The following is a 57,205-nucleotide window of genomic DNA, read 5'->3' on the forward strand; positions in this document are numbered from 1 at the left end:
ACGCCCGGTTACATTCCGAACCCGGAAGCTAAGCCTTACAGCGCCGATGGTACTGCAGGGGGGACCCTGTGGGAGAGTAGGACACCGCCGAACAATCTTTGGAGGACCCCTGGTCCCAGCGTTCAGCTGGGACCAGGGGTCCTTTTTGTTTTTCCAGAGCGCGCTGGGTACCCGGCTGCGCGAGAATGACTTGTGGTACCGAAGACAGGAGTCACCGATGTCCACCAACTCTCCCGACGAGCGTCCGGAGCGCGATCAGCGCCGCCGGGACAGTGGTGACCGTGGCGGGTACCGGGGCGGTCCGCGGCGTGACAACGACCGCGGTGGCCACGGCCGACGCGATGCACGTGACGGACGTGACGACAACCGTGGTGATCGCGGTGGCTACCGTGGGCGTGATGACCGTCGCGAGGGAGACCGGGGATCCCGGCCGGCATTCCGGCGCGACGATCGTCCCAGTGGGCCGCGTCGTGATGACCGGGACCGAGACCGGGATCGGGATCGGGATCGGGGTCAGGACCGTGGTTTCCGGCGTGACGGGGACCGCCCGGCCTTCCGCCGCGACGATCGCCGGGACGACCGGCGTGACGGGGATCGTGGTGGGTACGGTCGGCGCGACGACGACCGCGGTGGACACGGCGGTCGGCGTGATGACCGTCCCGCTTTCCGCCGTGACGACCGCAGGGATGATCGGCGGGACGACCGGCGCGACAGCGGTGACCGTGGTGGTTTCCGCGGCCGGGACGACCGAGGCGGCCGGGACCGGGACCGCGGTTTCCGCCGTGACGGGGACCGCCCTTCGTACCGCCGCGACGACGAGCGCGGCGGCTACCGTGGGCGCGACGACCGGCGGAGCGATGACCGTGGCGGTCGTCCTGCCTTCCGGCGCGACGACCGTAGGGACGATCGCCGTGACGACCGGCGCGATGATCGCCGTGAGGGGGACCGTCCCCCCTTCCGCCGCGATGACCGGGGTGATCGCGGTGATCGCGGTGACTTCCGCCGTCAGGACCGTCACGACCGCGGCGATCGTGGCGACTTCCGTCGCGACGACCGTGGTGACCGTCGGGACAGCGACCGTGGTGGTTTCCGTCGTGATGACAGCCGTGGCGAGCGTGGCGGATTCCGTGGCCGTGACGACCGCGGCCGTGGCCCCCGCCGTGACGACCGTGGCGGTCGCCCCGGTGCCGGTGGCTTCAGGGGCCGGGACGACCGGCGAGGTGGCGGTGGTGGCCGCTTCCGTGATGAGCGGGACCGTGACCGGGACAGGGACCGTGAGCCGATCAAGCGGCTGCCGATCCCCGAGGACGTCACGGGCGAGGAGATCGACAAGGACGTACGACAGGAACTGCAGAGCCTGCCCAAGACGCTCGCGGACGATGTCGCCAAGAACCTGGTGATGGTCGCCCGCCTCATCGACGAGGACCCCGAGGGCGCGTACGGCTACTCCAGGGTCGCCCTGCGGCTGGCCTCGCGCGTCGCCGCCGTACGGGAAGCGGCCGGCTTCGCCGCGTACGCGAACCAGAAGTACAGCGAGGCGCTCGCCGAGTTCCGGGCCGCGCGGCGGATGACCGGGAACGTGGACCTGTGGCCGGTCATGGCCGACTGTGAGCGCGGTCTCGGGCGGCCCGAGAAGGCGTTGGACATGGCCGGGGCGCCCGAGGTGAACAAGCTGGACAAGGCCGGGCAGGTCGAGATGCGGCTCGTGGTGGCCGGGGCGCGGCGGGACATGGGGCAGCTCGACGCGGCCATCGTGACCCTGCAGAGCCCCGAGCTGGCCTCCAGCTCCGTACAGCCGTGGACGGCGCGTCTGCGGTACGCGTACGCCGACGCGCTCCTCGAAGCCGGGCGGCAGGACGAGGCGCGTGAGTGGTTCGCCAAGGCTGTCGAGGCCGACAAGGACGGCAGCACGGACGCGTCGGACCGGCTCGCGGAACTGGACGGGGTCGAGTTCGTCGACGCCCTTGATGAAGGCGAGACGCCGACGGAGATCGAAGTCGACCGTGAGCCCACCGACGGCTTCGCCGAGTCCGAGGCCGAGGTCGACGACGAGGACTAGGACGACGACAAAGGCTGACGGCAGCGAGAACGCCCGAAAGGGGCGGAATCCCACATCTCGGGGATTCCGCCCCTTTCGCGTTTCAGTGCGTCAGCGCGCGCAGCACCAGCCCCGTCGCCGGCTTCGGGCCGAACGACGTCGATTTGCGGGGCATGGTGACGCCCTGGCGGGCGAGGTCGCGTACGACGTCCTCGCGGACCGGGTGGAGGAGGACGGCCGTACCGCCGTCGCGCTCGGCCTTTTCGACGGTGGCAGCCGTGTCGTGGATGTAGGAGATGTGGGCCGGGGAGTCCTCGGGGATGTGCCAGACGTGGTCGAGCAGGGCGGAGTGCAGGACCGTCGCGTCCAGGGCGCGCCAGGCTTCGGGGCGGTCGGCGGGGATCGTACGGGCGAGGAGGTCCGGGGACGGGCGGTCCAGGAGGTGGAAGGCGCCGTCGCCCGCGAGGAGGAAGGCGTTGCCGGTGCGGGCCGCGTCGGCGAGGGCTTCCAGGGCTTCGGGGAGGGAAGCGTCGAGGTGGCGTACGCGGAAGAGGCCGGAGACGGCGGACAGGGCGTCCGGGACCGGCAGTTGAGGGAGGAGGCGGTGGATCGCGCGGACGCGGAGGGGGTAGCGGGCGGTGTCGACCAGGAGGACCAGGCCGTAGTCCCAGGGGCTGGGAGAGGGGTGCTCCGCGCGTAGACGCAGATACGTCGCCCAGCGGTGGTGGCCGTCGGCGATGAGTGCCTGGTGGCGGGCGAGGTCCGACTGGATCTCGGCCAGGTCGGCCGGGTCCGTTATCGACCACAGGCGGTGGCTGAAGCCGTCCTCCGTGGTCGTGGAGAGCAGCGGGGGGCGCTCCGTGGCGCGCTCCATGACGGCGGTCGCGCCGGCCGCCGAGCCGTTGCCGCGGTAGGTCAGGAGGAGGGGTTCGAGATTGGCGGAGGTGGCGCGCATCAGGGCCGCGCGGTCGGCGATGACGTGCGGCATGACGTCTTCGTGGGGGAGGACCACCCCGTCGGAGGGTTCCGACAGGCGCAGGGCGCCGATGATGCCGCGCTGGAGCATGCTGTCGTCGCGCTGCTCGTAGACGTACAGGCCCGGTTCGGTGTCCGTGGTGAGGACGCCCTCGGAGAGCCAGCGGTGGAGGGTGTCGGCCGCCTTCTCGTTGCGGGCTGTGGGGGTCGTTGCCTGGGGGAGTATCAGGCGGACGATGTTGTGCGGGTGGGCGGATTCGAGGTGGAGCAGGCCGTCCGGTCGTACGACGACGTCGTACGGCGGTGACGTCACGGCGGCCAGGCTGCCGACGCGGTCGGGGTCGTAGCGCAAGCCACGGAAGGGGGTCAGTTCAAGGCCCATGCGTGCCGGTACGTCCCCGGTACCTGCGGTGTTCATTGATGCATCGTAAGTGTGTCAGTGGCGTGGGGGATGATCGGGGGAACGGGATCGACAGCGAGGAGCGATGTGCGATGAGCCAGACCGTCAGGACGCGGCCCGAGGGCAGTGTGCGGGCCCTGAGCGAGGCCTACGACACGGCGCTGCTCGACCTGGACGGGGTGGTGTACGCGGGAGGGCAGGCGATCGCGTACGCCGTCGAGTCGCTCGGCACGGCCCGCGCGGGCGGGATGCACCTCGCGTACGTCACGAACAACGCGCTGCGGACGCCCGACACCGTGGCCGCACACCTCACGGAGCTGGGGATACCGACGGAGGCCGGTGACGTCATCACCTCGGCGCAGGCCGTGGCCCGGCTGATCAGTGAGCAGGTGCCCACGGGCGCGCGGGTGCTGGTCATCGGCGGTGAAGGGCTGCGGGTGGCGCTGCGTGAGCGGGGGCTGGAGCCCGTCGAGTCGGCTGACGACGATCCGGTGGCCGTGGTGCAGGGGTACGGCGGGCCCGAGCTGCCGTGGGGGCGGTTCGCGGAGGCGTGCTACGCGATCGCGCGCGGGGTGCCGTGGTTTGCGTCCAACACTGACCTGACCATTCCAGGTGCGCGGGGGATCGCGCCCGGGAACGGGGCGGCGGTCGAGGTCGTGCGGATAGCCACCGGTGCCGAGCCTCGCGTGGCGGGCAAGCCGCTGCCCCCGATGCACCGGGAGACGATCCTGCGGACCGGTGCCGAGCGGCCGCTCGTGGTCGGGGACCGGCTGGACACGGACATCGAGGGGGCGTTCAACGGCGAGGTGGACTCCCTGCTCGTGCTGACCGGGGTGACCGACGGCGCGCAGCTGCTGGCCGCGCCGCCGCGGCACCGGCCGACGTACGTCGACGCCGATCTGCGCGGGATGCTCACCGGGCAGCCGGACGTCGTGGAGTCGGGCGACGGATTCAGCTGCGGTGGCTGGACGGCGACCGCCGGGGGCGACCGGCTGGACCTCGCCGGCGAGGGCGAGGCGCTCGACGGTCTGCGGGCACTGTGCGCGGCGGCCTGGACGGCGGCGGGGGACGGCTCCTGCGGACTGGACGGGGGGAAGGCGTTGGCGCGACTGGGACTTTGAGGCTCTGAAGCCGCAGAGGCCTTAAGGGGGCTCAGAGGGCTCTGAGGTGGTGCTCGACTCTCGGCCGCGCGGCCCGGTCGTGCAGGTCAGCGAGTACGGGACCGAACCAACGAGTACGGGATCGAGCAAAAGGAGAGGGTAGGCTAACCTAACCGGGTGTTGGTCGACAGCCCACCTGAACAACCGCGCGCGGAGACCGCCCCCGCGCCACCGAACCGCCGGGCGATACGTGCCGTTGGGCTCCTCGTGTCCACCGCGATCCTCGTGCTCGTCGCGCTGGCGAGCATTGCGATCGGCGCGAAGGAGCTCTCGCTGGAGCAGGTCTGGCACGGCCTGTTCCAGGACACGGGCACCTACGGCGACGTGGTGGTCGGCGAGCGGATCTCGCGGACATTCCTCGGTCTGCTCGCCGGGGCCGCGCTCGGGCTGTCCGGTGCCGTGCTCCAGGCGCTCACCCGCAACCCGCTGGCCGACCCCGGACTGCTCGGCATCAACGCGGGCGCGTCCGCCGCGGTCGTCACCGCCATCTCGTTCCTCGGGGTCACCTCGCTGAGCGGCTACGTCTGGTTCGCGTTCTTCGGCGCGGCCGCGGTCGGGGCGCTGGTCTGGCTACTGGGCGGCAGCCGGGGGGCGACGCCGGTGCGGCTCGCGCTCGCGGGGACCGCGATCAGCGCCGCGCTCTACGGCTATCTGCAGGCCGTGATGATCATGGATGACGCGGCGCTCGGCAAGATGCGCTTCTGGACGGTCGGTTCGCTGTCCTCGGCGACCAACGAGCAGATCGTCCAGGTCCTGCCGTTCCTCGTGGTCGGCACGGTCGTCGCGCTGCTCCTCGCCCGCCCCCTGAACGCCATGGCCATGGGCGACGACACCGCCCGCGCGCTCGGCGCCAACCTGAACCGCACCCGCGCGCTGTCCATGGCCGCCGCCACCGTGCTGTGCGGGGCCGCGACCGCCGCCTGCGGGCCGATCGCCTTCGTCGGGCTGATGATCCCGCACGTCGTACGGTCCTTCACCGGGCCCGACCTGCGCTGGATCCTGCCGTACGCGACGATCCTGTCGCCCGTGCTGCTGCTCGGTGCCGACGTCGCCGGGCGGATCGTCGCGCGCCCGTCGGAGCTGCAGGTCGGCATCGTCACCGCGGTCCTCGGCGGCCCGGTCTTCATCTTTCTCGTACGGCGGCGGAGGACGGCCCAGCTGTGAAGGTCATGACCAAGCCCGCCCTGCGCAACCGGACCGTGCGCACCCCGGGCGGCCTCTCGGCCCGCCTGGACGTGCGGGCGTTCACCGTCGTCGTCCTGCTGCTCCTGGCCGCGCTCGCCGCGAGTGTCGTCCTGATCGGCACCGGCGACTACCCGATCTCGTCCGGCGATGTCCTCAAGACCCTGGCGGGCGGCGGCGATCCGGGCCAGGAGCTCATCGTCAACGATCTGCGGCTGCCGCGGGTGCTGGTGGGTCTGCTGGTCGGGGCCTCGCTCGGGCTCGGCGGGGCGCTGTTCCAGGCCATCTCCCGCAATCCGCTGGGCAGTCCGGACATCCTCGGCCTCGGTCAGGGCTCGACGGTCGGGGCGCTCGTCGTGATCGTGCTGTTCTCGGGAGACGCGGACGCGGTCGCCCTCGGGGCGCTGGTCGGCGGTCTGGGGACCGGGCTCGCGATCTATCTGCTCGCCTGGAAGCGGGGCGTGCACGGTTACCGGCTGGTCCTGGTCGGCATCGGTGTCTCCGCGATCCTCACCGCGGTCAACGGCTACCTGATCACCAAGGCCGACCTCGTCGACGCGGCCCGCGCGGTCGTGTGGATGACCGGGTCCCTCAACGGCCGTGACTGGGACCAGGTCTGGCCGCTGCTCTGGCTGTGCGCGGTCCTCGTGCCGCTGGTCCTGGGCAACGCGCGCGGGCTGCGGATGATGGAGATGGGCGACGACGTGTCGTACGCCCTCGGGGTGCGCGTCGAGCGCGTACGGCTGCTGCTGTTGCTGTCGGCCGTGCTGCTCACCGCCGGGGCCACCGCGGCCGCCGGACCGGTCGCCTTCGTCGCGCTCACCGCACCGCAGCTCGCCCGGCGGCTGACCCGCTCACCGGGGCCGAACCTGGTGTCCTCCATGTGCATGGGCGCGACCCTGCTGATCGTCGCCGACTGGGCCTCGCAACGGGCCTTCGGCTCCGACCAGTTGCCCGTGGGCGTCGTGACCGGAGTGCTGGGCGGTGTCTATCTGCTCTGGCTGCTGGTCATAGAGCGGAAGGCGGGGCGGATGTGAGCGGGTCGGACATGAGCACGGCGGATATGAGCGGGCCGGAAATGAGCGGGTCGGTCATGCGCGAGCCGGACGAGACAGCGGACGCGAGCCGGACGAGACAGCGGACGCGAGCCGGACGAGAACAACAAGAGGAGCACTGTGAACCGCCTGTCCGCCGCCAACGTCACCCTCGGCTACGACCAGCGCGTCATCGCGGAGAACCTGTCGGTGGAGATACCCGACAACTCCTTCACCGTGATCGTCGGCCCCAACGCCTGCGGCAAGTCCACGCTGCTGCGCGCCCTGTCGCGGATGCTCAAGCCGGCCGAGGGGCGGGTCCTGCTCGACGGGCAGGTCATCCAGTCGATGCCCGCGAAGAAGGTCGCGCGGACCCTCGGCCTGCTCCCGCAGTCGTCCATCGCGCCCGACGGGATCACGGTCGGCGACCTGGTGGGCCGCGGCCGCTACCCGCACCAAGGGCTGCTGCGGCAGTGGTCGACCGAGGACGAGCGGGTCGTACGGGAGTCGATGGAGTCCACCGGGGTCGCCGAACTGGCCGATCGGTACGTCGACGAGCTCTCCGGCGGTCAGCGGCAGCGGGTCTGGATCGCCATGGCGCTCGCCCAGCAGACGCCGCTGCTGCTCCTCGACGAGCCGACCACCTACCTGGACATCCAGCACCAGATCGACGTCCTCGACCTGTGCGCCGAACTCCACGAGGAGCAGGGGCGGACCCTGGTGGCGGTGCTGCACGACCTCAACCACGCCGCCCGGTACGCCACCCACCTCATCGCCCTGCGCGGCGGCGCGGTCGTCGCCGAGGGCGCCCCCTCCGACATCGTCACCGCCGAGCTGGTCGAGGAGGTCTTCGGGCTGCGCTGCCAGGTCATCGACGACCCGGAGACGGGGACGCCGCTGGTGGTGCCGGCGGCACGCAAGGCACGCGTGCGCGTGGCGGCCGAAGAACGCGAGATGGCTAAAGAAGCTTCCTGAGACGGAACAGGTCCCGCAGACCGGCCTCCAGCTTGACGCGGCCGGCGCCCCAGGCCTTCGCGAAGTTCAGCTCGCCGTCGACCATCGCGACCAGGTCGTCGCCGTTCATCGTGAGTCTGATCTCGGCCTTCTCGCGCGGCGGCCCCTGGAGCGTGTCCGTGACCTCGATCCGGCCGCCCTTGAGGCGGCCGACGAAGGTGATGTCGAGGTCGGTGATACGGCAGCTCAGCGAGCGGTCCAGGGACACCGCCTCGCGTACGTCCCCTTCGGCGCCCGCCATGTTGTCCGAGAGCTTGTCGAGTGCGCTGCGGCACTCCTCAATCGTGGCCATCGCGATCGACGGTACCGCAGGGCTTCGCGGTAGCGTCGGGGCATGAACGACTCTGTGACCGAGGCCGCTCCGGCGCCCGAACCGGAGGCCGGGACCGAGGGACGCGAGGACGAGGGAGCGACCGGGCCGGAGCTTGTGGTCGAGCCCGAGCCCGAGTACGACCCCGCCGCCTCCGCGCCGCTGAACGTGGTCCGCACCCCGACCGGCAACGCTGACGTGGACGCCCGGCTGGAGCGGCTGGGCGACGCGGACCACCTCGCCACGGACGGACACGTCGAGGTGTACGAGGATGTACACGAGGGGCTGCGCGACGCGCTCACCGCGCTCGACGCCCGGCCGGGACCTCCGGGTCCCACCCGTCACCCGACCACCGCCCCTCAATGAGACCCTCGGGTCACACCTTTGGGATTGCCGTACCAACACAGGAGCTGAACCGAACGTGGCAGGAGTGGCACGACGCCGTCTCGACGCCGAGCTGGTCCGCCGGAAGCTCGCGCGCTCGCGCGAGCACGCCGGCCAGCTGATCGCCGCCGGGCGGGTCGCCGTCGGCAAGACCGTCGCGACCAAGCCCGCCACGCAGGTGGAGACCGCGGCCGCCATCGTGGTCGCACAGGACGACAGCGACCCCGACTACGTGTCCAGAGGCGGCCACAAGCTCGCCGGCGCGCTGAAGGCCTTCGTACCCGAGGGACTGCTCGTCGAGGGGCGAAGGGCGCTGGACGCCGGCGCCTCCACCGGCGGCTTCACCGATGTCCTGCTGCGGGCGGGGGCCGCGCACGTCGTCGCCGTGGACGTCGGATACGGACAACTCGCCTGGTCTCTCCGGAGCGATGAACGCGTCACCGTCAAGGACCGTACGAACGTACGCGAGTTGACGCTCGAAGCGATCGATGGGGAGCCAGTGGATCTTGTTGTGGGGGATCTGTCGTTCATCCCGCTCGGACTGGTGCTGCCCGCCCTGGTGCGGTGCGCGAAACCGGACGCCGATCTGGTGATGATGGTCAAGCCGCAGTTCGAGGTGGGCAGGGAACGGCTCGGGAGCGGCGGAGTCGTCCGCAGTCCAGAGCTGCGTGCCGAGGCCGTGCGCGCGGTGGCCGGGAGCGCGGAGGAACTGGGGCTCGGGGTGAAGGGCGTGACGGCCAGCCCGCTGCCCGGGCCCTCGGGCAATGTCGAGTACTTTCTGTGGCTGCGTGCCGGGTCACCCGCGCTGGACCCGGCCGACGTCGACCGTGCAGTGGCGGAGGGGCCGCGTTGACCGAGACCCGAGCTCGTACTGTTTTCCTGCTGGCCCACACCGGGCGGCCGGCAGCCATCCGAAGCGCCGAACTCGTGGTGCAGGGGTTGCTGCGCTCCGGGCTCGGCGTACGGGTCCTGGAGGCGGAGGCGCGCAATCTGCCGCTGCCGGAATCCGTGGAACTGGTCAAGGAGGCCACTCCGCAGTGCCTCGACGGGTGCGAACTGCTGATCGTCCTCGGCGGTGACGGCACCCTGCTGCGCGGCGCCGAGTTCGCCCGTGCCTCCGGGGTGCCGATGCTCGGCGTCAACCTCGGGCGCGTCGGCTTCCTCGCGGAGGCCGAGCGCGACGACCTCGACAAGGTTGTCGACCGGGTCGTGACCAAGGCGTACGAGGTCGAGGAGCGCATGACCGTCGACGTCGTCGTCCACCAGAACGGCGACATCGTGCACACGGACTGGGCCCTGAACGAGGCGGCCGTGCAGAAGGCCGGCGCCGAGAAACTGCTCGAAGTCGTGCTGGAGATCGACGGACGGCCGGTGACCGGGTTCGGGTGCGACGGGATCGTGCTGTCCACTCCGACCGGGTCGACCGCGTACGCCTTCTCGGCAGGAGGGCCCGTGGTGTGGCCCGAGGTCGAGGCGCTGCTGATGGTGCCGATCAGTGCGCATGCGTTGTTCGCGAAGCCGTTGGTGACTTCGCCGGATTCCGTGTTGGCGGTGGAGGTGCTGCCTCATATTCCGCCGGGGGTTCTGTGGTGTGACGGGCGGCGGACTGTGGAGTTGCCGCCCGGGGCGCGGGTGGAGGTGCGGAGGGGGGCTGTGCCGGTGCGGTTGGCTCGGTTGCACCATGCGTCGTTCACGGATCGGTTGGTGGCGAAGTTCGCGTTGCCGGTTTCTGGGTGGCGGGGGGCGCCGCACTAGGCGTACGGCGCCCCGGGAATCCCCGCGTGGGCGGGGAGCAGGGCATCCGGAACTCGTCCAGCACGGAAACGACCGGACCATCCCCGCGTGCACGGGGAGCTGTCCGGTCAACGAGCAGACCGGCCGAGGGTGACGCCCGGTCCGTGTCGCCGCCGCAGCGACCAGCGTCTTCGTTCATGAGGACGGGGCGGCATCGCATCGGACCGGGAAAACCTCGTATGGTCAGGGGCGTGCTGGAGGAAATGCGGATACGGTCGCTCGGAGTCATCGACGACGCGGTTGTCGAGCTGTCACCCGGCTTCACCGCCGTGACAGGTGAGACCGGTGCGGGCAAGACCATGGTGGTCACCAGCCTCGGTCTGCTGCTGGGCGGGCGCGCGGATGCGGCACTCGTGCGGATCGGGTCGAAGAACGCGGTCGTGGAGGGGCGGATCGCCGTACCCGAGGGTGCCTCGGCGGTCGTGCGGGCCGAGGAGGCAGGGGCCGAACTCGACGACGGGGCGCTGCTGATCAGCCGTACCGTTTCCGCCGAGGGGCGGTCGCGGGCGCATCTGGGCGGGCGTTCCGTGCCGGTGGGTGTGCTGGCCGAGCTGGCGGACGAACTGGTGGCGGTGCATGGGCAGACCGATCAGCAGGGGCTGTTGAAGCTCTCCCGGCAGCGGCAGGCGCTCGACCGGTACGCCGGGGACGCGGTGGCCGTACCGCTGGCCAAGTACGGGGAGGCGTACCGGCGGCTGCGGGCCGTCTCCGTCGAGCTCGAAGAGATCACCACGCGCGCGCGTGAGCGGGCCCAGGAAGCCGACATGCTGCGGTACGGGCTCGACGAGATCGCGGGCGTGGAGCCGCGCTCCGGCGAGGACGTGGAGCTGGCCGAGGAGGCCGAGCGGCTGGGGCACGCGGAGGCGCTGGCGTCCGCCGCGACGGCCGCACACGCCGCGCTCGCGGGCAATCCGGAGGACCCGGAGGGCGTGGACGCCTCGACGCTCGTCGCGGGCGCGCACCGGGTGCTGGAGGCGGTGCGGTCGCACGATCCGGCGCTGGCCCCGCTCGCCGACCGGATCGGGGAGATCGGGATTCTGCTGGGCGATGTGGCGGGGGAGCTGGCGGGGTACGCCGACGATCTGGACGCCGATCCGCTGCGGCTGGCGGCGGTCGAGGAGCGGCGGGCGGCGCTGACCGGGCTCACGCGGAAGTACGGCGAGGACGTGGGCGCCGTACTGGCGTGGGCCGAGCAGAGCGCCCAGCGGCTCACCGAACTCGACGGCGACGACGAGCGGATCGAGGAGCTGACCGCCGAGCGCGATGCCCTGCGGGCCGAACTGGGCGGGCTGGCACAGGCGTTGACCGACGCCCGGCGGGAGGCCGCCGAGCGGTTCGCCGCCGCCGTCACCGCCGAGCTGGCCTCGCTGGCCATGCCCCACGCGCGCGTGTCCTTCGACATCCGGCAGACCGACGACCCCGAGGGCGTCGAGGTCGGCGGTCGCACGGTCGCGTACGGGCCCTCCGGCGCCGACGAGGTCGAACTGCTCCTCGCCCCGCACCCGGGTGCGCCGCCGCGGCCCATCGCCAAGGGGGCGTCCGGTGGTGAGCTGTCGCGGGTGATGCTCGCCGTCGAGGTCGTCTTCGCCGGGAACGACCCGGTGCCCACGTATCTCTTCGACGAGGTCGACGCGGGTGTCGGCGGCAAGGCCGCGGTGGAGATCGGGCGGCGGCTGGCGCGGCTCGCGAAGACGGCGCAGGTCGTGGTCGTCACGCATCTGCCGCAGGTGGCCGCCTTCGCCGACCGGCAGTTGCTGGTGGAGAAGACGAACGACGGGTCCGTCACGCGGTCCGGGGTCAAGGCGCTGGAGGGTGAGGAACGGATTCGGGAGCTGTCCCGGATGCTTGCCGGGCAGGAGGACTCCGAGACCGCGCGGGCCCATGCGGAGGAGTTGCTGGCGACGGCTCGGGCGGACGGGTAGGGCGCGGACGGGTGGGGCTGTGCGCCGCTCCGTATCGCTCTGCCGTTGGTGAGCCGGGGTAGGCGGACCGGCGCTTTTGAGCCACCCCGGACTCAACACACCTCACGCGTCAACCCAATACCGTGAGTCACTCATGTGGGTGAGCTTGCGCGCCGGGTTGCCCCGTTCCCACGCGGGCTCACGGCCTCCGCGGTGCCGTAACACCCCCACAACCTGGCATCCTTGACGTAGTACGCGGAAGCGCGTCGTGTGGTCCACCCCCCGCCGCTCGATCCTTCTGTACGTTTCTTCGTGACCGTCCGACGCCGAACCAGGAGCCCCGGCCACGTGAGCAGCCACTCGCCGCCCGGCCAATCGCCGCTGCGTACCGTGCAAGTGCTCGGGGGCGGCAGTGCGGGCAGCAGCACGCATGTGCGGTCGCTGGCGTCGGGACTCGTCGCCCGGGGTGTACGGGTCACCGTGTGCGCGCCCACGGAGGCGGACGCGGCGTATGACTTCAGCGGCGTCGGTGCCGTACACGTTCCGGTGCCCCGGAGCAGTGATCCCGCCTCCGTGACCGCCCTGCGGATGGCCTGCGCGGATGCCGACCTCGTGCACGCGCACGGGCTGCACGCCGCGTTCCGGGCCTCCCTCGCGCTCAGTGGGCGGCGGACCCCGTTCGTCGTCACCTGGCATTCGCGGGCGCAGGCCGAGGGAGCGCGGGGACATCTGCTGCGGATACTGGAGCGGCGGGTGGCCAGGGCCGCCTCTGTCGTGCTCGGCGCCTCCTCCGACCTGGTCGACCGGGCGCGGAACCGGGGTGCGCGGGACGCCCGGCTCGCGGCCGTCGCCCTGCCCGTGCCGCGCCGGTCCGACGACGACGCCGAGCGCCTGCGGCCCAAGGCGCGGGCCGAACTCGGGGCCACGGGCAGGCCGTTGCTCATGTCCGTCGGGACCCTTGACCGCAACCGGGGATACGAGACATTGCTGGAGGCGGCGCGCGCCTGGCGCGGGCTCGACCCCGTTCCGTTGCTCGTGATCGCGGGGGAGGGGCCTCTCCGGAGTGTGCTGCAGGCGCGCATCGAGGACGAGGAGCTCCCCGTGCGGCTCGTCGGGCGGCGCGACGACGTCTCCGAGCTGATCGCCGCCGCCGATCTCGCGGTGCTGCCGAGCAGTTGGGAGTCCCGTTCCGTCCTCGCGCAGGAGGCCCTCCACGCGCGCGTGCCGCTCGTCGCGGCCGCCACCGGCGGTATCCCCGAACTCGTCGGCGACGCGGCCGAACTCGTTCCGCACGGCGACGCGGCGGCCCTCGCCGAGGCGGTCGTACGGCTCCTCGGTGATCCCGAGCGCTGCGAGATCCTCGGGGAGAGAGGCATCCGGCAGGCCGCCACCTGGCCGACCGAGGACGAGACCGTCGCCCAAGTGCTCAGCGTCTACGACGAGTTGACGCAGCCCCGCCCCTTTACGTAGCCGCCATCTCGCATGGCCCCGGTCAGGGCACATGCCTCCGCGCCCGCAGTGCCAGGCTCAACGCCAGTACCGTCTGCGGATCGTCGAGGTCCGTGCCCAGCAACTCGCCGATCCTCGCCAGGCGGTTGTAGAGCGTCTGCCGGTTCAGGTGCAGCTCGCGTGCCGTCTCCGCCTTGCGGCCCGCGTGGGCCAAGTACGTCTCCAGCGTGGGCAGGAGCGGTGGCTTGGAGCGGCGGTCGTGTTCGCGGAGCGGGCCGATCGCGCGGTCGACGAAGGCGGCCAGGTCGGGGTGGTCGCGCAGGCGCCACAGCAGCAGGTCGATGTCGAGGCGGCGGGCGTCGTACCAGGGGCGGTCGGACAGGCCGTGGGCGGCCGTGGCCGTCTCCGCCGCGTGCCGCAGTCCCGCCGAGGCCGCCGCCCAGCCGCCGGCCACGCCGACCACCACGACGGGCGGCGGGGCGCCGGGCCGCCGCATGCCCGCGCGCTCCACGCCCGCCCGCAGCGCCGCCGCGACCCGGTCGGCCACGGCCGGGCGCTCCGACTCCGAGCGCAGGCCCACCAGCAGCGGGACCCGGCCCTCGACCGGTCGTACGCCCAGCAGCACGGGCACCCCCACCGAGGCCAGCTCCTCCGCGACCGCGCGCGCCAGGACCGCCCAGCCGCCGCCCGGTGACAGGCCGTCCGTCAGCCGCATCACGATGGGCAGCAGCGGGCCGCTGCCCGGCTTGAAGCCCAGCACACGCGCCTGCGCGGGCGCGTCCTCGGCCTTGATGCGGCCCTCGGCGAGGTCGGTGAGGAAGTCGCCGCGGCCCCGGGCGGCGAGCTCCTCCTCCTGGCGGGCCTGCATCAGGACGACGGCGAGGATGCCCGCGGCCCGCTCGGCGGCCATCCGGTGCACGGGGGCCAGGGGAGCGCGGACGGGCAGGAGGACCAGCCGGGCCCGTACCCCACCCGTGCCGGGGCCGCCGCCCGGGACCTCCACGAGGGTCGTCCCGGCGGGCGGCTCGTCCTTGTGCTGGCCGCGCAGCCCCTCCCAGACCTGAAGCGGGTCGGCGCCCGCGGGCCCGGCCCCGGCGGCGTACAGGAGCTGGCCGTCGGCTGTCTCCAGGAAGACCGGGTTGCCGCTGAAGTCCGCCAGGATGTCCAGGACCTGGGGGATTCCGCCGCCGCCGAGCAGGGCTTCGGTGCAGCGCCGGTGGACCTCCTCGGCGCGCTGGAGAAGCGCGTAGTGGCCGTTGACGATCTCGGTGTGGATCTCCTCGGTGACGGTCACGAAGGGCACTTCACGGTGCAGCTGGACAAGGGGCAGCCCCGCCGAGCGGGCCGTCTCGACGAGGGCGGCGGGCAGGCGGGTGAAGCGCGGGCCCAGCTCGATGACGAGGGCCGCGATGCCGCGTTCGGCGAGGGTGCGGACGAAGGCGCGCTGCTCGGCCGGGCGGGTGCCGAGGCTGTAGCCGGTCATCAGGAGCAGTTCGCCGCCCTTGAGGAGCGAGGCGATGTGCGGGACCTCACCGGCGTGCACCCAGCGCACGGTCCGCTCCAGCCGGTCGGCGCCGGCCAGGATCTCCGGCAGCCCGCCGCGCAGCCCGGGCAGCTCCAGCGCCCGCCGTACGGTGATCCCGCCCTCGGCGTCGTGGCTCTCATGGATGTCGCGGCTGTCACGGGTGTCCATGAAGCGGACGCTACCTGCGGGCGCGCCCCGGGAACATCTCCACCCGTGACGGGAACGATCACCGCAGCCTGCCCGCCTGCCCGCCTGCCCGCCGCTTGGCGTCGCGCACTCCGCACGCCTGCCGCACTGCGCGGGACCCGACCCGGTGAGGCGGTGGAACTGGCGGCGGCCGGTGCCGACCCCGACACCCTGGTGCGGGCACTGCCGCCGCAGGCCGCGGGCGCCGTCGGCCTGGCCGGCGACCTCGACACCGTACGCACCCGCCTCGACGCCTACGCCAAGGCCGGCCTCGACGAGATCGCCCTCGTCCCGGCCACGGCTGCCGATCCCGGCGGGGAGCGGACGCTGACGGGGCTGGCGGAGGTGCTCGGGTCCGGCTGATGCTGTGGCCGGGCGGAGGACGTTACTGGGGCGTCCCGGTCTTCGCAGCGGCTGGGCGTGGGGTGTTCGCGGTGCGAGGGTGGTACGGCGCGGGTTGGTGCCTGTGGGTGGGGGCTCGGGCGGGGGTGGTGGTGTGGTTGTGCGGGGCATGTTGTGTGGGTCGTGTTTGGTCTGCGCGGCGGTCGGGCGTGGGGTGTTCGCGGTGCCGAGGCTCGCGCGGTGGGTTGGTGTCTGTGGGTGGGGGCTCGGGCGGGGGTGGTGGTGTGGTTGTGCGGGGCATGTTGTGTGGGTCGTGCCTGGTCTTCGGGGCGGCCAGGCATCCGGCGTTCTTGTCGTCGAGGCCGTACGGCCGGTCGGCGCCGATGTGGGTGCGCTCGCGCGAGGGCGCAGACGGGGGGCTCAGACGGGCTTGATGTTGTGGTTGAAGCGGAACACGTTGTCCGGGTCGTACTCGGTCTTCACGGCGGCCAGGCGCCCGTGGTTCTCGGCACCCAGGCCCGCCATGACCCGGTCGGTGCCCTCGTTGCCGATGAAGTTCAGGTAGACCGCGCCGGAGCTCCATGGCTGCGCCTCGGCGCGGACGTTCCGTACCCACTGGACGCAGCGCTCGTCGTCGGCCGGGTCCTCCCAGATGCCGAAGGGGTGCACGGCCCAGGGCGAGTCCCGGTACGGCACCGGGTACTCGGCCGGGCCGTCGGCGATCGCGCCGCCCTGCGGGAGCAGTACGTGCTGGGTTCCGGTGGGCACGGGCATCGAGTCGGCAAGGGCGCAGTAGACGTCCACCCACTCGTCCGGCAGACCGGTCAGATACTCGGCCGACCAGTAGTTCCGCATCCCCGGCGGGTCGTCGATCATGCACTGGACGTCCGCGTACGGCATCGCCCCGACGATCTCCGCCTCGTGCGGCAGCGCCAGCAGCGGTTGGGCGACCTTGCGCATGTCGTCCTCGGTGCCCGCGTACGTCAGGAGCGCGGCGCAGGTGAGCTTGCCCACCAGGTGCGGGGGGACGAACTCCTCGGGCGGGCCGGTGATGTAGAGGATGGCGCCGCCCGCCTCCACCGGGCCGGCCTCGATGACCTCACGGTACAGGCGCACCACATCGGGGCCGTACTGCGGCAGGTACAGCGGCATGGCGACGGCGAACGCGGGCAGCTCGTGCAGCCTGAGGGTCAGCGCGGTGGCGATGCCGAAGTTGCCGCCGCCGCCGTGCAGCGCCCAGAACAGCTCCGGGTTCTCCTCGGCGCTCGCCCGGACCGTACGGCCGTCGGCGGTCACCAGTTCGACGCCGAGCAGGTTGTCGACGGCGAGCCCGAACGCCCGGTCCAGCCAGCCGCTGCCGCCGCCCAGTACGAAGCCGCCGACGCCGGTGGTGGAGGCCCGGCCGCCGGTGGTCGCGAGGCCGAACGGTTCGGTGGCGCGGTCCAGGTGGCTCATCGTGGCGCCGCCCTCGACCCGTACGGTCATCGACCCGGGACGGACCGTGACCGTGTGCATCCGGCGCAGGTCGACGACCAGGCCGTTGTCGTTCACCGCCATGCCGGCCACGCTGTGCCCGCCGCCGCGCACCGCGATCCGCAGGTCCAGGTCCCGCGCGAAGCGCACCGAGCGGACGACGTCGGCCTCGGTCTCGCACTGCGCGATGACGGCGGGACGCCGGTCGATCATCGCGTTGAAGACGGCCCGGGTGTCGTCGTACCCCGGATCACCGGGGGTGAGGACCTCGCCGACCAGATCCTCGCGCAGCGCGGCCAGTGCCGCGCCCGCCTTCGAAAGGGGAGCCATGGCAGCCGCCCCCTCTCACCAGGGACAGGACTCCTCCCAGGCTAGGGCCTGTCCGATCGGTCCTGTCGAGAGCGAGAGAGTGGTCGCAAGCGCTTGCACCAGGTGGGCCGCACACGTGCCCCTCGGGCAAGCGCTTGCCCGAGCCGCACACATGCTCCTGTGCAAGCGCTTGCCCGACCCACCGCATGAGCCCCGGTCCGCCGCCGTACGCGGCCGGAATCAGCCCCCGTACGCCCCCGAAGCCGTCAGCCGCAGGGCCGTGTCGATGAGCGGGACATGGCTGAACGCCTGCGGGAAGTTGCCCACCTGGCGCTTCAGGCTCGGATCCCACTCCTCCGCGAGCAGGCCCAGGTCGTTGCGCAGGGCCAGGAGCTTCTCGAAGAGCTTGCGGGCCTCGTCCACGCGGCCGATCATCGCGAGGTCGTCCGCCATCCAGAACGAGCAGGCCAGGAACGCGCCCTCGTCGCCCGGCAGCCCGTCCACGCCCTCGTCCGCGCCCGAGGTCGGGTAGCGCAGGATGAACCCGTCCGTGGTGGACAGCTCGCGCTGGATGGCCTCGATCGTGCCGATCACCCGCTTGTCGTCCGGCGGCAGGAAGCCCACCTGCGGGATCAGCAGCAGCGAGGCGTCCAGTTCCTTGGAGCCGTACGACTGCGTGAACGTGTTGCGCTCCTTGTCGTAGCCCCGCTCGCACACGTCCCGGTGGATGTCGTCGCGCAACTCGCGCCACTTCTCCAGCGGGCCGTCCGCGTCGCCGGACTCGATGAGCTTGATCGTGCGGTCCACCGCGACCCACGCCATGACCTTGGAGTGCACGAAGTGGCGGCGCGGCCCGCGCACCTCCCAGATGCCCTCGTCCGGCTCGTCCCAGTGGTCCTCCAGGTAGCGGATCAGCTTCAGCTGGAGCAGGGCCGCGTAGTCGTTGCGGGCCAGGCCCGTCATATGGGCCAGGTGCAGGGCCTCGGTGACCTCGCCGTACACGTCCAGCTGGAGCTGGTGCGCGGCGCCGTTGCCGACCCGGACCGGCGCCGAGGCCTCGTAGCCGGGCAGCCAGTCCAACTCGGCCTCGCCCAGCTCCCGTTCACCCGCGATGCCGTACATGATCTGCAGGTTCTCGGGGTCGCCGGCGACCGCGCGCAGCAGCCATTCGCGCCAGGCGCGGGCCTCCTCGCGGTAGCCGGTGCGCAGCAGCGAGGACAGGGTGATGGCCGCGTCGCGCAGCCAGGTGTAGCGGTAGTCCCAGTTGCGGACGCCGCCGACGTGCTCGGGGAGGGACGTCGTGGGGGCCGCCACGATGCCGCCGGTGGGGGCGTACGTCAGGGCCTTCAGCGTGATCAGGGAGCGGATCACCGCCTCGCGGTAGGGCCCGTGGTACGTGCACTGCTCCACCCACTCGCGCCAGAACTCCTCGGCCGCCTCCAGCGACGGCTCCGGCTCCGGCAGCGGCGGCGGCTCCTTGTGCGAGGGCTGCCACGAGATGGTGAACGCGATCCGGTCACCCGGCGTCACCGTGAAGTCGGCGTACGTCGTCAGCGCCTTGCCGAAGGTCTCGACCTCGGTGTCGAACCAGACCGAGTCGGGGCCCGCGACGGCCACCGTGCGCCCCTCGTGCTTGTGCACCCAGGGCACGACCCGACCGTACGAGAAACGCATCCGCAGCGCCGAGCGCATCGGCACCCGGCCGCTCACGCCCTCCACGATCCGGATCAGCTGCGGGGCGCCGTCGCGCGGGGGCATGAAATCGGTCACACGGACCGTTCCGCGTGGTGTGTCCCACTCGGATTCCAGGATCAGCGAGTCGCCGCGGTACGAGCGCCGGGACGCCGTGGGCGGTTCCGCGTCGGTCGCGTGGGCCGGGCCCAGTCTCCAGAAGCCGTGTTCCTCCGTGCCGAGCAGTCCGGCGAAGACGGCATGGGAGTCGAAACGGGGCAGGCACAGCCAGTCCACCGTGCCGTCCCGGCAGACCAGCGCCGCTGTCTGCATGTCTCCGATGAGTGCGTAGTCTTCGATGCGCCCGGCCACGTGCTACTCCAGTCGAACGGCCACGTCGCCCCCCGAGGGGCGGTCGCTGTGCGGTCAAGGGACCCAGGGGATCAGTATCCAGAGTGATCCATGGGTGCGGTGTCATACGTCGTCGTACAACGATGCTCAACGGAATGAAGGCCTTCGTTGCTCAACGAACTGACGAGCTCTTGTTGTTCCGGGGACGGGCGGCGGGGGTGGTGCCGATCGCCGGCCGGGCTCGGCAGCGAGTGTCCGACGAGGATACGACGCTGCCCAGTGATCCGCGTGCCGCTCCCGGCAACGCGGGTGCGTCGAACGAGTGAGCCGACGGTGAGAATCTTGTGACTGTCGTACAAAGCTCGTGGCAGGGCGTGCGCGGAGCGTGGCCGGAAGCCATCTCGTCCGGGCGCTGATACGCTGGTAGCCCGTGGACCGGTGGGCGCCCCGACACCAGGCAGGGACCCCCGAACCGCAGCGACGGCACCCCGGAGACCTCGGTTCCGGCAGCCGCCCCGCACACCGAACCGCGACCACGGGAGCCCCCCTTTGGCCATGCCGCCCGCTGCTTTCCGAAACAGCACAGCCACGACGACCAAGCACATCTTCGTCACCGGGGGTGTCGCCTCCTCTCTCGGCAAGGGTCTCACCGCCTCCAGCCTCGGCATGCTGCTCAAGGCGCGGGGCCTGCGCGTCGTGATGCAGAAGCTCGACCCGTACCTGAACGTCGACCCGGGCACGATGAACCCCTTCCAGCACGGTGAGGTGTTCGTCACCAACGACGGCGCCGAGACCGACCTGGACATCGGACACTACGAGCGCTTCCTCGATCGTGACTTGGACGGCTCCGCCAATGTCACCACGGGCCAGGTCTACTCGACGGTGATCGCCAAGGAGCGGCGCGGCGAGTACCTCGGCGACACGGTCCAGGTCATCCCGCACATCACCAACGAGATCAAGCACCGCATCCGCCGCATGGCGACGGACGAGGTGGACGTCGTGATCACCGAGGTCGGGGGCACCGTCGGTGACATCGAGTCGCTGCCGTTCCTGGAGACCGTCCGCCAGGTCCGGCACGAGGTCGGCCGCGACAACGTCTTTGTGGTCCATATCTCCCTCCTGCCCTATATCGGACCCTCGGGAGAGCTGAAGACGAAGCCGACCCAGCACTCGGTTGCGGCGCTGCGGAACATCGGTATCCAGCCGGACGCGATCGTGCTGCGCTGCGACCGTGAGGTCCCCGCCGCGATCAAGCGCAAGATCTCCCTGATGTGCGACGTCGACGAGGCCGCCGTGGTCGCCTGCCCCGACGCCCGCTCGATCTACGACATCCCGAAGACCGTGCACGGCGAGGGCCTCGACGCCTACGTCGTCCGCAAGCTGGACCTGCCGTTCCGCGACGTGGACTGGACGACCTGGGACGACCTGCTCGACCGCGTCCACAACCCCCGGCACGAGATCACCATGGCGCTCGTCGGCAAGTACATCGACCTGCCCGACGCCTATCTCTCGGTCACCGAGGCCCTGCGCGCCGGCGGCTTCGCCAACAAGGCGCGCGTGAAGATCAAGTGGGTCACTTCGGACGACTGCAAGAGCCCGGCGGGCGCCGCCCAGCAGCTCGCCGACGTCGACGCGATCTGCATCCCCGGCGGCTTCGGCGACCGCGGCGTCTCCGGCAAGGTCGGCGCCATCCAGTACGCCCGCGAGAACCAGATCCCGCTGCTCGGCCTCTGCCTCGGCCTGCAGTGCATCGTGATCGACGCCGCACGCAACCTGGCCGACATCCCGGACGCCAACTCCACCGAGTTCGACGCCGCCACCGGCCACCCGGTCATCTCCACCATGGCCGAGCAGCTCGACATCGTCGCGGGCGAGGGCGACATGGGCGGAACGATGCGGCTGGGCATGTACCCGGCCAAGCTCGCCGAGGGCTCGATCGTGCGCGAGGTGTACGACGGCAAGGAGTACGTCGAGGAGCGGCACCGTCACCGCTACGAGGTGAACAACTCCTACCGCGCCGAGCTGGAGAAGAAGGCCGGACTCGTCTTCTCCGGGACCTCGCCCGACGGCAAGCTCGTCGAGTACGTCGAGTACCCGCGCGAGGTGCACCCGTACCTGGTCGCGACCCAGGCCCACCCCGAGCTGCGCTCGCGCCCGACCCGGCCGCACCCGCTGTTCGCGGGCCTGGTCAAGGCCGCTGTGGAACGCAAGACAGGGAAGTAGCGCGAGGGTTGTACGGTGGCCGGGGTGCGGGTCTTACGCGAGATGCGCCCCGGTTCTCGTGCACGTGTGGAAGGGCAGGGCATGACGATCAAGGACACTCCCGAGGAGTGGGAGGTCAAGGCGACCGCGACGCCGTTCACGGGCAACAAGACCTCCGTGCGCACCGACGACGTGGTCATGCCCGACGGTTCGGTGGTCCGCCGCGACTACCAGGTCCACCCCGGCTCCGTCGCCGTCCTCGCCCTCGACGAGGAGGAGCGCGTCCTGGTCATCCGCCAGTACCGCCACCCGGTGCGCCACAAGCTGTGGGAGATCCCCGCCGGTCTCCTCGACATCCCCGGCGAGAACCCGCTGCACGCCGCCCAGCGCGAGCTCTACGAGGAGGCGCACGTCAAGGCCGAGGACTGGCGGGTCCTCACGGACGTCTACACCACCCCCGGCGGCTGCGACGAGGCCGTACGGATCTTCCTCGCCCGCGATCTGTCCGAGGCCGACGGGCAGCGCTTCGAGGTGGAGGACGAGGAGTCCGACATGGAGCTGTCCCGGGTCCCGGTCGACGAGCTCGTACGCGGCGTCCTGGCCGGCGAGCTGCACAACAACTGCCTGGTGGTGGGCGTCCTCTCGCTGGTCGCCGCGCGGAACGGCGACGGGATCGGCGCGCTGCGCCCGGCGGAGGCGCCCTGGCCGGCGCGGCCGTTCCAGGTCTGAGCGACGGCCTGACACCCCTCTGACGCCTTTCCGACGCCACCAGACACTCGGCTGACGCCATTCCGACGCCGCCGGTCCTACGATCGCCTGATCCGATCGGGGGACGTGTCCGCCGTGCTCCGCCGGGATCGTCGCAGAGCGTGAACTAGGCTCTGCAAACGCCCGAACCGGAGTCCCGGCGGGCTTGCTCGTGCAGTGGGACGGGAGCGTGGCCCGTGACGGATCAGGCGGTCGACACGGAGAACACCAAGGTGTCCGGATCAGGGCGGACCCCGGCCGTCGAGGCCGCCCCCACGGACCGTCAGTTCCTCGGCCGCACACGGGAGTTGAAGGAACTCCGCGCCGATATCGAGCGCGCGGGCCTCGACACCATCGCCGGCCGCAAGGCGCCACGCGCGCGCGTGCTGCTCATCGCGGGCCGCCCCGGCTACGGCCGCACCGCGCTCGCCGAGGAACTCGTGCGGCAGGTCGCCGGGAGTTACCCCGACGGCGTACTGCGCGCCCGCCTCACCGAACCCGACGGCACCCGCGTACCGACCGAACACACGGCTCGCGAACTGCTCACCGAGCTCGACCGGCCGGCGCCCCCGGGTGCCGACGAGGACGACCTCGCCGCGGCACTGCGCGAGGCCCTCGCCGACCGCCGGGTGCTGATCCTGCTCGACGACGCGGCCGACGCCGAACAGGTCGACGCGCTGCTGCCGGACAGCCCCGAGTGCCTGCTCGTCGCGGTCTCCGAGGGGCCGCTGACCGGGATCGCCGACGTCCGCCCGTGCACCCTGGGCGGACTGGACACCAAGTCCGCGGTGGAACTGCTCGGCCGCTTCACCGGCTCGGTCCGCATCACCGTCGACCCGCGTGCCGCCGAGGGGCTCGCCGAGGAGTGCGCCGCCCAGCCCGCCGCGCTGACGCTCGCCGGGGGCTGGCTGGCCGCCCGGCCCACGGCCGCGGTCGACGACCTGGTCAAGCAGCTGCGCTCGGACGGGGGCGAGGGCCCGGTGCTGGCGCGCGTGTTCCGGCTCGCGTACGACGCCCTGCCGAGCCCCGCCGCCCGGATACTGCGACTGCTCGCGCTCGCCCCGGCCGGCCTGGTCGACCCGCACACCGCCTCCGCGCTCGCCGGCTGCTCGGTGCACGCGGCCCGCACCACGCTGGACGACTTCGTGGCGCTCGGGTTCCTCCACGCGGCCGACTCACCGCTGCCGCAGTACGAGGTCCCCGGCTGTCTGCAGCCGCTGCTGCACGGCCTCACCGAGAGCGTCGACCGCCCGGCCGAGCTCCAGCTGGCCCGCGCCCGGATGCTGGAGCGGGCCGTACGGCTCCTGCAGTCCTGCCGGGCGATCACGGAGACCGACAGCTCCCTGGCCCGCGAGAAACTCCTCGGCATGCCCAAGGCGCTGCGGTTCCCCAGCCCCCGGGCCGCCGAACAATGGCTGCGCGTCCGCCGCCCCGCGCTGCTCGCCGCCGCCCGGCTCGCGGTCGCCGACGGGGAGCTGGACACACTGGCCCGGCGGCTGATGTCCCAGCTGGTGCGGGCCATGGTCGCGCACTTCGGTACGCAGGCCGCCGCGCCCGACCTGTACGGCATCCACCGGCTCGTCCTGGACGTCGCCGAGCGCCGGAACCTGCCCCGCGAGCGCGCCGCCGCCCTGCTGAACCTCGGCGACCTGGACGCCGAGACCGGCCGTACGACCGAGGCGCTCGCGCGCTACCGGGCCGCGCTCGACTCCGGACGGGAGGCGAACGACCCGTATGCGACCGGCCGCGCGATGGAATCCGTGGGCGGCGCCCACCAGGAGCTGGAGGACTACGACCGGGCCGCCGACTGGTACGGCAGGGCGCTCGCGCAGCGGCTCGCCCGCGACGAGCGCGCCGAGGCGGCCCGGCTGTACGGCCGCATCGCCACCGCGCACACCTACGCGGGCCGCTACGGCGAGGCCCTGCGCAACTGGAGCTCGGCCCTCACCGGCTACCGCAGGCTGGGTGATGTGGCGGGCCAGGCAAGGGCGTTGAGCGAGATGGGGCGCGTCCAGGAGTACGCGGGCCGGCCCGAGGAGTCGCTGCACACCTGCCAGGAGGCCGTGGAGTGGGCGCGGCGTGCAGAGGACGTACGCCTCCAGGCCGCGCTGCACCTGCGGCTCGCCGACACCCTGGAGCGGCTCGGCGACCCCGCAGCGGCCCGGCTGCACCGGGGCGCCGCCGGGCGGATGCTGGGAGATGAGCTCCCGGACAGTGATCCGGAGGCGGAACAAGGAGCTAACGCCTACGAAATCCGTAGTACATCCGCCGAAGATTGACGCATTGAAAGGCTAGACAGAGGGAACGCCTTCATTAAACTGGCTCCGCCGCACCTTCTCCTGCGGTGTATCCCGGTGCGCCCACTCGTGGCCGGGTATGTCTTGCAATGCCCACACCCTCTGAGCCAAGGACCGTGATCGACGTGAAGGTCGGCATCCCCCGCGAGGTCAAGAACAACGAGTTCCGGGTGGCCATCACCCCCGCCGGTGTGCACGAGCTGGTGCGCCACGGCCACCAGGTCGTCATCGAGCGGGGCGCCGGGGTCGGCTCCTCGATCACGGACGACGAGTACGTCGCCGCCGGCGCCGAGATCCTCGGCACCGCCGACGAGGTGTGGGCCACTGCAGACCTGCTGCTCAAGGTCAAGGAGCCCATCGCCGAGGAGTACCACCGCCTCCGCAAGGACCAGACGCTCTTCACCTACCTGCACCTGGCCGCGTCCAAGGAGTGCACGGACGCCCTCCTGGAGTCCGGCACCACCGCGATCGCGTACGAGACGGTCGAGCTGCCCAGCCGAGCGCTCCCGCTGCTGGCCCCCATGTCCGAGGTCGCGGGCCGGCTCGCCCCGCAGGTCGGCGCCTACCACCTGATGCGCGCCAATGGCGGACGCGGCGTGCTGCCCGGCGGTGTCCCGGGGGTGGCGGCCGGCCGGGCCGTCGTCATCGGCGGTGGCGTCTCCGGCTGGAACGCCGCGCAGATCGCCATCGGCATGGGCTTCCACGTGACCCTGCTCGACCGGGACATCAACAAGCTGAAGGAGGCGGACAAGATCTTCGGTACGAAGATCCAGACCGTCGTCTCCAACTCCTTCGAACTGGAGAAGGCCTGCCTCGACGCCGACCTCGTCATCGGCGCCGTCCTCATCCCGGGCGCCAAGGCCCCGAAGCTGGTCACCAATGAGCTGGTCTCGCGCATGAAGCCGGGAAGTGTCCTTGTCGACATCGCGATCGACCAGGGCGGCTGCTTCGAGGACTCGCGTCCGACCACCCACGCCGAACCGACCTTCCCCGTCCACGAGTCGGTCTTCTACTGCGTCGCCAACATGCCCGGCGCGGTCCCCAACACCTCGACGTACGCGCTGACCAACGCCACGCTGCCGTACATCGTCGAACTCGCCGACCACGGCTGGGTCGAGGCGCTGCGCAGTGACCCGGCGCTCGCCATGGGCCTCAACACCCATGACGGCAAGGTGACTTACCGCGAGGTCGCGGAGGCGCACGGTCTGGAGCACGTGGAGTTGGAGTCGCTGCTCGGCTAGTCGGTCGATCAGCCGGTCGATCAGTCGATCGGCCGCTCGCCGAGTCGGTTGCCGAGTGGGTCGCTGAGTCGACCAATCGGCCTGGTTCAAGGGCTGGTTCGTTCAAGGTCGACTTTCGGCAGGCCGTGGTCGACTTCCGGCCGAGTCCGCCTACGACCCGGCGCCAAAAGGCGATACGTCAACACAGATCGTCAACATCGCCCACCCGGCCGGACCTTGCCCGACAAGGTCCGGCCCGATGTGTGTAGTGTCACTTTGCGGTACTCGCTCAACTCGCCTCGAACGCACCCCTTGAACCGATTCGCACACCGGTGAAACCTGCCGTGCGACGGCCGTACGCCCTTGACAGCGGGATGTTTCATTGCCGACACATCGGGCCGGGTCCGGCGGATTGTGTTGCTGCGGACGGCCGACACGCCATAGAGTCGCCAACCGTCGGCATGGTGCCACGCTGACCTATCTAGAAGTTTCCTGGTCACCAAGGAGGTAAGACGACTTGTGAATGAGTCGACATTTACTCCCGGGGGTGGTCAACCAGGAATGCCTGCGCAGGGCTCAAGGCTCACGGGGCTTCAGGCTGTCGGCTCCGTCGCTGTGCGCACCTTCGCGGCCCACCAGAGTCCGCAGATGACTCAGACAGCACACCAGAGCATGGATGGCCATCACGTGAACGCCATGGCCGGCGACGGAAGTGGCGAGACCCGCAACCACTTCGCCGACTACGACGAACTGCCCGACGGGCACTTCTACGACCCAGACGCCGAGTACGAGCCCGATCCCGAGTACGCGGCCACCCTCGCGCCCGACGCGGCGCGCCAGCGCCGCGAGCGCGTCGGCCCGACCGGTCGCCCTCTGCCGTACTTCCCGATCCCGGGTCCGCTGACCGATCACGGCCCCGCGAAGATCATCGCGATGTGCAATCAGAAGGGCGGCGTCGGCAAGACGACGTCGACCATCAACCTGGGCGCGGCGCTCGCGGAGTACGGACGGCGTGTCCTGCTGGTCGACTTCGACCCGCAGGGGGCGCTCTCGGTCGGCCTCGGCGTGAACCCGATGGAGCTCGACCTCACCGTCTACAACCTGCTCATGGAGCGGGGCATGGCGGCCGACGAGGTGCTCCTGAAGACCGCGGTCCCCAACATGGACCTGCTGCCCAGCAACATCGACCTGTCCGCCGCCGAGGTCCAGCTGGTGTCCGAGGTCGCGCGCGAGTCGACGCTGCAGCGCGCCCTGAAGCCGCTCATGGCCGACTACGACTACATCGTGATCGACTGCCAGCCCTCGCTCGGCCTGCTCACGGTGAACGCGCTGACGGCCGCGCACAAGGTGATCGTGCCGCTGGAGTGCGAGTTCTTCGCCCTGCGCGGTGTCGCGCTGCTCACCGAGACCATCGAGAAGGTCCAGGAGCGGCTCAACCCGGAGCTGGAGCTCGACGGCATCCTCGCCACGATGTACGACTCCCGGACCGTGCACAGCCGTGAGGTCCTCGCGCGCGTGGTCGAGGCGTTCGACGATCACGTCTACCACACGGTCATCGGGCGTACGGTCCGCTTCCCGGAGACCACGGTCGCCGGTGAGCCGATCACCACGTACGCCTCCAACTCCGTCGGTGCCGCCGCCTATCGCCAGCTCGCCAGGGAGGTGCTCGCCCGGTGTCACGCCGAGTGAGTCTGCCGGGGGCCGACGAACTGTTCCGTACCACCGGGGGAATGCCGCTCCAGGCGTCCACCCCCAGGCGCCAGGCCAACGGCGAGGCCCGGGTGTCGGCTCCGGCGGGCGAGGACGACGCGGCGGCCGCATCCGGGTCGGGTTCGGGCTCCGGTCCCGCGTCCGGCTCCGGGGAGGACGCGCCGCCGTCCGTGCCCGCGCAGGGCGGTGACGGTGACGGGGCCGAGCATGTGGCCGCGGACACGGAGGCGTCCGACGCGGGGGAGTCCCGCAGCCGGGGCGCCGCCGCCACGGCGGAGCGGTCCGCGCGGCGTCAGACGGCGCAGGAAGGTTCTGCCGCGGGCGGTGCCGCCGCTGCCGCGCCGCGCAAGCGGGGGCGTGCCTCCGGGCGCCGGCCGAGCGGGCGGGAGCGGCACGACGAGAAGATCACCGTGTACGTGTCCGCCGAGGAGCTCATGGATCTGGAGCACGCCCGGCTGGTGTTGCGCGGGGAGCACGGGCTCGCTGTCGACCGGGGGCGGATCGTGCGTGAGGCTGTCGCCGTCGTGCTGGCGGATCTGGAGTCCCGGGGGGACGCGAGCATTCTGGTGCGTCGGCTTCGCGGGCGGTAACAGGTAGCCTGCGACGGCTATGACCTCGTACGACAGCTCTGGCTCGGGCTCCGGCGGTTCTGCCGGTCGTCGGCGTGCGCTGGGCCGGGGTCCGGGGGTCGTGCCCCCGTCACCCGTGGCGGCTCCGCCCGAGCCGCCTACGGCGGAGGGCTCTCCTCCGGCCGAGCACAGTACGTCGGCCGAGGACAGTACTTCGCCGGCGGGCCGTGGGGCGTTGCAGGAGCCGCCTGTTGTAGAGCCGGCGGACGACGCAGGTCAGGCCGAAGAGGTGCCGCCCGCTGTCGAACCCGTGGACGAGGCACCCCCCGCTGCGGAACCTGTACAAGCCGAAGCGCAGCCCGCGGAGGATGAGCCCGGCGACGGTGTCTTCAAGGTTCGGCTAGCCAACTTCGAGGGGCCGTTCGACCTTCTGCTTCAGCTGATCTCCAAGCACAAGCTCGACGTCACCGAAGTCGCGCTGTCGAAGGTGACCGACGAGTTCATGGCGCACATCCGGGCGATGGGGCCGGACTGGGATCTGGATCAGACGACGGAGTTCCTGGTCGTCGCGGCCACTCTGCTCGACCTCAAGGCCGCGCGGCTGTTGCCCGCCGCGGAGGTCGAGGACGAGGCGGACCTCGCGTTGCTGGAGGCGCGGGACCTGCTGTTCGCCCGGCTGTTGCAGTACCGGGCGTACAAGCAGATCGCGGAGATCTTCAGCGGGAGGCTGGACGAGGAGGCGCGGCGGTATCCGCGTACCGTCGGACTGGAGCCGCACCATGCGGAGCTGCTGCCCGAGGTGGTCATCAGCGTCGGGGCGGAGGGGTTCGCGAAGCTCGCCGTGAAGGCGATGCAGCCGAAGCCGAAGCCTCAGGTGTACGTCGATCACATCCACGCGCCGTTGGTGAGTGTGCAGGAGCAGGCCGGGATCGTGGTCGCGAGGCTTCGAGAGCTCGGGGAGGCCACCTTCCGGGCGCTCGTCGAGGACACCGACGACACGCTCACCGTCGTCGCCCGGTTCCTCGCGCTGCTGGAGCTCTACCGGGAGAAGGCCGTCGCCCTGGACCAGGAGACCGCGCTCGGGGAACTGGTCGTGCGGTGGACCGGTGGCGAGGGGGACGGGACCCCGATGGTCACCGACGAGTTCGACCGGCCGCCCGAGCCGCCCAAGGAGGAGGAGAAGGCGTGAGCGAGGAGACCACCGAGGCGCCGGCGGGGCTGCGGACCGTCGCCGACCTCGAACTCAAGCCCGCCCTGGAGGCCGTCCTCATGGTCGTGGACGAGCCCGCCACCGAGGAGAACCTCGCGAAGATCCTGGAGCGGCCGAAGCGGCAGATCGCGAAGGCGCTGCGGGAGCTGGCCGACGACTACACCGGGCAGGGGCGCGGCTTCGAGCTGCGCCTCGTCGCCGGTGGCTGGCGGTTCTACACCCGCCCTGAGTACGCGGCCGCCGTCGAGCGGTTCGTCCTCGACGGGCAGCAGGCCCGGCTCACCCAGGCCGCGCTGGAGACGCTGGCCGTGGTCGCGTACCGGCAGCCGGTGAGCCGTTCGCGGGTCTCGGCCGTACGAGGAGTGAACTGCGACGGCGTGATGCGCACCCTCCTGCAGCGGGGTCTGGTCGAGGAGGCGGGCACGGAACCCGAAACAGGTGCGATCCTGTACACCACGACGAACTACTTCCTGGAGCGGATGGGCCTGCGCGGCCTGGACGAGCTCCCGGAGCTCGCGCCCTTCCTCCCGGAGGCGGAGGCGATCGAGGCCGAGACCCAGGAAGCCGTACCGTCGTTCGATCCGGACGCCCCGGACGCGGACGACGGTCCCAGGACGAACATGTCTAATACAACGCTTAATACGACGACGACGGAACTTTGATGCGAAGCAGCGGTAGCGGCAAGAGTGGCGGAACCGGCGGACGCGGTAACCACCGCGGTGCCGGCAACAACAGGGACCAGAAGCAGGGGCAGGGCCGCCCCCGCAAGCCCCGCCCCGAGGAGCGCCGCTACGACGTGGGCCCCGGTGGCACCCAGGACGGCCCCAAGTCCGGCCGTGGCGGCTCCGCGCGCGGCGGCGCCAAGGGCGGCCCCAAGCAGCCCCAGCAGGCGCGTGGGCGTGGCCGTTCGGTCCCGGCCAGCTCCCGTGAGTACGACGCGAGGGCCGAGGAGCGCAATCGCGAGCGGTACGCGGGCAAGAAGGACGTCAAGCCGCCCAGGACCTTCCCCGGCGCCGAGCAGGAGGGTGAGCGGCTGCAGAAGGTGCTCGCGCGCGCGGGCTACGGTTCCCGGCGGGCCTGCGAGGAGCTGATCGAGCAGGCCCGGGTCGAGGTCAACGGCGAGATCGTCCTTGAGCAGGGCAAGCGGGTCGACCCGGAGAAGGACGAGGTCAAGGTCGACGGGCTGACCGTCGCCACGCAGTCGTACCAGTTCTTCTCGCTGAACAAGCCCGCCGGTGTCGTCTCGACCATGGAGGACCCGGACGGCCGGCAGTGCCTCGGCGACTACGTCACCAACCGTGAGACGCGGCTCTTCCACGTGGGGCGGCTCGACACCGAGACCGAGGGCGTCATCCTGCTCACCAACCACGGCGAGCTGGCGCACCGGCTGACCCACCCCAAGTACGGCGTCAAGAAGACCTACCTCGCGCACATCGTGGGCCCGATCCCGCGTGACCTGGGCAAGCGTCTGAAGGATGGCATCCAGCTGGAGGACGGGTACGCGCGCGCGGACCACTTCCGGGTCGTCGAGCAGACCGGCAAGAACTACCTCGTCGAGGTCACGCTCCACGAGGGGCGCAAGCACATCGTCCGGCGCATGCTCGCCGAGGCCGGTTTCCCGGTCGACAAGCTGGTGCGCGTCGCCTTCGGGCCGATCACCCTCGGCGACCAGAAGTCGGGCTGGCTGCGCCGTCTGTCGAACACCGAGGTCGGGATGCTGATGCGCGAGGTCGACCTGTAAGAGGTGGGGGACGCGTTTTCCCGCTGCGGCCGGTCCTGGATCTTTCCGGGCCGGCCGCTTCGTTGTGTCCGGACTGTTGTTCGCCGAAAGGGGTTGTGTGAGGTGGCCCACTGCCCTTATAGTCAGTATGACTATTAGTCGCAGTGACTATTAAGGAGAGTGGGTGGACATGACCGCACCCGCGGACCAGTCGTCGAACGGCGGCGCGCCCGAGGGCTACGACAAGTACGCCTACGAACCCTTCGCCGTCACGGTCGACCTCGCTGTCCTCACCGTCCGCGCGGGCGCGCTCCAGGTGCTGCTCGTCGAACGCGGGCAGGAGCCGTACGCGGGGCGCTGGGCGCTGCCCGGCGGGTTCGTGCTGCCGCACGAGTCCGCGGAGCAGGCGGCCCGCCGTGAACTGGCCGAGGAGACGGGCCTTCAGGACGTCTCCGGGCTCCATCTGGAGCAGCTGCGGACCTACAGCGAACCCGGCCGCGACCCGAGGATGCGGGTCGTCTCCGTCGCCTTCGCCGCGCTGCTGCCCGACCCGCCCGAGCCGCACGGCGGCGGTGACGCGGCGCAGGCCCAGTGGCTGCGCTACAACGCCGTCGGCCCGCTCGCCTTCGACCACGACCGCATCCTCGCCGACGCCCACGAACGCGTCGGCGCCAAGCTTGAGTACACCTGTCTCGCCACCTCCTTCTGCCCGCCCGAGTTCACGCTCGGGGAGCTCCAGCAGGTCTACGAGACCGTGTGGGGCACCGCCCTCGACCGGCCCAACTTCCGGCGCAAGGTGCTGGCCACGCCGGGCTTCGTCGAGCAGATCCCCGGTGCCGCGCGCCTGACCGGAGGCCGTGGCAAACCCGCGGCGCTCTACCGCGCGGGCGGGGCCACCACCCTGCACCCGCCTCTGTTGCGACCCACGTCGGAAGGACGGCCCTCATGACCATGACCCTGCTCGCCAAGCGCGCCGCCACCGGATCTCTCCTGGGGCTCGCCCTCGGGGACGCGCTCGGCTTCCCGACCGAGTTCAACGACATCCCCTCGATACTCGCCAAGTGCGGGCCCTGGCGGGAGATGAAGCTGCCCCGTCCCGCGTACGTCACGGACGACACCCAGATGACGCTGGCGCTGGCGCGGGGGCTGCGCTCGGCGACGGACCGCGGCCTGCTGGGCCCCGAGGCCCTGGAGCGGGCCGTACGCGCGGAGTTCGTGGCCTGGTCCCGCTCCCCGGAGAACAACCGCGCGCCCGGCCGTACCTGCCTCGTCGCCTGCGACCTCCTCGCGCAGGCACGCCGGCCCTGGCAGGACGCCAGCCAGATCCGCTCCAAGGGCTGCGGGGCCAACATGAGGGTCGCGCCCCTCGGCCTCATGGCGCGGCTCAGCACCGAACAGCGGGCGGGCGCCGCCCAGTTGCAGGCCGCGCTCACCCACGGGCACCCCACCGCGCTCGCTGCCGCCGACCTCACCGCACACGCGGTGGCCCTCCTGGCACAGGGCGTCGAGCCGCTCGGGCTGGTCGGGCGGCTGCGGTCGTACGCGTACGAGAACCGCAGCCGCTACCACGTGCGCTGGCTCGGCGACCTGTGGCGGTACAGCCAGGAGGACCCCACGCCCGCGCACTTCATCGCCCGCGGCTGGGACGAGTGCCTCGACGCCCTGGACCGCCTCCAGCGGGCGCTGCGGCACCCGTCGCCCGAGACCGACCCCTGCCTGGCCACGGGCGAGGGGTGGATCGCCGAAGAGGCCCTCGCCACCGGCCTGCTCTGCTTCCTGCTCTTCCTCGACGAGCCGGTCACCGCCCTGCGCCGCGCCGCCTGCACCTCCGGCGACTCGGACTCCATCGCCTGCCTCGCCGGGGCGTTCGCCGGCGCCCACCACGGTCCGGGCGCCTGGCCGACGGAGTGGGCCGACCGGGTCGAGTACCAGGGCGACCTCGTCTCGCTGGGGGCGCTCTGGGACGCTTGAGGGATGACCGAGTCCCTCGACCTCGACCTGGCCCCCGTGGTCGCCGAACAGCCCGACCCCCTGCTGTTCGCGACCGTCTCCGGAGCTCATCTGTACGGCTTCCCCTCGCGCGACTCCGACGTCGACCTGCGGGGCGTCCACCTGCTGCCGACGGCCGAACTGGTGGGCCTGCGCGAGCCGGAGGAGACCCGGTCGAGGATGTGGGACCGGGACGGCGTCGAGCTGGACCTGGTCACGCACGACCTGCGCAAGTTCGTACGGCTGATGCTGCGGCGCAACGGCTACGTGCTGGAGCAGCTGCTCTCGCCCCTCGTCGCACACACCACCGACGCCCACCGGGAACTGGCCTCGCTCGCACCCGGCGTCCTCACCCGCCACCACGCCCACCACTACCGTGGGTTCGCGAACACACAGCTGCGGCTCTTCGAGAAGACCGGTGAACTCAAGCCGCTGCTCTACACGTTCCGCGTGCTGCTCACCGGGATCCACCTGATGCGCAGCGGCGAGATACAGGCCCATCTACCCACCCTGATACGGGAGACCGACGCGCCCGCCTACCTGCCGGACCTGATCGCCGCCAAGGCCGAGCAGGAGCACGCGACGGCCGCCGTGGACCACGCGCGCGTGGCCGACGACGTGGAGCGGCTGCACGCGACGCTGGACGAGACACAGGCGCTGTCAGCGCTCCCGGAGGCCCCGTCCGCCTACGACGCCCTGCACGAGTTCGTCGTCCGGGTCCGCCTGGAGGGTTGACAGGGCTGACGTCCGGCGGGTGCGGACGAGGAAGTCCTCGACGCGGGCACGATCGGGCTCGGGCGGGAGCGGGGTGCGGGCCGACGCCTCGTCCGTCTCCGCGGCCAGGCGGGCCATCCAGGACTCGACCCGGGACCACGGAACCTCGCCCCGCTTCACCGCGAGGAGAGGCTCGCGCTGGTCGCCCACGTCGATGACCAGCTCACCCGTGCGCAGGAGATCGCGGCAGCTCATCAGGAGGCGGAGCAGATGCATCGCGTGCTTCCAGCGCGGGGCGCCGTGCTTGCGTACGTCCGCGTCGAGCTTCTTGCGCTGGCCCAACGCGTAGCGCGCGAACGTCTCGTGGGCCCGGCGGGACAGGAACGCCCCGCGCAGCGACAGGAGTTCACGGCCCGTGGCGTCGGCGTACTCGACGAACGGGGAGTGCAGGCACTCCAGGATGTTCGGGTTGGCGCGCAGGGCCAGGGCGCAGAAGCGCTCCAGTTCCCAGCTGAACTGCTCCTCCGCCGGGCCCTCGACGTGCGTCGGCGGCTTCTCGAAGCGCCAGTACAGGGCGGTCGGCGCCAGGAAGACACCCCTGCGGTCGGTGTCGCTGTCGTCCGTGGCCAGGCCGAAGGCCCGTGAACCCATGACGCAGGCGTAGATCGTGTGGTCATGGACCAGGGCCTCGGGGTGCATGCCCGGCAGGGTACGCGGCGGTTCAGCTCAGGCGGATCGAATTTCCCGACACCGTGATCTGCTCCGCGGGCAGCGGACGGGTCGCCGGGCCGCTCGCCACCGAGCCGTCGGCGATGTTGAACTTGCTGCCGTGGCACGTGCAGTTGATCGTGTCGTCCGAGACATTGGCGACCACGCACCCCTGGTGGGTGCAGACCGCCGAGAAGGCCTTGAACTGGTCCTGCTCGGGCTGCGTCACGACGACCTTCTGATCCTTGAAGATCTTGCCGCCGCCGACCGGGATGTCATCTGTCCTGGCCAGTTCCTCGCCCCCGTCCGCCCCGGTGTCCCCGGTGGGCTGCTCCTCCGAGCTGTCGTTGCCCTCGTCGCCGTACTCGTTGCATCCCGCGAGCAGCGCCGCCGTGCCCGCCGCTCCCGTCACGAGAAGCGTGCGCCGCGTCGAACCCATCGTCATGTCGTCACTCCGAACGTACGGAAGAACCAGAGGGCGGAGGTCAGCCAGACCACCGTGAGGGCGGCGAAGACGAGGCCGCCGACGATCGGCAGCAGCCAGCCGGGCAGTCGCTCCGAGCGGAGCAGCAGCATCTTGGCACTGAAAACACCGAAGAAGAAACAACCCAGGACAGAGTGCCACAAAACCCGCGGTTCATACGTCTGATAGCCCAGCGCATAGAGGCAGTGCACTGCGACCGGCACCGCCACCAGGAACGCCACCCGCCCCGACCAGCGGTGCAGCACCGCCGCCCAGCTCGGGCCCGGCAGCTTGCCGTAGATCATGAGTGCCGACACGAACTGGACGACCGCGAAGCCGAACGCGGCCGTCGCCATCCAGGACTTCACCGCGCCCGTGCTGCTGAACCCGGCGAGGTTGAAGGCGGTGCCCTGCGGATCGTGCACCTTGCCATAAGCGCCGAGTCCGACCGCGACCGCGCACGCGACCAGCGCCGGGACGAGATAGCGGGTGGCGTTCGGGCGGGCGTGGCCGGGGTGCGGGGACGGGAAGTTCTGGGTGGCGGCGTTCGGATCGACGGTCATGATCGGCTCCCTGGGTCAGGGGGTGTCATGGAGTCGGCCAAGAAGGCCAAAAGGTCAGGAGGGTCAAGGGGTGACCGGTCGGGCCGTGAGCTGCTCGCCGTCGATCGTCACGGCGCCGGTCTCGGGGTCGATCTCGGGCGCGGCCGAGGGCATGCCGTCGCGATTGAGGATGCCGACCTGGCGGCCGCCCCGCAGCACGATCCAGCCGCCGTCGACCTCGGCGCCCCGCACGGTGGCCGTGGCCCGGTACAGCCCCGAGGGCTTGACCGCCTTGTCGGCCGTGAAGCCGTACCGCTCGCCGTCGAGGTTCACGGTGCCGGTGATGCTCCTGTCCTTGAGCGTGCCGGCCAGCTCGCCGCCGTTCCGGCTCGTGAGCGTCATGGAGCCGTCGTCCTCGACGTCGCCCTTGAGCCAGGACTCCTGGTCGCGGCCGTCGCAGAAGTACGCGATCGCCCTGCCGTCGCGCAGGGAGACGGCGATCGCGGCGGAGTCGTCGTCGGTACGGCCCGCGTAGTCGGCGTTGGGCGGCGGGCTCGTGGTGGGAGTGCGGCTGGGTGGCGGCGCGCTCTTCGTCGGCGCGGCCGTGGGCGTGGGGCTCGGTGAGACCGTGACCGTGTCGCCCGGCGAGACGCTGTCGGTCGACGACGTCGTGCGCGTCCCTGTCGTCGCGTTGAGCGACAGCATGAACAGGGCGAGCAGGAGTCCCCCGAGCAGTGTGAACAGTGGTCCGGAGCGCTTCATATGTGCCTCCCCCGAGGCGTGGCGCGGACAGCCTCCCCCATGCAAGCGGACACACGGGACGGCGTCCAGAGGCGCACGGGCGCGATTCACCCCAAGTGGCGGGACAGTGACGTTCGCGTGACATTGTCAGGGTCTGGGGCCGGGGTTCGTCACATACGACCGGCCGAACTCTCGAACCTCCGAACTCTCGACATTCTCCAAACTCTCGGAAAGTCCCGAACGGCTTGCGAAAGGCGTGACCATGGCGAGCAACGATCTCGGCAGTCTGCTCGACGGCCTCCTCGGCGGGGGCGGCCAGGGCGGCGGTTCCAGCGGGGCCGGCATCCTGGGCGCACTGCTCGGGACCCTGGGCGACGGCGCGAGCGGCGACGGTGCGAGTGGCGACGGCGGCAATCCGCTGGGCGGGCTGCTGGACACGCTCACCGAGTCCCGCCTCGCCGAGCAGAAGAACTCCTGGGTCGGCACGGGCGAGAACCAGCCCGTGACCGGAGCGCAGATCCAGCAGGCGCTGCCGTACGAGACCCTCAGGGAGGTCGCCGAGCGGACGGGTGTCAGCCCGGACCGGGTCGCGATCGAGATCGCCCAGGTGCTGCCCGAAACCGTCGACAAGCTCACCCCGGACGGACGGGTCCCCTCGGGCTCCCTCAAGGACATCATCGAGGCACAGAGCCGGTGAGCGTCCGTGGTGCTCGGCGGGCGGGCGCCGCGCACCCGTGCGTGACGGGCTGACCGAGCCGGTCCGGCGAAGTCCGGTGGGGTTCGGCAGAGCCCCGGAGGGGCGCAGGGCGGTGACGTCAGCGGCCGGCCCACGACGGACGCGCAGGTCTGGCCCACGACAGACCCGCAGGTGAAGCACCGGACCCCCGGCGGAGCGCTTAGGCTTGTCGGTCAAAGGGAGCCGATCAGCGAGGAGCAGAGCCGTGGCGGTACGAGCGGTCCGGGGCGCCGTCCAACTTCAGCGGGACGAGGCCGGACACATGGACGAGCAGGTCGGCGAGCTGCTCACCGCCGTCCTGGAGCGCAACGGGCTCACCGCGGACGACCTGATCAGCATCTGGTTCACGGCCACGCCCGACCTGCACAGCGACTTCCCGGCGGCCGCGGCCCGCAAGCTCGGCATCGTCGACGTACCCCTGATCTGCGCGCAGGAGCTGGACATCGCGGGCGCCATGCCCCGGGTCGTACGCGTCCTCGCGCACATCGAGTCCGACCGGCCCCGCTCCGACATTGCGCACGTCTACCTCGGCGCCGCCGCCGCGCTCCGCAAGGACATCGCCCAGTGAGGACCGCACTTGTCATCGGAACCGGGCTGATCGGCACGTCGGCGGCCCTGGCGCTGGCCCAGCGCGGCGTCACCGTCCACCTCACCGACCGTGACCCGGAGCAGGCGCGTACGGCGGCCGCGCTCGGCGCGGGTACCGACGAGGCGCCCGAGGGGCCGGTCGACCTCGCGATCGTGGCCGCCCCGCCCGCGCACGTGGCCACGACCCTCGCCGACGCGATGGGGCGCGGCCTGGCCCGCGGCTACCTCGACGTGGCGTCGGTGAAGGGCGGCCCGCGCCGCGAGCTGGAGGCGCTCGGCCTCGACCTCGCCCCGTACATCGGTACGCATCCCATGTCCGGCCGCGAGAAGTCCGGCCCCCTGGCGGCGACCGGCGACCTGTTCGAGGGCCGCCCCTGGGTGCTCACGCCGACGCGGGACACCGACACCGAGGTCCTCAACCTCGCCCTGGAACTGGTGTCGCACTGCCGTGCCGTGCCCGTGGTCATGGACGCCGACGCCCACGACCGGGCCGTCGCCCTCGTCTCCCACATGCCCCACCTGGTCTCCAGCACGGTCGCCGCACGCCTGGAGAACGCCGAGGAGACGGCCGTACGGCTGTGCGGGCAGGGCATCCGGGACGTGACCCGGATCGCGGCCTCCGACCCCCGCATGTGGATCGACATCCTCTCCGCCAACCCGGGCCCGGTCGCCGACCTCCTCGCCGACGTGGCCGCCGACCTCGACGAGACCGTGCAGGCCCTGCGCGCCCTCCAGTCCTCCGACGAGGCCAAGCGCCGCGAGGGCACGACCGGCATCGAGGACGTCCTGCGCCGCGGCAACGCCGGCCAGGTCCGCGTCCCCGGCAAGCACGGCTCCGCTCCACGGACGTACGAGGTCGTCGTCGTCCTCATCGACGACCAGCCCGGCCAGCTGGCCCGCATCTTCGCGGACGCGGGGATGGCCGGGGTCAACATCGAGGACGTACGCATCGAGCACGCGACCGGGCAGCAGGCGGGTCTGGTCCAGCTGATGGTGGAGCCGAAGGCGGCGCCGGTGCTGACCGCGGCGCTGCGGGAGCGGGGCTGGGCGATCCGGCAGTAGCCCTCGCCACGGGCTGCGCGAAGGACCAGTCATACCGGGTCCGGGAAGCCAGTAACCTTGTGCAGGGCACAATCGCGCCCCCGCATCCACCACCTCGCACCAGGAAGGTGTCCACACCGTGGAAAACGGCGCCGCCCGGACCGCCCCGGCAGTGATTGTCGCCATCGACGGCCCCTCCGGCACGGGCAAGTCGAGCACTTCGAAGGCCGTGGCCGCGCAGCTCGGTCTGAGCTACCTGGACACCGGCGCCCAGTACCGGGCGATCACCTGGTGGATGGTCAACAACGGGATCGACATCGGCGACCCCTCGGCGATCGCCGCCGTGGCCGGGAAGCCGGAGATCGTCTCCGGGACCGACCCGTCCGCGCCGACCATCACCGTGGACGGGACGGATGTCGCAGGTCCGATCCGTACCCAGGAGGTCACCTCCAAGGTCAGCGCGGTCAGCGCGGTGCCCGAGGTGCGGGCGCGGATCACCGAGCTGCAGCGGTCGCTCGCGGCCGGCGCCGAGAACGGCATCGTCGTCGAGGGCCGGGACATCGGCACCACCGTGCTGCCGGACGCCGACCTGAAGATCTTCCTCACGGCTTCCCCGGAGGCCCGCGCGGCCCGCCGCAACGGTGAGCTGAAGGGCACCGACGTCCATGCCACCCGCGAGGCCCTGCTCAAGCGGGACGCCGCCGACTCCGGCCGCAAGACCTCGCCGCTCGCCAAGGCGGACGACGCGGTCGAGGTGGACACCTCCGACCTCACGCTCCAGCAGGTCATCGAGTGCGTGATCACCCTCGTCGAGGAGAAGCGGGCAGCGAAGTGACCGAGGCGCCATCGGTACGGGGTGCCGAGGTCGGACGGCGCATCGGCGTCGGCCTGATGTACGGCCTGTGGAGGCCGCGCGTCCTCGGCTCCTGGAGGGTTCCCGCGACCGGCCCGGTGATCCTGGCCGTGAACCACTCGCACAACATCGACGGCCCGATGGTCATGGGCGTGGCGCCCCGGCCGACGCACTTCCTGATCAAGAAGGAGGCGTTCGTCGGCCCCCTCGACCCCTTCCTGCTCGGCATCGGCCAGCTGAAGGTGGACCGCTCGACCGCCGACCGCACGGCGATCACCCGGGCGCTGGGCGTGCTGGAGAACGGCGGAGTCCTCGGCATCTTCCCCGAGGGCACCCGCGGCGACGGCGACTTCGCCTCGCTGCGCGCCGGGCTCGCGTACTTCGCGGTCCGCGGCGGCGCCCCGATCGTGCCGGTCGCGGTGCTGGGAAGTTCCGAGGTGTCCGGACGGTTGATACGAGGGCTGCCTCCGCTGCGCCGACGCATCGACGTCGTCTTCGGCGACCCGTTCGAGGCAGGAGACGGAAGCGGGCGGCGTACGCGCAAGGCGCTCGACGAGGCGACCGTACGCATCCAGGAACGGCTCACCGCCCACCTGGAGGACGCCAGATGCCGGACCGGCCGCCCGCAGAAGGCGGACGAGACGGCCGGCGCCTGACGGGCGCCCGGAAAACGCCGGGCGTCCCACCGGGCGCCGGGCGACACTTGAGTAGTGGATCACCGGCACCCGAGGTGCTCCACCGATCACCACGATGAACGAGGTACGGACTTCATGAACGACCAGATCCACTCCGACGGCTCGGGCGAGGCCCATGAGCACGGAGCACTTGGCGACGCCGAGTACGCGGAGTTCATGGAGCTCGCCGCGGAAGAGGGCTTCGACCCGGAGGACGTCGAGGGCGCCATCGAGGCGGCCGGTCACGGCCCGCTCCCGGTCCTCGCCGTCGTCGGCCGCCCGAATGTCGGCAAGTCGACCCTGGTGAACCGCATCATCGGCCGCCGCGAGGCCGTCGTCGAGGACAAGCCCGGCGTCACCCGCGACCGCGTGACCTACGAGGCCGAGTGGGCGGGCCGCCGCTTCAAGGTCGTCGACACCGGCGGCTGGGAGCAGGACGTCCTCGGCATCGACGCGTCCGTGGCCGCGCAGGCCGAGTACGCGATCGAGGCCGCCGACGCCGTCGTCTTCGTCGTCGACGCCAAGGTCGGCGCGACCGACACCGACGAGGCGGTCGTACGGCTCCTCCGCAAGGCCGGCAAGCCCGTGGTGCTGTGCGCCAACAAGGTGGACGGCCCGAGCGGCGAGGCCGACGCGGCGTACCTGTGGTCCCTCGGCCTCGGCGAGCCGTACCCGGTCTCCGCGCTGCACGGCCGCGGCACCGGCGACATGCTGGACCAGGTCCTGGAGGCCCTGCCGGACGCACCCGCGCAGACCTTCGGCACCGGGCTCGGAGGCCCGCGCCGTATCGCCCTCATCGGCCGCCCGAACGTCGGCAAGTCCTCGCTGCTGAACAAGGTGGCCGGTGAGGAGCGCGTCGTCGTCAACGAGATCGCGGGCACCACCCGCGACCCGGTCGACGAGATGATCGAACTCGGCGGCACGACCTGGAAGTTCGTCGACACGGCAGGCATCCGCAAGCGCGTCCACCTCCAGCAGGGCGCCGACTACTACGCCTCCCTGCGCACCGCCGCCGCCGTGGAGAAGGCCGAGGTCGCGGTCGTCCTGATCGACGCCTCGGAGGCCATCTCGGTCCAGGACCAGCGGATCGTGACGATGGCCGTCGAGGCCGGGCGCGCGCTGGTCATCGCGTACAACAAGTGGGACACCCTCGACGAGGAGCGCCGCTACTACCTGGAGCGCGAGATCGAGACCGAGCTCGGCCAGGTGGCCTGGGCGCCCCGCGTCAACGTCTCCGCGCGCACCGGGCGGCACATGGAGAAGCTGGTCCCGGCCATCGAGACCGCGCTCGCGGGCTGGGAGACCCGCGTGCCCACGGGCCGCCTCAACGCCTTCCTCGGCGAACTGGTCTCGGCCCACCCGCACCCGATCCGTGGCGGCAAGCAGCCCCGCATCCTCTTCGGCACGCAGGCCGGCACGAAGCCCCCGCGTTTCGTCCTCTTCGCCTCCGGCTTCATCGAGGCCGGCTACCGCCGCTTCATCGAACGCCGGCTGCGCGAGGAGTTCGGCTTCGAGGGGACGCCGATCCATATCTCGGTGCGGGTGCGCGAGAAGCGCGGCAAGAAGAAGTAGGAGTACGGGAACGTAGAGCGGCGCCCCCAGGTCACGAACCCTGGGGGCGCCGCCCTCACGTCCTGAAGCTTCCTCGCTCCCTCCGGGCTCAGAGCCCTCGGCGCGGCGCCGGTGGCAGTGCGGCGGGGATCCGGTGCATTCCGGTGTGCCCCGTGGGCATCCGCCCGACCGGCTGCCACACGGACGTCGCCGTGGCCGCCTGGCTCTGCTGCTGCTCCTGCCTCGCGCTCTGCTGCGAGGCGAGATGCCCGGTCGCGAACGCCGCGGCACCGTGGCGTCCGCCGTACGAACCCGTGTTGTACGGGGGGTTGCCGAAGGCGGTGAAGCCCAGCTCCTCTTCACCATGGCGGTCACCGGGCAGGGCCCGGTAGGACCGCACCCACTCGGCATAGAGCGCGTCATAGATCGGCGTAGCCGACGGGCCGCCCGAAGAGGGGTCCTGCGCCGATCGCGCAGACGGGATCGGCTGATAGGACTGGCGGCGGGGGACGTCATATGCGTGCACGTAACTCCAAACGACCCCACCGCCGAAGAGATGCGGCTACGAGACCTTTTGGGCCGCCCGCAACTGTCCTGGCCGGGGGCGCCCCGTAAGGAGCGCGGGGCTGTGTCGATATGCGCCTCCGCCGCGTGGGCGCCACCAGCCACCGACGACCGGCAGCCGACAACGAACCTGTCGTCCCCTGCTCAACCCAACGACACGCTCACGCTCTGTCGAGCGGCCGAGGCGCCCCTAAGGAGCGCGGGGCTGTGTCGATATGCGCCTCCGCCGCGTGGGCGCCACCAGCCACCGACGACCGGCAGCCGACAACGAACCCGCCGTCTCCGCTCAACCCAACGACACGCTCACGCTCTGTCGAGCGGCCGGGAGGCGTCCCCAAAGGGGCGCGGGGCTGTGTCGCGTGGGCGCGACCGGCCACCAATAACCCGCAGCCGACAACCAACCCGCCGTCCCCCGCTCAACCCAGCGGAGCGCTCACGTTCCGGCGAGCGGCAGCTCCGCCCCCACCAACTGCCCGTTGGCCGCGGCCTTGTCGAGCGCCTCGCGCAGCAGGTCCTCGCGCTGCTGGCGCCCGATGGAGCCGACCGGAGCCGCGAACAACAGCACCCGCTGGTGCTTGTTGGCGGCCGCGCGCCAGCTGTCGGCGACCTGGAGGGCCTGGTGGGCCTGCCACCAGGCGACCGGCTGGGCGCCGCCCGGGCCCGGCTGCAGGATGGCGTGCAGCTGGCCCATGGCGAGCAGCACGGACCAGCCGTGCAGCACCGGTGGCACCGAGCCGATCTGGGAGAGCGGCATGAAGCCCTGCTCGATGAGCAGCGGCAGGAAGTCGTCACCGGCGCCGGCGGTACCGGGGCGCGCGATGGGGGCGGTCGGCTCCACGACGAGCGCCGGGTGCAATTCGCCCTCGATCAGGACGAGTCCGCTGGTCACCCCGAGCACGGCCTGCTCGGGCACGGCCTTGACGGGACCGTCGTCGGCGGTGATGGAACGGACGGCGCCCTGCAACTGCTCCTCGGTGACCTGGACGACCTGCGAGGGCAGACAGGTGGCGTGGGCGAAGGCGAGGACGGCGGTCTCGTCGCCGACGAACAGGACGGTGCTGGTGCGCTCCTGCTCGGAGTCGCCCGGAGTGCGGCAGGACGTGCAGTCGTAACTGCCGGGGGCGTTGTCTCCGGCGAGCAGCCGGTCAGCTTCTTCGTCGCCGATCTCGGCGCGTACGTCGTCGCCGACGTCGAGCATGCGCGGCACGGGTGGCTCCTCGGGATGCGGTGCGTGACGGTGCCGGGTGGCTCCCGGCCCATGAGCGCGGGGGTCCCGGCTCATGAAGAAGACAACGGGCGATCTGTGGCCGGAGTCACGCCCGACGACGTACGGAATCGAACCATCCGACGCGCAGCGTGAATCCCCGGGCGGAATCGGCTACTCCGCGCCAACTCCTCGGATTTCCCAAGACATTGATCCGGTGAGGTGAGTCACGGATCGTCGGGGGGACAGGTCGACAAATCCGGAAATCGTGGAATGAAGTGGGTGGCCGAAAGTAGTCGATACTCACGGTAACGGCGAACTGACCTGGAATGACAAGGAGTTGGTTGATATCGGGTCACCCGGCTCCCTAGATTCCTCGCCGTGTGCAACGAGCACCGCTCGGGACGTCCGCCGGCCGCGCCACACAGCCGACTCGCAGCACCACCGCCGGCGGACGGGGCGGAGTACGGCACCCGCGTTCCGTGCGGGCAGGCCGTGCCCCGCCTTGGGGGACCCCGGGTCCTTGGAGAGGGAAATACATGTCCGAATGTGCCGACAACACCCACAACAACACCCACGGCAACACGCGCAAGACGCGTACGACGGCGGTCCTCGCCGGAGCGGCCCTGCTCGCCCCGCTCGGACTTCTCGCCGCGCACGGCAACGCGGCGGCGGCCGACGGCGGAGTGTGGGACCGCATCGCACAGTGCGAGAGCGGCGGAAACTGGCACATCAACACCGGCAACGGCTACTACGGCGGACTCCAGTTCTCCGCCTCCACCTGGCGCGCGTACGGCGGCACGGCCTACGCGGCCACCGCCGACCAGGCCTCCAAGGCCCAGCAGATCGAGATCGCCACCAAGGTCCAGCGTGGCCAGGGCTGGGGCGCCTGGCCGACCTGTTCGGCGCGGGCCGGAGCGTACGGCAGCGCCCCCGCCGCGCCCTCGACCGGCTCGGAGAACCCGAAGCCCGCCCCGGCCCAGCGGTCCGAACAGTTGCCGACCCGCTCCTCGGGCCACACCGACCGCAGTTCGTCCCGCGGCGACTACACCGTGCGCAGCGGTGACACGCTGAGCGGCATCGCGGCGCGCCACGGGACCACCTGGCAGCGGATCTACGCCGCCAACAAGGCCGTCATCGGCGGTGATCCCGACATGATCGTGCCCGGTCAGCGGCTCAAGATCTGAGCCGCGCTCCCTGACCCCCCGGGTACGCGGGTCCCACCCGGCCCACTGACCGGGTGGGACTCCGCGGCCCTTTCCCGGACCTCTCAGGCCAGTTCGGCCGCCTCCCCGGCGAACACCAGTGACCCGCACCGCAGTTCGTACACGAGTGCCGCCCGGCCGTGGAGACCGGGCGGCAGGCGCTGTTCGGCGATCACCACACAGGCGTCGAGGCCGTTCAGTAGCTCGTACGTGCGGGCCGCGACCGTCGGTGACATGCCCAGCGCGACCACCACGGCCACCGGCAGGCTCCGCATCCGGGAGGCCACCGCGACGGCCACCACCTCCACGACGAGGATCGGCATGCCGTACGGGTCCGTACGTACGGCGCCAGCAGCACGCCGCCTGAACGGCGCCACGGCCCTGCCGGACTCGGCGGGAACGGCCATCGAGGAGGACGGCACCTGGAAGGTCTCCGTCAGGACGCTGTGCGGGCTGGTCGTGCTGAGCGGCAATGAGTCGCCGGGCCCGGGCTGCTGAGACCGCCGCCGCGGGTCTGCTCCTCCTGCTGGCCTCGGCCTGTGGCAGCCGCCTCCCGGAGAGCGACTTCGAGGACCGGGCGACACCACTCAGCGGGGCGGCACCCCGATCCGCGTCGGCATCATCACCAGCGCCACCAGCCCCGTCGGCGGCAACGCCTTCACCGGCCCGCGCGACGGGGCCAGGGCTTACTTCGAGCGGCTCAACGCGCGCGGGGGTATCGGCGGCCGCGAGGTTGAGGTGCGGGAGTGCGACGACGAGGGCAGCGGCGTCGGCAACAACGAGTGCGTGCACCGGCTGATCGAGGTGGACAGGGCCGTCGCCCTCGTCGCCGCCACCGCCTTCGACTACGCGGGCGCCGAACGCGTCTCACGCGCGCGTGCCCGACATCGGCGGTCAGCCCATCGGCCCGGCGTACGACGCTACCCGCACCTGTACGGCATCTACTGCAGCCTCGCGCCCCGGAACGGCGAGACCGGCTGGGACGGCAGGCAGGCCGGCGGCACCGAGGTGTACCGCTACTTCAAGCGCGAGCACGGCGCCCGTACGGCCGCGGTCGTGTCGTACAACCAGTCCGCGTCGGCCGCGTACGCCCGTCTGGTCGCCCGGGGTCTTCAGGCCGAGGGCTACGAGGTGGTCACCGAGCAGGTCGACTTCGCGCTGCCCAACTTCCGTGCGGCGGCGGCCGACCTGAAGGAGCAGGGCGCCGACCTCGTCTTCGACGCCCTCGACACGCACGGCAACGCCCGGCTGTGCCAGGCGATGGACGACGTGGGCGCCGAGGCGACCGCCAAGGTCACCAACGTGCAGAACTGGACGTCGACGGTCCCCGAGGACTACAAGGACGCCCCGCGCTGCCGCAACGCCCTGTGGGCGACCGGGTCCAGCCGTAACTACGAGGACACCGGCCACGAGGCCGTACGGGAGTTCCGCGACGCCACCGAGGGCCTTGAGACGCATTCCCAGTGGCAGTTGGAGGGCTGGGCGGCGGCCATGTGGTTCACGGACGCGGCGCGGGCGTGTGCCGGAACGGGCGTCACGCGCGCGTGTGTCGACGCGTTCATGGACCGCGGCGAGCCGTACACCGCCGACGGCCTGCTCCTCCCCGTCGTGTACGAGCGGCACGACGAGCCGCCGAAGACCCGCAGGACCTGTGTCTCGGTGGCCCGTTGGCAGGACGAGCGGGGCTGGGTGAGCCCAGGGGGAGATGAACGACAACTGTTTCGACGTACCGCAGCTGTTGTACGAGCCCTAATGCGTGTCGGCGGGAAAAGGTTCCCTCGTTCGGTTACCAATAGGGCAACTCTTGCAGAACGGATTGGTGATGGAGGCCAACCATCCTGCCCGTTATCCGATCTGACTGAGAGGCAGTAGGACCAGACGGAGATACGGGGACGCATGCAGATCTCTTTCCTGATACACAACGCGTACGGAATCGGGGGGACGATCCGCACGACGTACAACCTCGCGAACACCCTGGCCCAGCAGCACGACGTCGAGGTCGTCTCTGTCTTCCGCCATCGCGACGAGCCCGTCTTCACGCCCGATTCGAGGGTGCGTCTGCGTCATCTCGTCGACGTCCGTGAGAACAGCGGGGACAGCGGAAATCCGGAATTGAACCGTCCGGCGCGTGTTTTCCCGCGCGCGGAGGGCCGTTACGCGCAGTACAGCGTTCTCAGTGACCGGCGCATCGCCGAACACCTCGCCTCGGTCGACGCCGACGTCGTGGTCGGCACCCGGCCGGGGCTGAACGTGCACCTGGCCCGGCAGACCCGCCGCGGGCCCGTCCGTGTCGGCCAGGAGCACCTCACGCTGGACAGCCACTCACCGGCCCTGCGCGCCACCCTGCGGGGCCTCTACCCGCGCCTGGACGCGCTCACCACGACCACGCGGGCCGACGCCCGCGCGTACGGTGCCGGGATGCGGCTGCCCGGCGTCCGCGTGGAGGCCCTGCCCAACCCGGTGCCCGCGCCGGGCATCGACCCCGCGGACGGCTCCGGCAAGTGGGTCGTGGCCGCGGGCCGGCTGGCGCCGGTCAAGCGGTACGACCTGCTCGTCAAGGCCTTCGACAGGGTGCGTGAACAGCGGCCCGACTGGCGGCTGCGCATCTACGGCGGCGGCAAGCAGCACGACAAACTCCGCACGCTCATCGACAAGCTGGACCTCTACAACCACGTCTACCTGATGGGCCCGGCCAACCCCATCGAGCCCGAGTGGGCCAAGGGCTCGATCGCCGCCGTCACCTCCAGCATGGAGTCGTTCGGCATGACGATCGTCGAGGCCATGCGCTGCGGACTGCCGGTGGTCTCGACCGACTGCCCGCACGGTCCCGGTGAGATCATCGACAACGGCGTCGACGGCCGGCTCGTGGAGGTCGGCAAGGCCGGGGCCATCGCCGGCGGGCTCCTCGAACTGATCAACGACGACGCACAGCGGCAGCAGATGGCGCACGCGGCGCTCAAGAACTCCGAGCGCTTCGACCCGGCCCGGATCGCCGAACGCTACGAGTCGATGTTCTCCGACCTGGCCGCACGGAGCGGCACCACCCTCGGCGGACGCATGCGCGGCTCGCTGCACCGCACCCGTGGCGCCCTGGTCGGCGGAGCCTACGCCGTCCGGGACGCCGGACTCCTCGCACTCAAGAAGGAGCGCACCGCATGATGACCCTGGCTTCCCGGACCGCACGCCGGGACAACGACGGGGGCGCCTCGAAGGCCCCGCGCGCCGACTGCGTCGCCGACTCCGCGGGCGGCCTGACCTTCGAGATCGCCGACCCCGGCGCGCCCGGCCCGGCCCACCTGGTCCTCAGGCTCCGCGACGCCGAGGACGAGGTGCGCCTCCCGCTCACCCCGGCCGCCGACGGCCGCCTCAGGGCCGCCCTGCCCAGCAGCGTCGATCTGTCCGAGGGCCGCTGGGACGTCTACGCCGAGCCGGCCGACGGCACACCGCGCCGCCTGACGCCCGGGACCAACGACCTGCGCTCCCTCGTCGACCGCGTTCCCGGCGAGGCCGACGACCACGTCGCCGTCCGCATCCCGTACCCCACCAAGCACGGCAACCTCAGCATCCGCTGCTGGCGGCGCGCCCCGCACACCGAGGCGGGCGAACTGTATGTGAAGGACGGTGAGCTGAGCGTACGAGGCCGGGTGTACGGCACCGAGTGCGCACCGGACGCGTACGCCGAACTCGCGAGCCGGGACGGGTCGGCGCCCGCCGTCCGGGCCGACATCACCACGGACCGGGCCGGGTTCGGCTTCACCGTGGCCCTCGGCGCCCTCGCGCCCGGCGTCTGGGACCTGTGGCTGCGCCCGGCGGGGGAGGCCGGACCGAGGGTGCGGATCGCGCGGCTGCTCGACGACATCGTCGACAGGAAGCCGGTGTTCGTCTACCCGAAGGCCCGCCTGGAGACGGAGCGCGGCCGGATGGCGGCCAGGCCGTACTACACGGTCGGCAACGACCTGTCCGTCTCGGTCACCGCGGTGAGCTGAAGCACCGCCCGCCAGGCATTGCGGACGCCCCCTGTCCTCAATGCCTGGCAGACTCGCGCCCATGTTGGAGACATCGGCACGCCTGCTCCGCCTGCTCTCGCTCCTCCAGGCCCACCGCGAATGGTCCGGCGCCGACCTCGCCGAGCGTCTCGGCGTCACCCCGCGCACCGTGCGCCGCGACGTGGACCGGCTGCGCGAGCTCGGCTACCCGGTGAACGCCAGCCCCGGCACCGGCGGCGGCTATCAGCTCGGCGTCGGGGCCGAGCTGCCGCCGCTGCTGCTGGACGACGAGGAGGCGGTCGCCGTGGCCGTCGGGCTGCGCACGGCGGCCGGGCAGGGCATCGAGGGCATCGGCGAGTCCTCCGTACGGGCTCTCACCAAGCTCGAACAGGTGCTGCCCCACCGGCTGCGCCGCCGCGTGGGCGCCCTCAACGCGTTCACCGTGCCGATGCTGCGCGGCCCGCAGCCCTCGGCCGTCGACCCGGCCGTCCTCACCGAACTGGCGAACGCCTGCCGGGACGCCGAGCGGCTGCGCTTCGAGTACCGCGGCCACGACGGCGCCCCCACTCGCCGTACGGTCGAACCGCACCGCCTGGTGTGCACCGAGCGCCGCTGGTACCTGGTCGCCTGGGACGTCGACCGCGACGACTGGCGCACGTTCCGCGCCGACCGCATCACCCCCCGGCCGCCGCACGGGCCGCGCTTCACGCCCCGCGAGGCACCGGCCGAGGACCTGGCCGCGTACGTCTCCCAAGGCGTCTCCACGCGCGCGTACGCCTCGCACGCCGTCGTCCGGCTGTTCGTGCCCGTGGAGGAGGCGGCCGAGCGGATCTCGCCCTCGGCCGGGGTCCTGGAGGCGGAGGGCCCCGGCAGTTGCGTCCTGCGCACCGGGGCCGCGAGCCTCGACGTGATGGTCATCCACGTCGTGCTGATGGGCTTCGCGTTCGAGGTGATCGAACCCGATGAGCTCACCGAGGCGATCAGAGTGGCCCGGGACCGTCTGTCGGCCGCTCTCGACCGAAGCGGATCTGAGGGCTCCGTTCCTGGCCGGAGCGGGCCCGGGGCGGTGTGAGGGCCGCGTACTCCGGATGGTGCAGGTCGAAGGCCGGGGACTCGGAGCGGACCCGGGGCAGCGTTTCGAAGTTGTGCCGCGGCGGCGGGCACGCGGTCGCCCACTCCAGGGAGCGGCCGAAGCCCCAGGGGTCGTCGACGTCGACCTTCCTGCCGTACTTGGCGGTCTTCCAGACGTTGTGGACGAACGGCAGTGTCGACAGGCCGAGCAGGAAGGCGCCGATCGTCGAGACGGTGTTGAGCGCGGTGAAGCCGTCGGCGTCCAGATAGTCCGCGTACCGCCGTGGCATGCCCTCGGCGCCCAGCCAGTGCTGCACCAGGAACGTCAGGTGGAAGCCGACGAACAGGGTCCAGAACTGGATCTTGCCGAGCCGTTCGTCGAGCATCTTCCCGGTGAACTTGGGCCACCAGAAGAAGAAGCCGGCGAAGGTCGCGAAGACGACGGTGCCGAACACCACGTAGTGGAAGTGCGCGACGACGAAGTACGTGTCCGTGACGTGGAAGTCCATTGGCGGCGAGGCCAGGATCACCCCGGTCAGCCCCCCGAACAGGAACGACACCAGAAAGCCGACCGACCACAGCATCGGTGTCTCGAAGGACAGCGAGCCCTTGAGCATCGTCCCCGTCCAGTTGAAGAACTTCACGCCGGTCGGCACGGCGATCAGGAAGCTCATGAAGGAGAAGAACGGCAGCAGCACCGCGCCCGTCGCGAACATGTGGTGCGCCCACACGACCACCGAGAGCCCGGTGATCGCCATCGTCGCGCCGACCAGCGTCAGATAGCCGAAGATCGGCTTGCGGCTGAACACCGGGATGATCTCCGTGATGATCCCGAGGAACGGCAGCGCGATGATGTACACCTCGGGATGCCCGAAGAACCAGAACAGGTGCTGCCACAGCAGCGCCCCGCCGTTCGCCGCGTCGAAGATGTGGCTGCCGAAGTGCCGGTCCGCCTCCAGACAGAGCAGCGCGGCCGCCAGCACCGGGAACGCCATCAGGATCAGGATCGACGTGAAACAGCGTGTTCCAGGTGAAGATCGGCATCCGGAACATCGTCATACCGGGGGCGCGCATCCCGATGATCGTGGTCAGGAAGTTCACCGCGCCGAGGATCGTGCCGAAGCCGGCCAGCGCCAGCCCCATGATCCACATAGCCGCCCCGATGCCCGGTGATCGCTCCAGACTGTTGAGCGGCGCGTACGCGAACCAGCCGAAGTTGGCGGGCCCCGAGGGCACCAGCAGCGAGCCCATCACGATCAGCCCGCCGAACAGGAACAGCCAGTACGACAGCATGTTCAGCCGCGGGAACGCGACGTCCGGGGCGCCGATCTGCAGCGGCATGATCTCGTTGGCGAAGCCGGCGAAGGCCGGGGTCGCGAAGAGCAGCAGCATGATCGTGCCGTGCATGGTGAACAGCTGGTTGAACTGGTTGTTGTCCATGAGCTGCGAGCCGGGCCGGGCTAGCTCGGCCCGCATCAGCAGCGCCATCAGACCGCCGACCAGGAAGAACGCGAACGAGGTGATCAGGTAGAGATGGCCGATCTTCTTGTGGTCGGTGGTCGTCAGCCAGTCGACCATCACTCGCCCCGGCTGCCTGGTCCGTACGGGTCCCGCCGTCGCCTGCGCGGTGTCCGTGCCCATCGCCCGCCCCTTCGCTGTCGCGTCCTGGGCCTGCTCGAAGCTCACGCCATGATGCTCGCGTCGTCCGGCGCTCCGACAGGGGACGTGCGGGGGTTGTGTGCCGGAACCGTGTATTTCCCATGAGGGTTCGGCTTCTCGGAGCCGTCCGGGAAGCCGAATGGAATGGCGCGACCGGGTGGCCGACGGCGCCCTTTTCGACGCGCTATTCGAGACGGCGTCACGCTGGTCCAGAATTACGTTCGAAACCGTCTGGAACACGTGAGGATGCGCCCATTTGTGTGACGGCCCGCTGCGGCAGCAACTGATGTCACGGCGACCGGAACGCGTGTCGTGATCCTGTGACAGAAGCGTGACCGCCGGGGAACAGGTGACCCACCGTGGCGGGCCCCGGACTTCCCTGCCCGCGAGGTGCCGCCTAACGTGGCGGGCATGGCACCCATTCCCACCCCGCCCGCAGAGCCCCGGGACAATCCGGACTCATACGTCGGCCTGGACGCGTCCGCCGCCGAGCGCCGCGCCCGTGAGCGCGGCTGGTCCTCGGTCAGGGCGCTGCCGCCGGGGGCGATCATCACGATGGAGTACCGCGCGGGACGGCTGAACTTCGAGGTCAAGGACGGCCGGGTGACGAGCTGCTGGAAGGGCTGAAGCATCGCACGTCACGGCGAAGGCCCGGCTCCGTGAGGGAGCCGGGCCTTCGCCATGCGGGGGGGGGGGGGGGTGTTGTGCGTACCGGCCCCGCTGTCTCGTGTCAGCCGCCCGCGTAAGGACGGGTCGTCGACGTCGTGCCGCGCGGCAACCGGTCCGAGTGCGGTGGCCTGCGGCTGCCCGCCGGGGTGACCGGGGTGCGCTCCGAGCGCGTGGTGTGCGGCCCCGGTGCCAGGTGGTGCGCGGGCGCACGGCCGGCGCGGGCCGCGATCGTCGTGTCGCGGGCGGTCGCGGGCTCCTCACCGGGCTTGCGCAGCGTGGAGGCGCCCACGGCCGTGACGGGCGGCGCGAGGGCCGTACGCCGGTCGCGCCAGGTGTCCCGCAGCGAGAGTATCCGCACCTCGGCGCGGGCGATCATCGGCTCGAACCAGGGCAGCGCCAGCAGGATCAGCAGCCCCGCGGCCCAGCCCAGCACCACGTCGCTCAGCCAGTGCGTACCGATGTAGACCGTAGTCAGACCGACGCCCAGCGACATCATGGCCGACGTCGCGGACAGCCAGCGCCGGGCTCTCGGCGAGGACGCCAGATAGGCGAGTATGCCCCAGGTCACCACGGCGTTCGCGGTGTGGCCCGAAGGAAATATGTCGCCGCCGGCCCACATCTCGTTCGAGCCGACCTCGGTGGCGTAGTGCGGTCCCAGGCGGCCCATGCCGAGCTTGGCGGCACCCACCGTGACGTTCAGCAGCAGCAGCGAGACGCCGAGTACGAGCATCGGGCGCACGGTGTGCTGCCGCCAGCAGCGCCAGCCCAGCCAGGCCGCGACCATCACGGCGGTGGGTCCGCGCTGGCCCAGCACCACGTAGTAGTCCAGGAGGGCGTGGACCTCGGGCCACTGCTGGTACGGCCGGAAGAGCATGATCTGCCAGTCGATCCGGACCACCCACGAGGTGATCACCACGGCCCACACGAGCGCCGCGTAGAAGGCCAGGGTGGCGGACAGCAGCACCACCCTGTGCCGGGTCATCACCGGCACATCGATGTGGGCCGGCCGTTCTGGCTCACGGTCCAGCCGGGCGAAGACCCGGTCCAGACGAGTCAGCTTTCGTTCGGTACGCACTCAATCGACGTTACAGCGAGTGAGCTCTCGACTGGCTGCAAACACAGGCTTTGTGATGACGATGTGATGTGGGATCGCCCTCGGATTGAGGTTTATTTCCACGCAATCGTCAAACGTCGAGAGCACGCCACCCCTCAATTCCATTGCACCATGCGGGTTATCTTTTTACTGCCCTTTTGGTTTCGTTCACCGGAAGCTTGAGTGGCATTCCCCTGTCGCTCATGGTGGACCGGTGCCGTTCAGCCAGAACGCCCCGTACGCCGCCGAGGCCACCGCGACGGCACTCAAGATCACCGCTGACCTGGGTGTACGCAGCCGGGCCAGGGCCGTCGCGAGCGGCAGGAGCAGGGGGAAGGCGGGCATCAGCAGCCGGGGCTTCGAGCCGAAGTAGCTCGCCGCGCACAGCGCGAGCGCGACGACGACCCCGGTGTACACCAGCAGCGACAGCGGCTGCCCCTGCCGTACGCCCACCACGTACAGCCACACGACCAGCGCCACGCCGACCAGCAGCCCGGCCCCGGCCAGGGCCGACGGGAATGACGTGAACTTGTCGGCGACGAACCGCGCGAAGGCCCAGCCCCCGTCGAAGCCGTTGCCCCAGCCCGCCTGGACGCCGACATAGCCGAGCAGACCGTCGCCCGTGCGGTGGCCGACCCACAGCACATACCCGGCGGCGCCGAGCGGCGCGAGGAGCATGCCGAGGGCGCGCCGGAGAGCGGGAGCGCCGTCCGGTACCGACGCGCTCCCGTCTCGTACGGACGAGGGAGAGGCGCCACGGCGCTGGACGGACGGGGGAGACTCGCCCTCCTCCTCCCGGAGGGATGGGGGAGACGCGTCCTCCTGCCGGACGGACGGGGGAGACGCGCCTGCCTGCCGGATGGGCGAGCCGGACGCGCTCCTCTGCCGGGGGGACGGGGGAGACGCGTTCTCCTGCCGGACGGGAGAGAGGGACCCGTCCTCCTGCCGGACGGACCGGAGAGACGCGCCCCGCTGTCGTATGAACGACACGACCCCCGCGACCCAGACCGCCGCGACCACCGCCACCCCCACCGGCCGTGTCAGCCCGGCCAGCGCGGCGAGGGTGCCCGCGATCAGCCAGCGGCCGGTCAGCAGCGCGTACAGCGACCAGGCGGCGAGGGCGGTGAACAGTGACTCGGTGTACGCCATCGACTGCACGATGCCGACGGGCAGCACGGCCCACAGCAGGACGGCGCAGATGCCCGCGCGGCGCCCGTACAGATGGTCGGCGACCGCGAAGATCCCCCAGGCCGCGGCGATCGAGGCGAGCGTGCTGACGGCGAGGCCCGCGTCCGCGTACGACAGCGGCGTCACCGCTGACACGGCCCGCTCCAGCCAGGGCAGCAGCGGGAAGAAGGCGAGGTTCGAGTGGACATCGCCGTTCGGGAGCCGGACCTCGTAGCCGTAGCCGAGGTCGGCGACCCTGACGTACCAGAGCGAGTCCCAGCGGGCCGACAGCAGGGTGTGCGCGCTCTTGTCGCGCGTCGCGCTCCACAGGGCCAGCACGACCAGGCCCAGGGCGCGCACGGCGGCGTACCCGAGGAGTGCGGGGGCGGCCCTGCGGACCAGGGGCGCCGCCGGGCGCGTATCAAGATCGGTCACGCGCTCGATTATCGGGGGCGCGAGGAACCGGGCGGCCCTTTCGGACGTGACGCACGACAGGGAGAGGCATCAGGGGCGTGGCGCATACCACACCGCCCGCAGGAGGCGCGTGAGAGGTCCACCACGCGTCACTGGCCGGAACTCGCGTACGCTGACGACTCGCTCGCCTTCGTTGCGTGGGTCCGGGACGCCGCTCCTCCCGGATCGTAGCCGCCGGGGAGTCCCCACCCGGTCCCGCCGAACGCGAGGGAACATCTGGGAGGTACGTACATGTCCGGGACGACCACGGCCGCCGCGCGGTGCCGTCGGGAGGCCGGGGCCGGTGCCAACCGCTGGGTCGTCCTCGTCGTCCTGTGCACCAGCCTGCTCCTGGTCGCCGTCGACGCCACCGTGCTGCACGTCGCCGTGCCGGCCGTCACCGAGGACCTCAAGCCCAGCGGGATAGAGCTGCTCTGGATCGTCGACGCCTACCCGCTCGTCTGCGCCTCGCTGCTGATCCTCTTCGGCACGCTGGGCGACCGGGTCGGCCGCAGACGCGTCCTGCTCCTCGGATACGGACTGTTCGGCATCGCCTCGGGCCTCGCGGCCGTCGCGGACAGCGCCGAGGTCCTCATCGCCGCCCGCGCGCTGCTCGGCGTCGGCGGTGCGATGATCATGCCCGCGACCCTGTCGATCCTGCGGCAGGTCTTCCCCGACCGCCGCGAGCGGGCCCTCGCCATCGGTGTCTGGAGCGCCGTGGCCGCCGTGGGCGCGGCGGTCGGACCGCTGCTCGGCGGCTTCCTGCTGGAGCACTTCTGGTGGGGTTCGGTCTTCTTCGTCAACATCCCGCTGATGCTGATCAGCCTGCCGGTCGGCCGGCTTCTGCTGCCCGAGTCGACAGGGCCGCGCGGCGGACCCTGGGACGTGGTCGGCGCGCTCATGGCCGCCGCCGGACTCTTCGGCCTCGTCCTCGGCGTGAAGCGGCTCGGCGGCGGGGAGCCGCCCTTCGACCCGTACACGGCGCTCCCCCTGCTCGCGGGCGGCGTCCTGCTGACCACCTTCGTACGGCGTCAGCGGCGGCATACGCATCCGCTGGTGGACATGCGGATGTTCGCGCGCCCGGCGTTCAGCACCTCCGTGGGCTGCATCGTGCTGGCCATGCTCGCGCTGGTGGGCCTGGAGCTGATCGCGGCGCAGTATCTGCAACTGGTACTCGGGCTCTCGCCGCTGGAGACGGGACTCAGACTCCTGCCGCTGACCATCGCGGCGATGGCGGCGGGCCTGGCCGGCGCCAAGCTGCTGCACCGCTTCGGCCCCCGCTGCATGGTCTCCCTCGGCTTCTGCCTCACCGCGGGCGCCGTCGTCCTGCTCACCGCGATGGGCCGCCACGACAACGCCGGGCTGCTGCTCGCCGGGTTCGTCCTGCTCGGGTTCGGCCTGGAGACCACGCTCTTCGGGGCGTACGAGTCCATGCTCAGCGAGGCGCCCCCGGCCCAGGCGGGCGGGGCCGCAGCCATCGGCGAGACCTCGTACCAACTGGGCGCCGGCATCGGCATCGCCCTCCTCGGCAGCGTCATGAACGCGGCGTACGCGCCCGGCCTCTCCTCCGTCCCCGGCGTCCCCGCCTCGGCCACGGCAGCCGCCGGCCACTCGCTGGGGGAGGCGTACGAGGTCGCCGACCGGCTCGGCGGCGACTCCGGCGCGGCCCTGCGGAACGCGGCCCGCGACTACTTCGTCCACGGTCTGCATGTGACCCTGCTGGTCAGCGCGGGTCTGCTGCTCCTCGGCGCGGTGCTGGCGCTGCGGCTGCCGCGGACCATGGAGTGCGGGGCGCCCGCGGCGGGCCCGGCGGACGTACCGGTGCCCCGGAAGGAGAAGCAGGTGTCCGGGGAGGACATCCCCGCTCCCCGCGAGGCGGCGTCGGCCATGCGCGCCGAGTCGGTCGGCTGAGGGACGTGGAGTTCGTCGGTTGAGCGGGGCTCGGCACAGCTGGTCCGCGCCGTCGGGCTTCCCGCCGTTGCGGCGGAAAGAAAGCGGAAAGAAAAAAGCGGAAAGGGAGCGGAAAGAAACTCGACGGGCTCCCGAGGACACGAGGGAACCCGTCTCGGGCGGGAGGTACTCCTGCGGCCGGCCCGGCAAACCTGCCCTGCCGGACTCGCTCCCCCTGGACTTGCGGGACACTGCCGCATAGCGTCGACGTCGACCCGTAACTAGCGTTGCTAGTTTTAGTCTGCCGGAGGCTGCCCCATGTCCGCGACCTCGAAGTCAGCGAAGTCCTCGAAGCTGCCGCCCTTCGACCCCGCCGATCCCCTGGGCATCGACGACCTGCTCGACCCGGAGGACCTCGCGATCCGCGACACCGTACGGACCTGGGCCGCGGACCGCGTGCTGCCGTACGTG

Annotated in this window: 52 protein-coding genes, 1 rRNA gene and 2 pseudogenes (1 of these 55 cut by a window edge); 39 read left to right on the forward strand and 16 right to left on the reverse strand. The window is 71.4% G+C overall.

Features of this window, described 5'->3' with window-relative positions; genetic code table 11:
• A 5S ribosomal RNA gene (gene rrf, locus ACWD3C_RS31255) occupies window positions 1–93 on the forward strand; the annotation flags it as partial.
• Between the two features lie 118 nt (window positions 94–211).
• Here the strand turns inward: rrf and ACWD3C_RS31260 are convergent.
• Window positions 212–1,018 carry a hypothetical protein gene (locus tag ACWD3C_RS31260; protein ID WP_451149587.1) on the reverse strand — a complete coding sequence of 269 codons (807 nt, stop codon included), beginning with the start codon at window positions 1,016–1,018 and terminating at the stop codon, window positions 212–214.
• 273 nt (window positions 1,019–1,291) lie between these two features.
• Here ACWD3C_RS31260 and ACWD3C_RS31265 point away from each other — a divergent pair, with 273 nt between their 5' ends.
• Window positions 1,292–2,059 (forward strand): hypothetical protein, encoded by a 768-nt coding sequence (locus tag ACWD3C_RS31265; protein WP_451149583.1) that lies wholly within the window; start codon window positions 1,292–1,294, stop codon window positions 2,057–2,059.
• An 82-nt stretch (window positions 2,060–2,141) separates the two neighbouring features.
• Here ACWD3C_RS31265 and ACWD3C_RS31270 read toward each other — a convergent pair whose 3' ends face one another.
• Window positions 2,142–3,431 (reverse strand): DUF1015 domain-containing protein, encoded by a 1,290-nt coding sequence (locus ACWD3C_RS31270; protein ID WP_451149530.1) that lies wholly within the window; start codon window positions 3,429–3,431, stop codon window positions 2,142–2,144.
• Between the two features lie 74 nt (window positions 3,432–3,505).
• Here ACWD3C_RS31270 and ACWD3C_RS31275 point away from each other — a divergent pair, with 74 nt between their 5' ends.
• From ACWD3C_RS31275 to ACWD3C_RS31290, 4 genes are all read left to right on the forward strand, one after another.
• Window positions 3,506–4,534: an HAD hydrolase-like protein gene (locus ACWD3C_RS31275; RefSeq protein ID WP_451149531.1), complete on the forward strand. Its 1,029-nt coding sequence runs from the start codon at window positions 3,506–3,508 to the stop codon at window positions 4,532–4,534.
• 156 nt (window positions 4,535–4,690) lie between these two features.
• Entirely contained in the window at window positions 4,691–5,737 is a 1,047-nt protein-coding gene (locus tag ACWD3C_RS31280; RefSeq protein ID WP_451149532.1) for a FecCD family ABC transporter permease, read from the forward strand.
• Between the two features lie 5 nt (window positions 5,738–5,742).
• Entirely contained in the window at window positions 5,743–6,792 is a 1,050-nt protein-coding gene (locus ACWD3C_RS31285; protein ID WP_451149533.1) for a FecCD family ABC transporter permease, read from the forward strand.
• Between the two features lie 138 nt (window positions 6,793–6,930).
• Entirely contained in the window at window positions 6,931–7,764 is an 834-nt protein-coding gene (locus ACWD3C_RS31290; RefSeq protein WP_451149534.1) for an ABC transporter ATP-binding protein, read from the forward strand.
• Here the strand turns inward: ACWD3C_RS31290 and ACWD3C_RS31295 are convergent.
• Window positions 7,748–8,095 (reverse strand): SCP2 sterol-binding domain-containing protein, encoded by a 348-nt coding sequence (locus ACWD3C_RS31295; RefSeq protein ID WP_451149535.1) that lies wholly within the window; start codon window positions 8,093–8,095, stop codon window positions 7,748–7,750. The genes ACWD3C_RS31290 and ACWD3C_RS31295 overlap by 17 nt on opposite strands.
• Window positions 8,096–8,137: 42 nt before the next feature.
• Between ACWD3C_RS31295 and ACWD3C_RS31300 the strand changes: the two genes are divergently transcribed.
• From ACWD3C_RS31300 to ACWD3C_RS31320, 5 genes are all read left to right on the forward strand, one after another.
• Window positions 8,138–8,479, forward strand: coding sequence for a hypothetical protein (locus ACWD3C_RS31300; protein WP_451149536.1), 342 nt, complete (start codon window positions 8,138–8,140; stop codon window positions 8,477–8,479).
• 55 nt (window positions 8,480–8,534) lie between these two features.
• Window positions 8,535–9,350 carry a TlyA family RNA methyltransferase gene (locus tag ACWD3C_RS31305; RefSeq protein WP_451149537.1) on the forward strand — a complete coding sequence of 272 codons (816 nt, stop codon included), beginning with the start codon at window positions 8,535–8,537 and terminating at the stop codon, window positions 9,348–9,350.
• On the forward strand, window positions 9,347–10,252 hold the full coding sequence (locus tag ACWD3C_RS31310) for an NAD kinase (RefSeq protein WP_451149538.1): 906 nt from the start codon (window positions 9,347–9,349) through the stop codon (window positions 10,250–10,252). Before ACWD3C_RS31305 ends, ACWD3C_RS31310 begins: the two co-directional genes overlap by 4 nt.
• A gap of 230 nt (window positions 10,253–10,482) precedes the next feature.
• Window positions 10,483–12,213 (forward strand): DNA repair protein RecN, encoded by a 1,731-nt coding sequence (gene recN, locus ACWD3C_RS31315; RefSeq protein ID WP_451149539.1) that lies wholly within the window; start codon window positions 10,483–10,485, stop codon window positions 12,211–12,213.
• A gap of 327 nt (window positions 12,214–12,540) precedes the next feature.
• Entirely contained in the window at window positions 12,541–13,662 is a 1,122-nt protein-coding gene (locus tag ACWD3C_RS31320) for a glycosyltransferase family 4 protein (RefSeq protein WP_451149540.1), read from the forward strand.
• Between the two features lie 22 nt (window positions 13,663–13,684).
• Here the strand turns inward: ACWD3C_RS31320 and ACWD3C_RS31325 are convergent, their stop codons facing one another.
• The gene (locus tag ACWD3C_RS31325) at window positions 13,685–15,334 is read right to left on the reverse strand and encodes a PucR family transcriptional regulator (protein WP_451149541.1); all 1,650 of its coding nucleotides are present in this window, start codon (window positions 15,332–15,334) and stop codon (window positions 13,685–13,687) included.
• 45 nt (window positions 15,335–15,379) lie between these two features.
• Between ACWD3C_RS31325 and ACWD3C_RS31330 the strand changes: the two genes are divergently transcribed.
• Window positions 15,380–15,715, forward strand: coding sequence for a hypothetical protein (locus ACWD3C_RS31330; protein ID WP_451149542.1), 336 nt, complete (start codon window positions 15,380–15,382; stop codon window positions 15,713–15,715).
• A 399-nt stretch (window positions 15,716–16,114) separates the two neighbouring features.
• Here the strand turns inward: ACWD3C_RS31330 and ACWD3C_RS31335 are convergent, their stop codons facing one another.
• Together ACWD3C_RS31335 and ACWD3C_RS31340 are read right to left on the reverse strand one after the other, a co-directional pair.
• Entirely contained in the window at window positions 16,115–17,497 is a 1,383-nt protein-coding gene (locus tag ACWD3C_RS31335; protein WP_451149543.1) for an FAD-binding oxidoreductase, read from the reverse strand.
• Between the two features lie 219 nt (window positions 17,498–17,716).
• Window positions 17,717–19,519 carry a glycoside hydrolase family 15 protein gene (locus ACWD3C_RS31340; protein ID WP_451149544.1) on the reverse strand — a complete coding sequence of 601 codons (1,803 nt, stop codon included), beginning with the start codon at window positions 19,517–19,519 and terminating at the stop codon, window positions 17,717–17,719.
• 534 nt (window positions 19,520–20,053) lie between these two features.
• Here ACWD3C_RS31340 and ACWD3C_RS31345 point away from each other — a divergent pair.
• The 12 genes from ACWD3C_RS31345 to ACWD3C_RS31400 all read left to right on the forward strand — a co-directional run bounded on the left by ACWD3C_RS31345 (window position 20,054) and on the right by ACWD3C_RS31400 (window position 33,897).
• A complete protein-coding gene (locus tag ACWD3C_RS31345) occupies window positions 20,054–21,721 on the forward strand; it encodes a CTP synthase (protein WP_451149545.1) in 1,668 nt (555 codons plus the stop codon).
• 81 nt (window positions 21,722–21,802) lie between these two features.
• Window positions 21,803–22,429, forward strand: a complete 627-nt coding sequence (locus ACWD3C_RS31350) for an NUDIX domain-containing protein (protein WP_451149546.1) — start codon at window positions 21,803–21,805, stop codon at window positions 22,427–22,429.
• A 215-nt stretch (window positions 22,430–22,644) separates the two neighbouring features.
• Window positions 22,645–24,726, forward strand: a complete 2,082-nt coding sequence (locus ACWD3C_RS31355; RefSeq protein WP_451149547.1) for a tetratricopeptide repeat protein — start codon at window positions 22,645–22,647, stop codon at window positions 24,724–24,726.
• A 134-nt stretch (window positions 24,727–24,860) separates the two neighbouring features.
• Window positions 24,861–25,985 (forward strand): alanine dehydrogenase, encoded by a 1,125-nt coding sequence (gene ald / locus ACWD3C_RS31360; protein ID WP_451149548.1) that lies wholly within the window; start codon window positions 24,861–24,863, stop codon window positions 25,983–25,985.
• A 540-nt stretch (window positions 25,986–26,525) separates the two neighbouring features.
• On the forward strand, window positions 26,526–27,653 hold the full coding sequence (locus ACWD3C_RS31365; protein WP_451149549.1) for a ParA family protein: 1,128 nt from the start codon (window positions 26,526–26,528) through the stop codon (window positions 27,651–27,653).
• Window positions 27,638–28,264, forward strand: coding sequence for a hypothetical protein (locus tag ACWD3C_RS31370; RefSeq protein ID WP_451149550.1), 627 nt, complete (start codon window positions 27,638–27,640; stop codon window positions 28,262–28,264). The genes ACWD3C_RS31365 and ACWD3C_RS31370 overlap by 16 nt, the downstream gene beginning before the upstream one ends.
• Window positions 28,265–28,283: 19 nt before the next feature.
• A complete protein-coding gene (locus tag ACWD3C_RS31375) occupies window positions 28,284–29,432 on the forward strand; it encodes a segregation and condensation protein A (protein WP_451149551.1) in 1,149 nt (382 codons plus the stop codon).
• Window positions 29,429–30,115 (forward strand): SMC-Scp complex subunit ScpB, encoded by a 687-nt coding sequence (gene scpB / locus ACWD3C_RS31380; protein ID WP_451149552.1) that lies wholly within the window; start codon window positions 29,429–29,431, stop codon window positions 30,113–30,115. Before ACWD3C_RS31375 ends, scpB begins: the two co-directional genes overlap by 4 nt.
• The gene (locus tag ACWD3C_RS31385; protein WP_451149553.1) at window positions 30,115–31,194 is read left to right on the forward strand and encodes a pseudouridine synthase; all 1,080 of its coding nucleotides are present in this window, start codon (window positions 30,115–30,117) and stop codon (window positions 31,192–31,194) included. The genes scpB and ACWD3C_RS31385 overlap by 1 nt, the downstream gene beginning before the upstream one ends.
• Before the next feature lie 169 nt (window positions 31,195–31,363).
• On the forward strand, window positions 31,364–32,122 hold the full coding sequence (locus ACWD3C_RS31390; protein ID WP_451149554.1) for an NUDIX hydrolase: 759 nt from the start codon (window positions 31,364–31,366) through the stop codon (window positions 32,120–32,122).
• Complete coding sequence (locus tag ACWD3C_RS31395; RefSeq protein ID WP_451149555.1) at window positions 32,119–33,144, forward strand: ADP-ribosylglycohydrolase family protein; 1,026 nt, start codon at window positions 32,119–32,121, stop codon at window positions 33,142–33,144. The genes ACWD3C_RS31390 and ACWD3C_RS31395 overlap by 4 nt, the downstream gene beginning before the upstream one ends.
• 3 nt (window positions 33,145–33,147) lie before the next feature.
• On the forward strand, window positions 33,148–33,897 hold the full coding sequence (locus tag ACWD3C_RS31400; protein ID WP_451149556.1) for a nucleotidyltransferase domain-containing protein: 750 nt from the start codon (window positions 33,148–33,150) through the stop codon (window positions 33,895–33,897).
• Here the strand turns inward: ACWD3C_RS31400 and ACWD3C_RS31405 are convergent.
• From ACWD3C_RS31405 to ACWD3C_RS31420, 4 genes are all read right to left on the reverse strand, one after another.
• On the reverse strand, window positions 33,823–34,575 hold the full coding sequence (locus ACWD3C_RS31405; protein WP_451149557.1) for a nucleotidyltransferase domain-containing protein: 753 nt from the start codon (window positions 34,573–34,575) through the stop codon (window positions 33,823–33,825). The two genes, ACWD3C_RS31400 and ACWD3C_RS31405, sit on opposite strands and share 75 nt — an antisense overlap.
• Window positions 34,576–34,597: 22 nt before the next feature.
• Window positions 34,598–35,029: a Rieske (2Fe-2S) protein gene (locus ACWD3C_RS31410; protein WP_451149558.1), complete on the reverse strand. Its 432-nt coding sequence runs from the start codon at window positions 35,027–35,029 to the stop codon at window positions 34,598–34,600.
• On the reverse strand, window positions 35,026–35,610 hold the full coding sequence (locus ACWD3C_RS31415; RefSeq protein ID WP_451149559.1) for a DUF6529 family protein: 585 nt from the start codon (window positions 35,608–35,610) through the stop codon (window positions 35,026–35,028). Before ACWD3C_RS31415 ends, ACWD3C_RS31410 begins: the two co-directional genes overlap by 4 nt.
• A gap of 63 nt (window positions 35,611–35,673) precedes the next feature.
• Entirely contained in the window at window positions 35,674–36,351 is a 678-nt protein-coding gene (locus ACWD3C_RS31420; protein ID WP_451149560.1) for a hypothetical protein, read from the reverse strand.
• A 241-nt stretch (window positions 36,352–36,592) separates the two neighbouring features.
• On the opposite strand from ACWD3C_RS31420, the gene ACWD3C_RS31425 reads away from it, so the two are divergent.
• The 6 genes from ACWD3C_RS31425 (at window position 36,593) to der (ending at window position 41,794) form a co-directional block, all read left to right on the forward strand.
• The gene (locus tag ACWD3C_RS31425; protein ID WP_451149561.1) at window positions 36,593–37,027 is read left to right on the forward strand and encodes a YidB family protein; all 435 of its coding nucleotides are present in this window, start codon (window positions 36,593–36,595) and stop codon (window positions 37,025–37,027) included.
• A gap of 244 nt (window positions 37,028–37,271) precedes the next feature.
• Entirely contained in the window at window positions 37,272–37,634 is a 363-nt protein-coding gene (aroH, locus tag ACWD3C_RS31430) for a chorismate mutase (RefSeq protein WP_451149562.1), read from the forward strand.
• A complete protein-coding gene (locus tag ACWD3C_RS31435; RefSeq protein WP_451149563.1) occupies window positions 37,631–38,716 on the forward strand; it encodes a prephenate dehydrogenase in 1,086 nt (361 codons plus the stop codon). The genes aroH and ACWD3C_RS31435 overlap by 4 nt, the downstream gene beginning before the upstream one ends.
• Before the next feature lie 118 nt (window positions 38,717–38,834).
• Window positions 38,835–39,530: a (d)CMP kinase gene (cmk, locus tag ACWD3C_RS31440; RefSeq protein WP_451149564.1), complete on the forward strand. Its 696-nt coding sequence runs from the start codon at window positions 38,835–38,837 to the stop codon at window positions 39,528–39,530.
• Complete coding sequence (locus ACWD3C_RS31445) at window positions 39,527–40,204, forward strand: lysophospholipid acyltransferase family protein (RefSeq protein ID WP_451149565.1); 678 nt, start codon at window positions 39,527–39,529, stop codon at window positions 40,202–40,204. The genes cmk and ACWD3C_RS31445 overlap by 4 nt, the downstream gene beginning before the upstream one ends.
• Before the next feature lie 114 nt (window positions 40,205–40,318).
• Complete coding sequence (der, locus tag ACWD3C_RS31450; RefSeq protein ID WP_451149566.1) at window positions 40,319–41,794, forward strand: ribosome biogenesis GTPase Der; 1,476 nt, start codon at window positions 40,319–40,321, stop codon at window positions 41,792–41,794.
• 88 nt (window positions 41,795–41,882) lie between these two features.
• Here the strand turns inward: der and ACWD3C_RS31455 are convergent, their stop codons facing one another.
• Both ACWD3C_RS31455 and ACWD3C_RS31460 read right to left on the reverse strand, forming a co-directional pair.
• Complete coding sequence (locus ACWD3C_RS31455; RefSeq protein ID WP_451149567.1) at window positions 41,883–42,299, reverse strand: hypothetical protein; 417 nt, start codon at window positions 42,297–42,299, stop codon at window positions 41,883–41,885.
• Between the two features lie 471 nt (window positions 42,300–42,770).
• Window positions 42,771–43,544, reverse strand: coding sequence for a hypothetical protein (locus tag ACWD3C_RS31460; protein ID WP_451149568.1), 774 nt, complete (start codon window positions 43,542–43,544; stop codon window positions 42,771–42,773).
• Window positions 43,545–44,080: 536 nt separating this feature from the next.
• On the opposite strand from ACWD3C_RS31460, the gene ACWD3C_RS31465 reads away from it, so the two are divergent.
• Window positions 44,081–44,728, forward strand: a complete 648-nt coding sequence (locus ACWD3C_RS31465; RefSeq protein WP_451149569.1) for a LysM peptidoglycan-binding domain-containing protein — start codon at window positions 44,081–44,083, stop codon at window positions 44,726–44,728.
• A gap of 83 nt (window positions 44,729–44,811) precedes the next feature.
• Here ACWD3C_RS31465 and ACWD3C_RS31470 read toward each other — a convergent pair.
• Window positions 44,812–44,991 (reverse strand): annotated as a pseudogene (locus tag ACWD3C_RS31470) (ABC transporter); the annotation flags it as partial.
• A gap of 76 nt (window positions 44,992–45,067) precedes the next feature.
• Here ACWD3C_RS31470 and ACWD3C_RS31475 point away from each other — a divergent pair.
• The 5 genes from ACWD3C_RS31475 (at window position 45,068) to ACWD3C_RS31495 (ending at window position 49,804) form a co-directional block, all read left to right on the forward strand.
• Entirely contained in the window at window positions 45,068–45,244 is a 177-nt protein-coding gene (locus ACWD3C_RS31475) for a hypothetical protein (protein WP_451149588.1), read from the forward strand.
• Window positions 45,245–45,367: 123 nt separating this feature from the next.
• Window positions 45,368–46,618, forward strand: a complete 1,251-nt coding sequence (locus tag ACWD3C_RS31480; RefSeq protein ID WP_451149584.1) for an ABC transporter substrate-binding protein — start codon at window positions 45,368–45,370, stop codon at window positions 46,616–46,618.
• Between the two features lie 24 nt (window positions 46,619–46,642).
• A complete protein-coding gene (locus ACWD3C_RS31485) occupies window positions 46,643–47,905 on the forward strand; it encodes a glycosyltransferase family 4 protein (RefSeq protein ID WP_451149570.1) in 1,263 nt (420 codons plus the stop codon).
• Window positions 47,905–48,732, forward strand: coding sequence for a hypothetical protein (locus tag ACWD3C_RS31490; protein ID WP_451149585.1), 828 nt, complete (start codon window positions 47,905–47,907; stop codon window positions 48,730–48,732). The genes ACWD3C_RS31485 and ACWD3C_RS31490 overlap by 1 nt, the downstream gene beginning before the upstream one ends.
• A 61-nt stretch (window positions 48,733–48,793) precedes the next feature.
• Entirely contained in the window at window positions 48,794–49,804 is a 1,011-nt protein-coding gene (locus tag ACWD3C_RS31495) for a helix-turn-helix transcriptional regulator (RefSeq protein ID WP_451149571.1), read from the forward strand.
• Here ACWD3C_RS31495 and ctaD read toward each other — a convergent pair.
• Window positions 49,713–51,444 (reverse strand): annotated as a pseudogene (ctaD, locus tag ACWD3C_RS31500) (aa3-type cytochrome oxidase subunit I). The gene ACWD3C_RS31495 and the pseudogene ctaD overlap by 92 nt on opposite strands.
• Window positions 51,445–51,873: 429 nt before the next feature.
• Between ctaD and ACWD3C_RS31505 the strand changes: the two are divergent.
• Entirely contained in the window at window positions 51,874–52,089 is a 216-nt protein-coding gene (locus tag ACWD3C_RS31505; protein ID WP_451149572.1) for an I78 family peptidase inhibitor, read from the forward strand.
• Window positions 52,090–52,192: 103 nt separating this feature from the next.
• Here ACWD3C_RS31505 and ACWD3C_RS31510 read toward each other — a convergent pair whose 3' ends face one another.
• Together ACWD3C_RS31510 and ACWD3C_RS31515 are read right to left on the reverse strand one after the other, a co-directional pair.
• Complete coding sequence (locus ACWD3C_RS31510) at window positions 52,193–53,206, reverse strand: phosphatase PAP2 family protein (protein WP_451149573.1); 1,014 nt, start codon at window positions 53,204–53,206, stop codon at window positions 52,193–52,195.
• Between the two features lie 219 nt (window positions 53,207–53,425).
• Complete coding sequence (locus tag ACWD3C_RS31515; protein WP_451149574.1) at window positions 53,426–54,826, reverse strand: glycosyltransferase family 39 protein; 1,401 nt, start codon at window positions 54,824–54,826, stop codon at window positions 53,426–53,428.
• Between the two features lie 270 nt (window positions 54,827–55,096).
• On the opposite strand from ACWD3C_RS31515, the gene ACWD3C_RS31520 reads away from it, so the two are divergent.
• Window positions 55,097–56,755: an MFS transporter gene (locus tag ACWD3C_RS31520; RefSeq protein ID WP_451149575.1), complete on the forward strand. Its 1,659-nt coding sequence runs from the start codon at window positions 55,097–55,099 to the stop codon at window positions 56,753–56,755.
• A gap of 297 nt (window positions 56,756–57,052) precedes the next feature.
• On the forward strand, window positions 57,053–57,205 hold the beginning of the coding sequence (locus ACWD3C_RS31525) for an acyl-CoA dehydrogenase family protein (protein ID WP_451149576.1). The gene runs 1,056 nt beyond the window's last position; only the first 153 of its 1,209 coding nucleotides appear in the window; the start codon lies at window positions 57,053–57,055; its stop codon lies off the right edge, out of view.

The sequence above is a fragment of the Streptomyces sp. NPDC002845 genome (assembly GCF_053591955.1).

Bases quoted from the DNA above. Each gene is read 5' to 3' on its own strand.
- ACWD3C_RS31270 (WP_451149530.1), bottom strand. From the start codon at position 3,431: ATGAACACCGCAGGTACCGGGGACGTACCGGCACGCATGGGCCTTGAA.
- ACWD3C_RS31275 (WP_451149531.1), top strand. From the start codon at position 3,506: ATGAGCCAGACCGTCAGGACGCGGCCCGAGGGCAGTGTGCGGGCCCTG.
- ACWD3C_RS31285 (WP_451149533.1), top strand. From the start codon at position 5,743: ATGACCAAGCCCGCCCTGCGCAACCGGACCGTGCGCACCCCGGGCGGC.
- ACWD3C_RS31295 (WP_451149535.1), bottom strand. From the start codon at position 8,095: ATGGCCACGATTGAGGAGTGCCGCAGCGCACTCGACAAGCTCTCGGAC.
- ACWD3C_RS31300 (WP_451149536.1), top strand. From the start codon at position 8,138: ATGAACGACTCTGTGACCGAGGCCGCTCCGGCGCCCGAACCGGAGGCC.
- ACWD3C_RS31325 (WP_451149541.1), bottom strand. From the start codon at position 15,334: ATGGACACCCGTGACAGCCGCGACATCCATGAGAGCCACGACGCCGAG.
- ACWD3C_RS31335 (WP_451149543.1), bottom strand. From the start codon at position 17,497: ATGGCTCCCCTTTCGAAGGCGGGCGCGGCACTGGCCGCGCTGCGCGAG.
- ACWD3C_RS31345 (WP_451149545.1), top strand. From the start codon at position 20,054: ATGCCGCCCGCTGCTTTCCGAAACAGCACAGCCACGACGACCAAGCAC.
- ACWD3C_RS31350 (WP_451149546.1), top strand. From the start codon at position 21,803: ATGACGATCAAGGACACTCCCGAGGAGTGGGAGGTCAAGGCGACCGCG.
- ACWD3C_RS31365 (WP_451149549.1), top strand. From the start codon at position 26,526: ATGCCTGCGCAGGGCTCAAGGCTCACGGGGCTTCAGGCTGTCGGCTCC.
- ACWD3C_RS31375 (WP_451149551.1), top strand. From the start codon at position 28,284: ATGACCTCGTACGACAGCTCTGGCTCGGGCTCCGGCGGTTCTGCCGGT.
- ACWD3C_RS31385 (WP_451149553.1), top strand. From the start codon at position 30,115: ATGCGAAGCAGCGGTAGCGGCAAGAGTGGCGGAACCGGCGGACGCGGT.
- ACWD3C_RS31390 (WP_451149554.1), top strand. From the start codon at position 31,364: ATGACCGCACCCGCGGACCAGTCGTCGAACGGCGGCGCGCCCGAGGGC.
- ACWD3C_RS31395 (WP_451149555.1), top strand. From the start codon at position 32,119: ATGACCATGACCCTGCTCGCCAAGCGCGCCGCCACCGGATCTCTCCTG.
- ACWD3C_RS31400 (WP_451149556.1), top strand. From the start codon at position 33,148: ATGACCGAGTCCCTCGACCTCGACCTGGCCCCCGTGGTCGCCGAACAG.
- ACWD3C_RS31405 (WP_451149557.1), bottom strand. From the start codon at position 34,575: ATGCACCCCGAGGCCCTGGTCCATGACCACACGATCTACGCCTGCGTC.
- ACWD3C_RS31410 (WP_451149558.1), bottom strand. From the start codon at position 35,029: ATGACGATGGGTTCGACGCGGCGCACGCTTCTCGTGACGGGAGCGGCG.
- ACWD3C_RS31415 (WP_451149559.1), bottom strand. From the start codon at position 35,610: ATGACCGTCGATCCGAACGCCGCCACCCAGAACTTCCCGTCCCCGCAC.
- ACWD3C_RS31420 (WP_451149560.1), bottom strand. From the start codon at position 36,351: ATGAAGCGCTCCGGACCACTGTTCACACTGCTCGGGGGACTCCTGCTC.
- ACWD3C_RS31425 (WP_451149561.1), top strand. From the start codon at position 36,593: ATGGCGAGCAACGATCTCGGCAGTCTGCTCGACGGCCTCCTCGGCGGG.
- der (WP_451149566.1), top strand. From the start codon at position 40,319: ATGAACGACCAGATCCACTCCGACGGCTCGGGCGAGGCCCATGAGCAC.
- ACWD3C_RS31465 (WP_451149569.1), top strand. From the start codon at position 44,081: ATGTCCGAATGTGCCGACAACACCCACAACAACACCCACGGCAACACG.
- ACWD3C_RS31475 (WP_451149588.1), top strand. From the start codon at position 45,068: ATGCCGTACGGGTCCGTACGTACGGCGCCAGCAGCACGCCGCCTGAAC.
- ACWD3C_RS31485 (WP_451149570.1), top strand. From the start codon at position 46,643: ATGCAGATCTCTTTCCTGATACACAACGCGTACGGAATCGGGGGGACG.
- ACWD3C_RS31490 (WP_451149585.1), top strand. From the start codon at position 47,905: ATGACCCTGGCTTCCCGGACCGCACGCCGGGACAACGACGGGGGCGCC.
- ACWD3C_RS31495 (WP_451149571.1), top strand. From the start codon at position 48,794: ATGTTGGAGACATCGGCACGCCTGCTCCGCCTGCTCTCGCTCCTCCAG.
- ACWD3C_RS31505 (WP_451149572.1), top strand. From the start codon at position 51,874: ATGGCACCCATTCCCACCCCGCCCGCAGAGCCCCGGGACAATCCGGAC.
- ACWD3C_RS31520 (WP_451149575.1), top strand. From the start codon at position 55,097: ATGTCCGGGACGACCACGGCCGCCGCGCGGTGCCGTCGGGAGGCCGGG.